Below are 56135 nucleotides of genomic sequence, written 5' to 3' on the forward strand. Positions count from 1 at the left end.
TGCGGTTGAACGGCGCGTAGAGGTCGCGCATCACTTCACGCACTTCTTCGCGCTCGCAGCCGATGATGATGCGGTCCGGGCGGCGGCAGTCGGCAACGGCCGTACCTTCCTTGAGGAATTCCGGGTTGGAGACGATATCGAACTCCAGGCGGCGACCAGCAGCCTGCAGGTTTTTCTCGATATGGGCGCGCAGCGTGTCACCGGTGCCGACGGGAACGGTGGACTTTTCCACCAGGATCACCGGTTCCACCCGGTGGCGGGACACCGCATCACCGACCGACAGTACGTATTTCAGGTCGGCGGAGCCGTCTTCGTCCGAAGGCGTGCCTACCGCGATAAACAGCACTTCACCGTGTTCAACGGCGAGCTTTTCATCATAGGTAAAGTGCAGGCGTCCGCTTTCCAGGTTTTCCTTGACCATGGCCGCCAGGCCCGGTTCAAAGATCGTCACGTGACCTTTCTGGAGTGATTCGACCTTGCTCTTGTCAACGTCCATGCAGATGACATCGTGACCGACTTCGGCCAACACGGTGGCTTGCACCAGACCGACGTAACCACTACCAAATACACTGATTTTCATGGGGCATTCCTGGGACTAATACTGCTAGCACGACGAGAGTTAATAACCAGTACACCGAGGATGACCAGCGCCACCCCCAGGGTTTTTGAAAGCGAAAAATGTTCGTTGAACACCGGCAGGCTGGCGGCCAACAGGTACACCAGCGCATAGCTGATGCTGAGCAACGAATAGGCGCGGCCCAGGGGCAGGTCTTTGAGTGCCCCCAGCCAACAGAGCATCGACAGCGCATAGGCAATGATCGCCAGGATCACCACGCCCAAGGCGCCAAGATCGATAGCATTCTGGTTGAAGGCCGTCAGCCATTCGGCGGGCAGCGGCAGGCGTGTCATGCTCCAGCGCATGCCCAACTGGGCGGCGCTGACCAGGCCGACACTGCCCAGGGCCAGGGCAAAACCGCGCGCCTGGCTCATACCTGACGCCCCAGCAACACCACGCCGGCGATGACCAAGGCGACACCCAGCCAGTGACGGCCATCGATATGTTCGTGAAAGACAAAGTGCGCCATCAGCGTAACCAGTACGAAGTTCAGGCTGAGCATGGGGTAGGCAATACCCACCTCCAGGCGTTGCAGCACCAGCAGCCACACCAGCAGCCCCAAGCCCAGGCAAAACAGCGCCGACCACAACCATGCTGAACGCAGTTTCGGTGCCCAGCCCTGCGGCTGGTCGCGCCAGCTTTCGACGGCAAACTTTTGCGAGACTTGGCCCATGCAGGTGAGCAGACAGGCGCTCAGCAACAGCAGCAACGTGATCATTGCGTGACCTGAGGGAAGATCATGATCACGATGTTGCCTTGCTCGTAGCGCTTGCCGTCTTTGGGCAGCAACTCGACTTCAGCGACTTCGTCTTCACCCTTGACCCGCATCACCACCCCCACGGCGCCTTGCTTGCGCGCATCGCTCATCCATTGCTGGACTTGGGTGGGGTCGATCTTGCGGTAGGCCGTGTCCGGGTAGGCAAGGCCGTACTTCACTTCACCCACGGTGTTGTAAAGGGTGATTTCCGGGCGTGCCACACGCCAGGACAAGGCCGACGCGGCGCCCAGGTCATTGCTCAGCAACGCGGTGGTTGGTTGCAGTTCCTGCAAGTGATCGATGATGAACTGGTCCGGCGTCTTGTTATACACCACTGAATGCGGCAACGCGGCCGGGACCAGGGCCACCAGCAGCCAACTGCCGACGACGGGCGCCGCCCACAGCGTCAACGGCCGTGCAGCTTGCAGCAGGCTGGTGACGATCCAACCGAACAGGAAGGTAAACACCAGCACCAGGCTGAGGGTTTCCTGCCCGGGTTCGTAGATCGGCTTCTTCAACTGGAACCAACTGATCGCCAGCAAGGCGAGGACGCCGATCACCAGGTTCAACCCACCGTTGATGCGCAATGCACGGGCCTTGCCCTGGCTGAGCTTGTCGCTCAGGGTCGAGCCCATCAGCAGGGCCAGCGGCAACAGGCACGGCATGATGTAGGACGGCAGCTTGCCCTTGGCCAGGCTGAAGAATGCCAGGGGCATCAACAGCCACAGCAACAGGAACGCGGTTTTCGGCAGGCGCTTATCCACCCAGGCGTGTTTGACGGTAGAGGGCAGTAGCGCGACCCACGGCAGCGAGAACGCCACCATCAACGGCAGGTAGTACCAGAAGGGTTCGGCATGCTGCGCATCTTCACCGGCAAACCGCTGGATGTGTTCGTGCCAGAAAAAGAAGTTCCAGTAGTCCGGCTCTTGCAGGTGCACGGCCAGGGCCCACGGCACGCTGACGGCGATCGCCACGACCACGGCGACGATGCCGTAACCCACCAGCTCACCCAGGCGTTTTTGCCAGATGGCGTAGGGCAGGGCGATCAGCACCGGCAGCAGCCATGCCAGGAAACCCTTGGTCATGAAACCCATGCCGCAGGCAAAACCGAGCAGGGCCCAGGACCACAAACGGCCACGGCGGGTGGTGCTGTCGAAGCAGAACCAGAGGGCAACGCCTGTCAGGTTGACCCAGAAGGTGAACTGCGGGTCCAGGTTGGCATAGCCGCCGAGCAGCGCCACGCTGACGAAGCTCATGTACAGCACGCTGCTGATCAGGCTCTTTTGCGGGTCGTTCCACAGCCGGCGAGAGACCAGGTACACCAGCAGGATGCTCAGCCCGGTGCTCAAGGCCGAGGCAAAGCGCACGCCGAACAGGTTCTGCCCGAAAATCGCCTGGCCCAGCGCGATCATCCAGTAGCCGGCGGCGGGTTTTTCGAAGTAGCGAATGCCCATGAAATGCGGAGAGGCCCATTTGCCGGTCAGCAACATTTCCTGGCTGATCTGCGCATAGCGGGTTTCATCGGGAATCCACAGGCCGTGAGTGGCCAGCGGTAACAGGTAAAACACGCCAAACGCCAACAGGAGCAGGGGCAATGCCCAGCGCCGGATCATGCCTGCTGCACTCCGAGCCAGCCTTCTCGGCCGCTCAACGCACCACGCACCAGTTGTTGCTGGGGCAGGGTGGTCACATCCGCAGGCAACAGGTCGCCCAGGGGTTTGAAGTCGATGCCGCGCTGCCCGGCTTGGGCGAGCAACTGGCGGAAATCATCAGCCATCAGAATCCCTTCTACTTCTGCGTGGATCGTGTAGACGTTCAGTTTCGACGAGGAAAACCTGTCGAGAATGAAGTTGTTGAAGTCTTTGGCAGCCACGACCGGCCCGACGACTTCGTCGAAGGTCGGCAGGTCTACCGGAATTTGTGGGGTGCCCGCGCTGCCATCGGCCAACGTCGGTCGAAACAGGCTGGTGCCCCGGCAATCACTGTTGTAGCGGAAATTGAAAGCTTGTTTGGCCTGCACCACGCGTTCATCGGCACGCCAGCCGGCGGCCGCTGAACAATCGACGCGCTCGCCCAGGATGTCGCTCAGGGTATCGACGCCACGGCGGATCTGTTCGACCAGCTGTGCATCGCTCCAACGCCCGGTGTTGGCCTGCCAGCCGTGGTGATCCCACGCGTGCAGACCGACTTCATGGCCGGCGGCCTTGGCCTGGCGCATCAAGTGCCCCAGGTCACGCCCGATCGGCTTGCCCGGCCAGGCGGTGCCGGCGAGCAAGATATCCCAGCCGTACAGCCCGGCCGCATTGGAACGCAGCATCTTCCACAGGAATTGCGGACGGATGAGGCGCCACAAGTGGCGCCCCATGTTGTCCGGCCCAACGCTGAAGAAGAACGTCGCTTTTATCCCGGCTTCATCCAGGGACTCGAGCAACCGCGGCACACCTTCACGGGTGCCACGGTAGGTGTCGACGTCGATGCGAAGACCTGCCTGCATTACTTCTGCACTTCACTAGAGTGAGCGATTTCGAGCATGGCTTCTTTCAAGAAGAAGTCCAGGGTGTTACCGATGGTTTCGCTCATCTCTACGGTCGGCTCCCAGTTCAGCAGGCGCTTGGCGTTTTCGATGCTTGGCTTGCGGTGCGCCACGTCCTGGTAACCAGTGCCGTAGAACGCCTTGCTCTCCACGTCGCGGAAACCGGCGAACGGAGGGAAGTTGCTGCGCAGCGGGTGAGCTTCGAACTGACGCAGCAGCTCTTCGCCCAGTTGACGGATGCTGGCTTCGTTTTCCGGGTTGCCGATGTTGACGATCTGGCCGTCGCACACACCGTTTTCGTTATCAATGATGCGTGCCAGGGCTTCGATACCGTCGGCGATGTCAGTGAAGCAACGCTTCTGCTCGCCACCGTCGAACAGGCGGATTGGAGTACCTTCCACCAGGTTCAGGATCAGCTGGGTGATGGCACGGGAGCTGCCGATACGGGCCGAATCCAGACGGTCCAGGCGCGGGCCCATCCAGTTGAACGGACGGAACAGGGTGAACTTCAGGCCTTTGTCGCCGTAGGCCCAGATCACGCGGTCCAGCAGTTGCTTGGAGACCGAGTAGATCCAGCGCTGCTTGTTGACAGGGCCCACCACCAGGTTGGAGGTGTCTTCGTCGAAGTACTGGTCCTGGCACATGCCATAGACTTCGGAGGTCGACGGGAAGATCACGCGCTTGTTGTACTTGACGCAGTAGCGAACCAGTTTCAGGTTCTCTTCGAAGTCCAGTTCGAATACGCGCAGCGGGTTGCGGGTGTATTCGATCGGCGTGGCGATGGCCACCAGCGGCAGGACCACGTCGCACTTCTTGATGTGGTACTCGATCCACTCGGTGTGGATGCTGATATCGCCTTCCACGTAGTGGAAGTTCGGGTGGCTGCGCAGGCGCTCGATGGCGTCGGAGCCGATGTCCAGGCCGTAGATTTCGTAACGGTCGTCACGCAGCAGGCGCTCGGACAGGTGGTTGCCGATGAAACCGTTCACACCCAGGATCAGGACACGGGTACGACGTGGCTTGCGGCCGGACTCGGCGCCGCGCAGTACCGAACCATCCACCAGACCCAGCGCATCCGCCAGTGCCGGGCCGGCCAGGAACAAGCCGTCGGCGTTACGCTGACCGAACTTGACCACCAGGGAGTCTTCGCCGCAGGCGATGCGCAGCGGGTTGACGCTGATCACGCGGCCCGGCGCCATGCCTTCGTTGCCCTTGAGCACTTCGGCCTGCCAAACGATCAGTTTGTGCTCGCCAACGGCGCAGAAAGCCCCCGGGTAAGGTTGAGTGACGGCGCGAACCAGGTTGAACAGCTCTTCAGCCGGTTTTTTCCAGTCCAGCTTGCCATCGGCGGCGGTGCGGCGGCCGAAGTAGGTGGCCTGGCTTTCGTCCTGGGCGGTTTCAGCCAACTTGCCCTGGGCCAGTTGCGGCAGGGCATCGCGCAGCAGGTTGGTGGCCGCTTCACGCAGTTTGGCGTGCAGGGTCAGGCCGGTATCAGTGCGGTCGATGATGACTTTCTGCTGGGCCAGGATGGCGCCGGCATCGGCGCGCTTGACCATGCGGTGCAGGGTCACGCCGGTTTCGGTTTCGCCGTTTACCAGCACCCAGTTAGCCGGGGCGCGGCCACGATATTTAGGCAGCAGGGAGCCGTGCAGGTTGAACGCACCTTTTTTGGCGGTGGCCAGCAGGGCTTCGCTCAGCAGGTTGCGGTAGTAGAAGGAAAAGATGAAATCCGGGTTCAGCTTGGCGATGCGCTCGATCCACAGCGGGTGGTTGGCGTCTTCCGGCGCGTGTACCGGGATGCCATTGCGTGCGCAGAGCTGGGCGACGGAACCGTAGAAGTTGTTTTCCTTGGGATCATCGGCATGGGTGAACACGGCAGCAATGTCGTAGCCGGCGGCCAGCAGGGCTTCAATGCCTGCACAGCCAATATCGTGATAAGCAAAGACAACAGCTTTTGAATTCATGACGAAACCTGATCGGAAGGAGAAGTGGAAGTGTGAGAAGTTGCCAGGCCGTCGACCACGACGACCGGAGCCGGTGCTGCGGGCTGGTTGCGCAACACCTTTTCGATAAAGAAGCGTGGACGGGCACGCACGTCACTGTACATGCGACCCAAGTACTCACCCAAGAGGCCCATGCCGATGAATTGACCGCCGGTGAACACGAACAGCACGGCAAACAGCACGAACATGCCTGAACCGGCCCATTCGGCACCGAAGACCAGGCGCAGGAAGATCAACGCAAAGGCAAACAGCATGCCCAGTGCCGCCAGGCTGAAGCCGACGATGGACAGCAGGCGCAGCGGGGTGGTGGTCATGCAGGTCAGCAGGTCGAACATCAGGCTGATCAAGCGCATGGCGCTGTATTTCGACTCGCCGTGCTCGCGCTCGGCATGGTGCACCAGAATTTCCGTGGTGTGGCGGGCAAAGCCGTTGGCCAGGATCGGGATGAAGGTGCTGCGTTCGCGGCAGGCCAGCATCGCGTCGACGATGGTGCGGCGATAGGCGCGTAGCATGCAGCCGTAGTCGGTCATGGCCACGCCGGTGGAGCGCTGCACGGCCAGGTTGATCAGGCGCGAAGGCCAGCGGCGGAAGGCCGAGTCCTGGCGGTTGTTGCGCACGGTCGCAACCACGTCGTAGCCGAGGGCGGCCTGCTCCACCAAGCGCGGGATTTCTTCCGGCGGGTTCTGCAGGTCGGCGTCGAGGGTAATCACCACGTCGCCACGGCACTGCTCAAAACCGGCCATGATCGCGGCATGCTGGCCGTAGTTGCGGTTGAGGATCACCGCCACTACGTTGCTGCCGTCTTCGGCGGCGGCGTCTTCCAGCAACTGGGCCGAACTGTCACGGCTACCGTCATCCACCAGGATGATTTCGTATTTGTAGGCCAGTTGCTTGCAAGCTGCCGTCGTACGACGCAGCAATTCAGGCAAGCTGTCTTCTTCGTTGTAGACCGGGATAACGATCGACACGAGATCAATAGGGTAGGGTTTCAAAGATTCAAGACCTCGGGGCTAGAGCAATTGAAGCGTGAAAACAGCAGTAATCCGGGCTGATGGACAGCGTGCAGATTAAACGTAGCGTGGGGTTGCGGCGTTCATTTGACATTCCTGGGGACGGTCGCGAGTTTCTTCCATGGGCCAGCAGAGTAAAGACGAAATATAGGAAAGATCAACAGCTTAGTTGGGAAAAACGCGGTTCGTTCTGAAGTCATACGCCCAAGGTTAAGCGGAAAAATGTGCAACGAATATGAAAGGCATATGAAAAACTCGTTTTTTTCACAAATAGACAGCCAGGGTTCAGCTAAGTAGCTGACGCGCCAAGGGATAGATTTCCTACGCAGTCACCTGGCGATTTTAACCCCACATTCAACAATCTTCTCTGCATTAGCCCTCAAGTGCCGGTAAAGTAAGCCATCTCTTGCCTGGATACTCGGATGAACAGCGTGCAGCTTTTTCGCGGCCAGTTGCGGCCAGCCTTGATAGGGTCGTTGATGGGGTTATTGCTCAGCGTGGCCGGTGCTACAACCGTGTATGCCGACGACGGTGTAACGCTGACCACGATCGACCAGGTGCCGGAAGGCGTCGAGGTGCGTGGCAAACAGGTCGCGGCCTATACCTGGGACGACCGCCAGGGCAAGAACCTGCTGGTACTCGCCGAGCAGGTCAGCGAGCGGGACGACGATGGCACCCAGTCGGCCTTTGTCTACGCTGCCCAGTATTTGCTGGATGGCAACCATGCCAAACGCGTCTGGATGCTCTACGACGATGTACAGCATTGCGAGTTCGATGCCGCGCTACGTTTTGACCGGGCCGCCACCAAAGTCACCGACCTGGCGGGAGATGGCATCACCCAGGCCACGGTCGGCTACTCGCGCACCTGCACCAGCGACGTCAGCCCGCGTGAATTCAAGCTGATCATGCATGTGGGGAAAGCGCAGAAATACCGCCTGCGCGGCGTTGATCGTGTGGGCGCAAGCTGGTGGGACGAGGAAGCCGGTGCGTTGCGTGGCATGCCGTTGCCCAAGGATTGCAGCGTCGCCGCGCAACAGGCGCTGGTGAGTCAGTACCAGGAGCAGGGCACCGAACTGCCGCTGCCGGGCTGTTATGGCGATGAGAAGGACTTCGCCAAGGCGCCGGACAGCTACCTGGCGTTCATGCGCCAGCATTGGTTTGCCCTGATGCAGGCGCAGGATGCCGATTGGAGCCAGTCACAGTCCCAGGCCCAAGACCCGGTGGAGGACGATCAATCGCCGTGATTTTGTGCCAGGGCCGGTCCTGCGTTAGACTCGGCCTTCGCCAATTCACTAAATACACCTATTAATCAACGAGTTGATAGGTGTATTTAATCCAAAGGCTGAATTGTTTTGACTGAGACTATCCGCAACCCGCTGACCCTCTACCTCACCCGCCTGGCGCCCTCCAGCCAATTGACCATGCGTTACGTGCTGCAGGATGCCGCCGACCGCCTCGGTTTCGAAGACATCAACCTCGAAGAGATCGACTGGCACCTGTTGCAACCGGAACACGTGATCGCCCTGATTGCAGCCTTGCGCGAGGACGGCTATGCGCCGAACACCTCGTCGCTGTATGTGAACGCCGTGCGTGGCGTGATGAACGAAGCCTGGCGCATGAGCCTGATCAGCCAGGATCATCTGCTCAAGATGCGTTCGGTCAAGGCCGCCTCCGGCACGCGCCTGGGGCAGGGGCGCAACCTGCGCCGCACGTTGATCCGCGAACTCATGGAAGTCTGCGCCGCCGACCCACGCCCTCAGGGCCTGCGCGACGCCGCCGTCATCGGCATTCTGTATGGCTCAGGCATGCGCAAGTCGGAATCGGTCAACCTGGATCTGGCGCAGGTCAACTTCGAGGAACGCAGTTTGCGCGTGACCGGCAAGGGTCATAAAGAACTCCTCAAGTACGCGCCGCAGTGGGCCTTCGCCAAGTTGCAGGCGTGGCTGGCGTTTCGTCGCGAGCAACTCAAAGAGGGGGAAGAGGACGATACATTTTTATTCAACCGCATCCGCCGGGGCAGCCATATCACCCGGGAGCGTATTACCAAGCATGCGATCTATTACATCGCCCGCCAGCGCGGCGAGCAGGTGGGCGTGAAGATCATGCCCCATGATTTCAGGCGTTCATTCATCACCCGTGTGATTGAGGAACATGACCTGTCGATCGCCCAGAAACTGGCGCACCACACCAATATCCAGACCACGGCCAGTTATGACGTGCGCGACGACAATGAGCGGCGGCGCGCGGTGGATCGTTTCGATCTGTAGATGAGCTCAGATCTGTAGCAGAGCTCAGCTGTGGGGGCAGGCGTCACCGACACGAATGTAGTCCAGTTCATGGCGCACACCCTGGCTATCGACGTAGATCACATGCCCCTTGACCGGCCCGCAGGGCGTAGCCGCTGCGCGGGTGCTGCGCACGGCCTTGGCGATATCCAGGTCTTGCGCGTAATCGTCGGCCTGGTTGACCGGCGTATTGACGCCCGGGCCGGGGTCACCCTGGGCGGCGGCGAGGGTGCTGAACAGGCTCAGCACGGCAATCAGCAAGTAACGCATGGCGACCTCCAACCCCAGCGGGAGTGGTTTGACGAGGTTGCCATTCTATAAAGCTCGGCCGCAGGGGCTGAACGGATTCCGGCCAATAGCGGTTATCAGTGAAAACGATGTCAGGACCGCGCAGTCACCAGGTGCGGCGGCAGACGGCGCAAGGTCCACAGGGTGACGAGCAGCGCAGCCAGCGCGCACAGTGCGATGCCCACCAACATCGGCGCAGGCGTGTGATCGGCAAACACACCGACCAGGGCCATGCACACCGCCCCGGTGATCATCTGGATGGCGCCCAGCAGGGCTGACGCGGAGCCCGCTACCGCGCCATGATCCTCAAGGGACAGGACGCCGGCCGCCGGCAACAACAGGCCGAGGAAACCGAAGCCGATAAACAGCAGACTCATCATCACGGCCAGATGACTGCTCCATGCCGTGGTTACCGCGAGCAAACCCAACACACTGGCGACGGCGATCACTGACCCGCGAATCAGCCGCGCCAGCCCATAACGCGCACTCAGGCGCGCAGTGAGTTGGCTCATGGTAAAGAACGACGCGGCATTCAGCGCAAAGCACAGGCTGAATTGGGTGGGTGTCAGGCCGAAATACTCGATGTACACGAACGGTGCACTACCGATGAACACGAAGAAGGTGGCCAGACCAAAGCCACTGACCAACGACAACCCGATGAACACCGGATCGCGCAATAACGCCCCGTAGCTGCCGATGGCATTGCCCAGCGTCTTGCCCAGGCGGCGTTCGGCCGGATGGGTTTCGGGCAGTTGCAGCCGCGTCATCACCAGGCACAACACCGACACGACGGCCAGCACGGCAAATACCTCGCGCCAACTCCAGATCGAGATCACCAGGCTGCCGGCCAGTGGCGCCAGGATCGGCGAAACACTCATGACCAGCATCAACAACGCCATCAAGCGCGCGGCTTCATGGCCGGTATACAGGTCACGCACAATCGCCCGGGGAATCACCATCCCGGCGCACGCGCCGAAGGCTTGCAGCGCACGAAAGCCAATCAGCACTTCGATAGTGGGGGCCAGCGCACAGCCGACACTGGCCACGGCAAAAATCGCCAGCCCTGCATAAATCGGCGGCTTGCGCCCGAATACATCGCTGATCGGCCCGTAGAACAACTGGCACACGCCGATGATGACGAAGAATACGGTCAGGCTCATCTGCACCGCCGCCGGCGAGGCATGCAGGCTGGCACCCAGTGTCGGCAGCGCCGGCAGGTAGCTGTCGATAGCGAACGGGCCTATGGCCGTGATCAACCCCAGCAACACGGCGAGGCGGGCAATACTACGGGACATGTGCAATTCCAGGCGAAGCAAAGGCCGGTCAGCTTAAGGGATTCGTGCAGATCCGCAAACTTGGTCTTCACTGACGACAAAGGCTGCCGATAACGTGGTTAGCGATGTTAAAGCCGTTGGGTATGGGGATATCTGCATGACGATCAAATTGCGCTTGGTGCTATTGATTGCGACCGGACTGCTCACTGCGTTGATCATGAGCCTGGCCAGTTACCTGGGGAATACCCGGATGGCCGCGGCCGTGCAGGACAACGAGATGAGCATGACGGTGCTGCGTAACCACATGGAAGCCGACATGATGCACGACGCCCTGCGCGCCGACGTGTTGTCGGCCATGCTGGTGGGCCTGGGGAAAAGCACCAGCACCGCGGCCGAAGTCAATGCATCGATCAAAGAGCATGCCGAACACTTTCGGCAAGTGTTGAGCGACAACCTCAAGTTGCCGTTGGACGATGCGCTCAGGGTTAAACTGGAAAAAATCAAACCCACCCTGGACACCTATATCAGCGCAGGAGAGCGCATAGTGGCGCTGGCCTTGGACAACCCCGAGGCCGCACGCGGGGAACTGGCGACCTTCAATAGCATCTTCAGCCAGCTTGAAGATCAGATGGCGACGCTGAGCGAGCAGATCGAAACCAACACCCAGCAAACCAGCGTCGGCACGCAGCAGACCATCCATAACGCCAACCTCACCCTGGCGGTCGTGCTGATCGCCAGCCTGTTGCTGTTATTGGCCCAGGGCCGCTGGGTCGCGTTGAGTATCATGGCGCCCTTGCGCGCTGCCAGCCGCATTGCCGCAAGCATTGCTCAAGGCAACCTGAGCGAACCGATCGTCGAGCCCCAGCGCAAGGACGAAGCCAGCTCATTGATCCGGAGTCTGGCGATCATGCAGCGCGACTTGCGCGGCATGATCGAAGTGGTGCGCAGCAACGCCCACGGCGTCAACGGCATGAGCGAGCAACTGAGCCAGGGTTGCCATGAAGTGGCCGACAGCAGCCAGCAACAAAGCTCCGCCGCCAGCACCATGGCGGCCGCTGCGAGTGAAATGACCGCCAGCATCGAGGAAATCACCCGGCACTCCGAGCGTGCCTTGAGCATGGCCAATCAGGCGCAAAGCCTGGCCAAGGACGGTGGCCAGGTGATTCACCAGGTGGTGACTGACATGGACGGTATTGCGCGCTCTGCGCAGCAGTCGGCGCAAGTGATCCGTACGCTGGATAAAGAGTCCGAAGCGATCTACAGCATCATCCAAGTGATCAAGGGCATTGCCGACCAGACCAACCTGCTGGCCCTGAACGCCGCCATTGAAGCCGCCCGTGCGGGAGAGCAAGGGCGTGGTTTTGCGGTGGTCGCCGATGAAGTGCGCAGCCTCGCCGGGCGCACCAGCGCGTCCACCCAGGAAATCGCCAGCATGGTCGGGCGAATCCAGCAAAGCACCCGCGAAGCGGTGATGAGCATGGAGGAGGGGGTTGCCCAGGTGGATAAAGGCATGGCCGTGACCGCCGATGTGGAGCGGGCGATCCGAGAGATCCTGCAGGCGACGCTGAACACCACTGAATTGGTGACGGATATTTCCCGCACCATCAGTGAACAGAGCCTGGCCAGCAATGAAATTGCTCATCAGGTGGAAATGATCGCCGGCATGTCGCAAAACAATAGCCGAGTCATCGGTGAAACCGCTTCGACGACAGACGAGTTGTCGAGCCTGGCGGGCAAGCTGTCGCAGTCGGTGGACCGGTTTCAGCTATAAACAAGGAAAACGCCTGGCATCGCCGGGCGTTTGCTTGCCGGTTATGAGGAGGGACTACTTGAGCCCGATGCGTTTACGCATCTGCGCTGTGATGGTCTGTCGGGTTCCCGGCATATCCGCCCACGGATCAACCTTGAGTGTCTCCAGGCGTTGAGGGAGGTTGTGGATGTTCCACGCGTTGGCGCCCTTGATCTCTTTGAGTTCCTCTCTGAAGATCGGCACCGATACCGGCAATCCCTCGCGGGTACGTGGTGAATAGGCGCTTATCGTGGTCGCGCCCAGGCCATTGCGCAGGTAGTCGATGAAAATCCGTCCCACCCGGTTCTTCGGCCCGGAAACTGCCGAGAATCGATCGGGAAGCAGGTTGGCGATATGTTTGACAATCGCATGGCTAAAGCTTTTGACCGCATCCCAGTCGGCTTTCGGCGTCAACGGCACGACAATGTGGATACCCTTGCCGCCGCTGGTTTTCAGGAACGATTTGAGCCCCAACTCGTCCAGTACCGTTAGGGTCAGCTGGGTGGCCTCGACCATGCTTTTCCATGGCAGGGCCGGGTCGGGGTCAAGGTCGAGAATAAACCGGTCGGGGCGATGCAGATCTTTGGAAACGGCGTTCCAGGTATGCAGTTCAATCGTGCTTATCTGCACGGCGCCGATCAGCGCTTCCAGGTTGTTGATCAACATGACAGGGTGGCCGGTCTCTGCCTTGCCGATGATTTCGATGCCGGGGATTGCCAGGCGCTGCGGGTTTTTCTGGAAAAACAGCTCTGCACCGATGCCGTCCGGCGCGCGCACCAGCGCGACGGGGCGATTGAGTAACTGCGGTAGAAGCCAGTCAGAGACGGCGATGCAGTAGTCCGCCAGGTCACGTTTGGTTGCGCCACTGCTGGGGTCAATCACTCGTTGCGGATGGGTGAGCCGAATGGTGGTTGATGCATCGTCGCCGGCTTTACCTTTGGCTTTCGCCGCCGTCGCCTGTTTTCGGGTCGGCTTTTTCTCCACTTCAGCGGCATGGGCCGGGCGCTCTTCGATGATCGACTGCGCGGGTTTATCGTTGCGCAGGCCCTGGAACACGGCTTGGCGTACGGAACCTTCCTGGGTGATTTCGGCGAAGGTGACCTCGGCCAGCAGCACAGGCTTCAGCCAGTGCACGTCCTTGGCTTCAAAGCCCTTGGGAGGGTTGACGACTGCCGGCTGCTTGACTTCGAGGGGGGTTAATTGTGCGTAGATCGTATTCAGTGTGGTCTGGTTGAAGCCGGTGCCAACCTTTCCTGCGTATTTGAGCTCACCGCTATCGATGTCGTGCAGCCCCAGCAGTAGCGCCCCGAATTTACTGCGCGAGCCTTTCGGCTCGGTGTAGCCGACAATCACGAATTCCTGCCGGCGTTTGCATTTGAGCTTGATCCAGTCGCCGCTGCGGCGTGATACGTAGGCACTGCCAACACGTTTGCCGATAAGACCCTCCATTTGCATCTCGCATGCGCTGTCCAGCAACGCCTGCGGTGTTTCGGCGAAGTCTTGCGAATACCTGAGAGCCTCATCTTCATAGCGCGCCAGTATCCCGGACAAGGCTTCCCGGCGCTGTTCGACGGGCACCTCGCGCAAGTCCATGCCGTCGAGAAAGGGCATGTCGAAGAGGTAGTAGACAATATTGCCGTCGCGGCCCAGCTCAAAGGCATTTTGCAGGGCCTGGAAATCGGGAACGCCTTGCGCGTTGGCCACCACGATTTCGCCATCCAGCCACGCGGACTTCAAAGCCAGGCCGGCAATGGCTTCGGCCTGGCGAGGCAGCTTGTGCGTCCAGTCATGGCCGTTGCGGGTAAACAACCGCACCTTACCCTTGTCCACCCGAGCCATGATGCGGTAACCGTCGAATTTGACTTCATAGCGCCAATCCCCCTCAGGGGGTGAATCCACCAGCGTGGCCAGTTCCGGTTTCAGACTTTCCAGGAGAGCGCTGGGCCGCGCATTCGCCAACTCTGGTTGTCCCGGTTTGGCAGGTGACGTGGACGGTTTCTCGGCGGGTTTGGATGCTGCCGGTTTAGCTGCGCGCTTCTGTACGCCGGCTGAGATCTCGATCCAGGTCGGCGCGTGGTCGCTGGGGTGCTCTTCACCCCGGACCCAGGCGTCCACGCCGGCGTTCTTGAGGTGAGGGGCGAGTACCGGGTTCAGCAGCAGGTGGTCGATGCGCAAACCGGAGTTCTTCTGCCAATGCTGGCGGAAATAATCCCAGAACGTGTACACACGCTCTTGCGGGTACAAGTGTCTCAGCGAGTCGATCCAACCCTGGCTCAGCAGCCTTTGAAAGCATTCGCGGCTTTCTGGTTGAAGGAGCGCATCCTTGAGCCAGGAGCGGGGGTTGTAGATATCCAGGTCGGTAGGGACGACATTGTAGTCGCCCGCCAGCACCACCGGGTGTTCGCTGGCTTGCAGCGTTTCGGCATGCGCAATCAGATGCTCGAACCACTTGAGCTTGTAATCGAATTTGGGACCTGGCTGGGGGTTTCCGTTGGGCAGGTACAGGCACCCGACGACAACCCCATGTACAGCCGCTTCAAGATAGCGAGACTGCGAGTCGTCCTGCGCGCCGGGCAAGCCTTTATGAATCAACAGGGGCTCGGAGTCGCGCGCCAGAATGGCCACGCCGTTCCATGCAGCTTGACCATGATGCAATGAGCCATAGCCCGCCGCCTCCAGATCGCCTGCCGGGAAAGCCTTGTCCTGGGCCTTCAGTTCCTGCAGGCACACAATGTCGGGGCGTTCTTTTTCAAGCCACTGCAGGAGGTTGGGCAGTCGCGTCCCTATGCCGTTGACGTTGAACGTGGCGATCTTGAGCTTGCGCATTGCGTCCATCCTCCCTTTATTCACATGGCTTTTAATCCGAGTGCCGCGAAGTGACGTGAGTTCATAATCACTCCCGCAGAGAAATTTGGAACAACTGCCCCAACGGCCCAGTCATGTTTATGTACGACACAGTCCATAGGCAGAGGGGCCGGAATGAGCATCGCCACTTCAACTGTCCAGTTCCTGGAATCCAAGGGTTTAGTGATCACCACCGCTGAATCCTGCACCGCCGGCAAGATCATCACGCTGCTTTCGCAGATTGAAGGGAGCGGATCGTTCATAGACAGTGGCTACATTGTCTATTCGCCTGAAGCAAAACAGCGGCTGTTGAAGGTGCGCCCGTACACCATCGAAACGTTCAACTTGACCAGTTGCGAGGTGGCCAGGGAAATGGCCCAAGGTGCGTTGTGCGATAGCGCCGCTGACGTGGCCGTTGCAACGACTGGCATCCTGGGCCCGGATGACGTCGATGGTATCCCGGCCGGAACGATCTGCTTTGCCTGGGCTTATCGGGCCCCGCAGGGTTTGTGCCTGTTCAGTCGAAAGGAGCGTTTTATCGGCTCGCGCGAGCAGGTGCAGATGTACGCTGCGGAGTACGCACTCAAATGCCTGCCTTATTTCTACGATCGTGCGTGGGCCGGGGAGAGGGGGTGAAGGGCACAACTTTGGGTAAACATCGAGCGTGATTGGCCCGCACTGAGTGCGGGCTGTTTTTTATGGACTTGATATCAGTATTAGAACGCCATGTTTATTCGGGCGGAGGCGGCGTATAGGGTTGTGCGACAAATGGAATATTCCCTGAGGGACGCCATCTCACATTTTCAAGCCCATAACGTTCAGCGAGCGGTTTGCTTATGCGTTTGATCTTATCGTTGCGCGATTTGGGGATGATACCTATCCCTGCATCGCAACATGCCCAGTGCCACGCCTCTTCATTGGTCATGGCTTCACTTCTTATTATGAAAGATTTAGGGGCGTGATGAAGTTCATACTCGATAATATATAACGTGTTTTTCATGTGAGCTCCTTCTGAATGTTGTCATCAAGTCAGAAAGTGTTCTGAGTTCGAAGCGGCTTTCCTTCGCGTCTCTTGATAGGGCCTTCGTTGCCTGGCTAGGGTTGCCTGGCTAGGAATGAATGAAGCTGCATACACATTCCGCCGGGATGACGGGCAATTCGATTGCATGGATGAGGCCGCTGGCCAGCGCCTGATGTGGATCAAGAATGCGCGGGGCGGCGATCAAGTAGTTTTCGGTGTCCAGCTTTTCAATGGCCTGCGCGGTTCGCTGCGCAACAATGCGCGCATACAACTGCAAGTCGTAGTCCAGGCTCATGGCGTACTCCGACATGCGCGAATGATCCACAGCGCCCTGTACATGCCAGTGAAACGGATGGAACAGGAACTTGCTGTGCTCGCACGCCGTTCTGCGTTCGCCCGCCAGGAAAATGATATTGCCCATCGATTCCACGGTGCCCAGGTTGTGTGTATGCACCGGAATCGGCAGGGCCATTAAAAAGTTGTACATCGTGAAGCCATAACTGCACTCACCGCCCATGGTCGCGATGTTCACGATCAAGGCGGTCGCGTTCTGCTGGACAGCCAATGACGATTTTTCGATGAGTTGGCTGCAGGTCGACGCGTTGACCGGGCCTGTGAAGTTGATGATATGCAAAGGCATAAGGCACCTCTGAGTCAGGGATGGCTACCGTTGATGAATAACCAGCACTGCTACGGGGTTCGTTCGCAGATGGGAGGTGTCTGTGAGGAGCGGACAGTGGCTTCCGCATGCTCGACAGTTTCCATCCGCTCATAACAATTCGACGGTTTCGGCAGTGTCTTGGCGGCGTCTACCGCGCGCGTTTCACGGGCGGTCGCTGGTTGAGGGGCGCGTCGCTGAGGTTCGGGTGCCGCGTGCATGGTGTGTTCTCCAGCTTGAAATGAAGGGGCAGCCCAGGCTGCCCCCCGTTTGGGTCACTTACGACTTGCGCCCGCCGCCATGGCTGTTCTGGCCACCTTTACGGCCAGCCTCAGAGGCTTTTTCACGATCATTGGCAAAGTTGCCGCCAGACGCCTGGCCGCCTTTTTTGCCGGCTTCGGCAGCCTTTTCATGATCGTTGGCGAAATTTCCAGGGTTCTTATTGCTGGTAGTCATGATAGATCTCCACAATGAGTTGTCGTTTCGCTAGTTGCACCTTGATGCAGCGAACATCTATTCGGATAAGCCTGCGTTGGCAATCGTTTTGATAATTTCCGGAAATGCCGATAAACGGTAAAGAGCGGCTTAAAACTTATACAAAACGATTTAAATCACACCGCTTCGTATAACTTTTTCAAGCGTGCGATATTAAACTAATAGCATGTAGCCGCTTCGCTTAGTGTGAACGACGGCGTTTAAAAATAATGAACCCTGCCAGTTTATGCATGACCTAACGCTGCATAACCCGGAGGTGTCCCCATGCAAACCACTTACTTTTGGATAGGCTTGGCCGTCGTTCTCATACTCCTCGATTTATGGATCATCAACAGCGTCTGGCGCAGTGACGACCCCTCGGGGCGCAAGGCAGGCTGGACCGCGATTGTGGTGCTGTTGCCGTTTTTAGGCGCGGCAATATGGGCCATTGCCGGCCCGCGCGGCGTCACCAAGGGGCCGTCCTCGCCCGAACACAGCAAGGGTTGATTACCAGCCAGCCGAGGAGGCCATGCCGATGCAGGCGCAATCCACTCCCACTCAAGCCGGAACCGACTCCCCTGAACAGCTGCCGGAAAAAGACGTCGGCCAGGGGCTCACCGATGACGAACGCGTGTCCCGGGAGGGTGGTGAGGGCAACGCGGATTCAAACGGTTACGGCGCACGGGTGACACCGGGCCCGGAAGACGAAAAACGCTTGAAGCCTTGACCCCTGCGCCCTTGGTCAGACCTTGGTGCACACCGATGGAATTATTGAGCAGGGGGCGGCTCTCTCCTTATAGAAGCGCCCAAAGGCGTCGCGTACCAGGTATTGGCATCCGCCGAGACCTGAATAAAAAATTGTGGATGGACCGCTTATGACTGTCTTTCAAACCCTGCAAAGTGCATCTCAGTGGCAGCATGAAGGCCCGTTGCGCAGTGAGTACCAACGCCTGCTCACCGATTGGGACACGGGGGCCGCGCAATCGGCGGCAGATTTTCTGCAGGCGCAGCTGGCTCAGGTCAGCACCACTGAAGACACTTCATTGCCCGCGTCGCCCGACCAACTGATGAGTTGGGTCGAACTCAATTGCACCGCTGTGGCCGAGCAATATGCGCAGTATTTGCAAGAGCGGCAGCAAGGCGGCGGCCGACGCTATTTCCAGAACAAAGCCCATGCCCTGTACTTCCTGCAGTGCGTGGCGCCGACTAAACAAGTCGATGGTGCCTGGCTCTACGGGGTACTCAGCCATTGGCAGGATTACCGCTATGACGGGCTTGTGACCACCTACCTGGAAGAACTCGGCGATGGGGAACTGGCACAAAACCATGTGTCGATTTACCAACGCCTGCTGGCCGAGCAAGACTGTGACGGCGATTTCGGCTGGCAGGATCAGCACTTTCACCAAGGCGCCATTCAGTTGGCCCTGGGGCAGAGCGCCGCATCGCACATGCCGGAGATCCTGGGCTACAACCTGGGTTACGAGCAGCTGCCGTTGCACCTGTTGATCTGCGCCTATGAACTCAAGGAACTGGGCATCGACCCCTATTATTTCAGCCTGCATGTCACCATCGACAACGCCAGCAGCGGTCATGCCCGACGCGCCGTGCAGGCGGTGCTGGGGTTGATGCCGAACGGCATGGATGCGACCGAATATTGGCAGCGGGTACGCCGTGGTTATCAGTTGAACGATCTGGGGCTGGGCACTACCGCGGTGATCCAGGCGTTCGACCTCGAACACGAGCTGGTGGCCATGCTTGAACGCAAGCGGCCGTTTGCCCAGCACATGCATTCGGACTACTGCCGCTTTGAAGGCAAGACCGTCAACCAATGGCTAGCCCAGCCCGGCCAAGTGCGCGGGTTCTTGCAGGCCCTTGAGAATAAGGGTTGGATCAAGCGAAACCAGTCCCCCGAAGACAGTCGTTTCTGGCAGTTGATCGAGGGCGCGGGCGCTGCGATGTTCGGCGTCTTCAGCGGCTATGAAAAACAACTGCTGCGCGACTGGATCGCCGGAGATTGGCGCGACGCCAGCGCGATTGCACGCCCACGCCCGGTGCGGCCGGTGTCGTCAGGCACCCACGAGCCTACGCCGGATGACCCTGAAACCTGCGCCTTGCGCCAGGCCCTGGCCCGGCATAACGGCGAGCGGCAGTTGGGCCTGTTGTTACCGTGGCTGGCGCCTCACCGCCATCATCGTCCCGCCGGTTTGTATGCGACCCGGCGCTTTATTGAATTGCGCGCGAGCCTGCGCTGATCGACAAGGAAGCCTGACCATGGTCGACTCGCTGTTGTGTTCAACACCCCCTGTGTCATCGGCTCAAGCGCAGGCTGACCGGGCGCTGTTGCGCCTGGGCCGCCGTTTGCAGGCCGAGGACTATCACTTCATCACGCCCACGCCTCTGACTCACCAGCGCGTCATTGCCCGGTGGGACAATGCCCCGGCCAGCGACCTGCGCGGGATTTTCGGTTGGTCGCGGCCCTTCGATATGCAGGTGTTCGAGGCAGCCGAGCTGCAGGAGCTGCAACAGGCGGGGATTATCGTCAAGGCGCACGGCCGTTGGCGCAGTACGGTGCGTTGGTCGAGCCTGGGGCCTTTGTTGCTGGCGCATTCGGCGTTTCCGACCGAGGAGGCCGATTCGGTATTTTTCGGCCCCGACACTTACCGTTTTGCCCGTGTGATTGAAGCCTGCCTGCGCCAACGCTTCGCGCCGATTCGCCGGGCCGTGGACATCGGCTGCGGTTCAGGCGCCGCTGCCTTGCTGGTGGCGCGTGCCCGCCCTGAGGCGGAAGTGTTCGCGGTGGACATCAACCCGAAGGCGCTGCGCCTGAGTGCGGTCAACGCCGAATTGGCCGAGGTGCCGAACGTCAGCGTGTACCACAGTGATGTACTCGACAGCGTCGACGGCCGCTTTGATCTGATCCTCGCTAACCCACCCTATATGAAGGACAGCCAGCAGCGCGCCTATCGCCATGGCGGCGGTGAGCTGGGTGAAGCGCTATCGCTGCGAATCCTGCGTGAAGCCTTGCCCCGCCTGGAGCGCGACGGCACCTTGCTGCTCTACACCGGCGTGGCAATGGTGGAGGGGCGTGATGTGTTTCTTGAAGCCGCTCGCGCCATGCTGACCGGCGATGAGTTTGGCTGGACCTACGAGGAGCTTGATCCCGATGTGTTCGGCGAAGAGCTGGAGCAGCCGGGCTATGAACGCGTCGACCGCATCGCTGCGGTGGCGCTTACTGTGACTCGGCTGAGCTGAGTGCCCATGGATCGCGCACAGCGCTTCGGTATCGAAGAAGAATATTTCATCACCGATTTGCACAGCCGGCGCATGCTCGCCGAACCGTCAGCCGAAGTGCTCGCGGTGTGCCGCGAGGCGATTGGCGAGGGCTTTTCCTATGAGATGTTCCAGGGCCAGATCGAGGTCGCATCGCCTGTGTTTACCGACGCCGCAGAAGCTGCGGCTTACCTTGGCCGGGTGCGCCGCGAGTTGAGCCAAGCCCTGGCCGAGCATGGGCTGGGCTTCATATGCAGCGGCGCACACCCGTTGGCCGATTGGCAGGCGCAACGCGCTACGCCCCAGGCGCATTTCCAGCGCTTGTTCGAGGAGTTCCAGAGCGTCGCGCAGCGCAGCGTGCTCAGTGGGCTGCATGTCCACGCAGAGATCCCGGTGGGGGTGGACCGCATCGCCGTGTTGAACGAGGTGTTGCCTGGGTTGCCGATGTTGTTGGCCCTCAGCGTTTCCTCACCGTTGTGGCAGGGCCAGCCCAACGGCTATTGCAGTTATCGGCAGGTGGTCTGCGATGAATGGCCACGCATGGGCATTCCTGAATATCTGCCGGATGAGCCGAGCTTCGAGCGCTACCTGAATATGTTGAAGCGTAGCGGGGTGTTGGCCGATGACGCGAATGTGTGGTGGGGTTGCCGACCCTCGTCGAGCTACCCGACGCTGGAGTTGCGCATGACCGATGCGTGCCCGCGCTTGAGCGATGCGCTGGCCTTGGCCGGGCTGTTCCGGGTGATGATCAAACACGCTTGCCAGCTACCGGCCCCCGGCAGCCAGTACAGCCTGGAGCAGCATTGGCTGCTCAAGGAAAACCGCATTCAAGCGCGACGCTGGGGACGCCATGCGCGCTTTGTACTGGCGCCGGACACAGAGCCCGTATCGCTTGAACAATGGCTGGTGCTGGCGCAGCAAGAATGGGGCGATACCGCCCGTGCGGTGGGCGAGGAGGGCGTGTTCGAGCAGATACGGCAAATGCTGCGCGACGGCACCAGTGCCGAGCGTCAGCTACGTGCTTTCGATGCGCCGGGTGCGTCTGCCTTGCAACGCGGGCAAGCAGTGGTTGATCTGTTGTTGGAAGAAAGTTGCGAGCGCTTATGATTCGAGAGTTAATCAGATTACTTATCGGCATAAAGCACACGGCAATATGCAATAACCAGTCTTATGTCGCGATATTTAAAGTCGAAATACAAGGGAGCACAGTCACCCAAGCGTGCTGCTCACTGAACTTAATGAATGCACTAAAACCAATTATAAAAACAAATCAGCATGTCGATAATTTAAATAGCAGTAAGGTGGCCAAGCCGCTTATGCCTTGCGCAATATAGCGTGACGCCTCGGTGAAGACTACGCCAGACCGAAACCGAAGGGGCGGCAAAGCCGCCCCCATGCACGGTCACTCAAGAACCCGATTTACGGCCACCGCCGTGGCTCTGTTGGCCGCCCTTGCGCCCGGCTTCAGAGGCTTTCTCGCGATCATTGGCAAAATTGCCACCTGACGATTGGCCGCCTTTTTTCCCGGCTTCGGAAGCCTTTTCGCGGTCATTGGCAAAGTTACCCGAGTTTTTATTACCTGTAGTCATGATAATTCTCCAGTCACTAAGTTGGCGCTTCGTTAGTTGCCCGTTTCGCAACGGACATTTACTCCGATGTCGGGCGATGGAAAAACGTTTTACGAATTTCGGGATGTGGCGACGAACGGCGATTAATACTGAAAACTTATACAAAAATGATCTTCGCTTGCCGCTTCGTATAAGTTTTGCAGGGGCGAAACAGTGGTGTTACCGGTAATGACTACTTAATCATTGCAGCCTATCGATAACTCACGGCCGTTCGTCCTTCGCGCGGCACTTGAAACTTTCGCAAGATTCCAAATGAGTTCATACGCGCACACAGGAGACGCTTGCCATGAACCACGACTCATCCAATGGCCAAGACCAACCGCTTGAAGAATCGCCTGCACCGAATGAGGACGGTTGCGTCCTGGGAACGGCGGGGCGCAACGAAGATCCCAACGCCACGACTGACTGGGACCATCCCGACGACACCTGCGCTGAAAATGCCCAACAGCCGCCCAACTCCGGCAAGGCCCGCGAGGCCGCGTTGCCGCCCAATGGCACGCCTGGGATCGACACCGTGCCTGCGCCGCAAAAGCACCGAGCCGATTGAACGCGAGCGCTCTAGAACGCCGCTTCGCTTGAAGCTCGGCGCTTGACCGCTGGTCGCAGCACCGGGGTTTATTTTGAAATTATTCAACCGGCGGTTGCTTCACATGAAGGTAGGGCGAGTGTCCGCAACGGGCGCCGCCCCCTTCCTGAGCTGAGGAGATTTGTTCATGTTTCTACATAACAAGCGACTTCAATACACCGTACGCGTCGCCGAGCCCAACCCGGGCCTGGCGAACCTTTTACTCGAGCAGTTTGGCGGCGCCCAAGGCGAGTTGGCAGCGGCCTCCCGCTATTTCACCCAAGCCCTGTCGGAAGACGACCCAGGGCGTAAAGACTTGTTGATGGACATCGCCACTGAAGAACTCAGCCACCTGGAAATCGTCGGCTCGATCATCGTCATGCTCAACAAGGGCGCCAAAGGTCGCCTTGCGGAAGGCGTGGAGGAGGAGGGTGAGTTGTATCGCTCGCTGAACGGTGCCGGCAATGATTCCCACATCACCAGCCTCTTGTACGGTGCCGGTGCGCCGCTGATCAACAGCGCCGGGGTGCCATGGAGCGCCGCCTACGTTGACACCATCGGCGAGCCCACTGCCGACATGCGCTCCAATATCGCCGCGGAAGCCCGCGCCAAGATCGTCTACGAGCGATTGATGAACGTTACCGACGACCCGGGCGTCAAGGATGCGCTGGGCTTTTTGATGACGCGCGAAATCGCCCACCAGATTTCCTTTGAAAAGGCCTTGCATGCGATCCAGCCGAACTTTCCCCAAGGCAAGTTACCCGGCAAGCCTGAGTTCGCGCAGGTCTATTACAACATGTCGCAAGGTGCGGAAAGTGTGCGCGGCCCATGGAACCAGGGCGACGATTGGGAATTCGTCGAGTCCCCTCAACCGGCGGTCGACGGTGGCGATGGAACGGCCAGTGTGCAGTTGGACGAGGCAGACGAAGCCGTGCTGGCTGCGATGAAAATCCGCACGGTGTCAGACCCCCTCAGCGACCCGATCACCGGCGCCGACCTGGGCATCGGGTTGCAGCCCAAGCCCGAGTTCTGACCCGGGCCCTGTGGCGCGGGAACCAGCCCCCTCGCCACGGTTGCTCTCGTGCGGCACGGTTATCCGATTAACCGCACATCCATCTGAACTTCCCCTCCCGACGCACCCTCGCAACATTAATCACGACTGGAGAAAACACGATGAATCACTATCCAACACCACCGTTCAAAACCCAGCAACAGCCGGTGCCCGGTGAACAGCGCAAGATGGACCCGATGCCCGATTGTGGTGAACAGACCTACAAAGGCTCAGGCCGGCTCGCCAACAAAATAGCCTTGGTCACGGGTGCCGACAGCGGCATCGGCCGTGCGGTGGCCATCGCGTTCGCCCGTGAAGGCGCGGATGTGGCGGTTTCTTACCTGGACGAGCATGAAGACGCCAAGGAGACCGCACGCTGGGTCGAGGCGGCGGGGCGGCAATGCCTGCTGTTGCCCGGCGACTTGGGCAACGCGCAGCAGTGCACGGCGATCGTCAACGATACCGTGGAGAAGTTCGGGCGTATCGATGTGCTGGTCAACAATGCAGCCTTCCAAATGACCTACCAATCGCTGGAAGACATTCCCGACGAGGACTGGCTGAAAACCTTCAACGTCAACGTCACCGCGATGTTCCGCATATGCAAGGCCGCGCTGCCGCACATGGCCGAAGGCAGCTCGATCATCAACACCAGTTCGGTCAATTCCGACATGCCCAACCCCACGCTGTTGCCGTATGCCGCGAGCAAAGGCGCGATCGCCAATTTCACCGCGGGCCTGGCGCAAATGCTCGGCGAGCGTGGTATTCGCGTTAACAGCGTGGCTCCCGGACCCATCTGGACGCCGTTGATCGTGTCGACCATGACTGAGGATCAGGTGAAAAACTTCGGCGGCAACACACCGCTGGGACGCCCCGGTCAACCGGTCGAAGTGGCGCCCATCTACGTACTGCTGGCATCGGACGAGGGCAGTTATATCTCCGGTGAGCGCTACGGCGTGACAGGTGGCAAACCGATTCTCTGAATGAACACCGCCCTGGGGAGGCAGAGCTCGACCAGGGCGGTGTTGTCTCAGGCAGACCTTTAAAAAACCGAATCAGGGGCCTTGAAATCGCTAGGGCTGACGGTTATTTGCGCCGCGCCCGGTGGATACGCATCCATTCTCGATAGGCCGCGGTCCGCTGCGCATCCGCGAGCCGCTTGGCTTCGGTGAAGCGCGCCCATGTCTGTGCATCACCGCTGTACGACTCAATGATTTGGTAGGCTTGCGCATCCAGTCGATCGGCTTCGAAAAACATCTGGTTGTTGCGCTCGACCTCGTCCTCACGCTCTTGTGTGCTGGTGTAACCCAGTGTCTGGCTGTTGATCATGTCAAGCCTCCGCCCATTGAATCTGCTGCGCAGTACTCCAGCGTACGTCGCTGATGCCGTATTTCTCCGCCATGGGTTTGGAGACTCGCTTGAGGGCTTGCCGACCAAATCTGGGGATGATAGCTACCCCTGCATCGCAACTGGCCCAATGCCAAGCCTCGGCATTGTTCATTTGCGCCGCCCGTACGATGAAAGACTTTGGTTCGCCGTGGAGCTGATAGTCAATGGTGAATAGATCGTTGTGTTTCATGAGGCCTCCCTATGCTCATGAAGTACAGATATTTGACGTCAAAAAAAATTCAAAAGAATTGTCCAACAATTCGATAGGTGACCCGATCACCTCACGATGCTCAATCATCCACTGTGAAAGTGACCCAACCGCCTGCATCTGCGGGCCGCTCGATCTCGGCGATAACGCCGCTGACAGAGGTGCCGTCGGGCAGGTTGACGGTGACAAAGTTGGGGTGCCCCGGCCACTCCAATGGGCTATCGAAGTTCAACCGCGCAACGGTCGGCTTGCCACTGCTGGTCAGTTGGATCTCGACCGAATCATTCAGGCATTCATCCGAGGGTGTCCCCAGATGGCGCGAGGCAGTTATCACGCTGGCAGTACCTTGGAAGTCGTAAGACATGCTGGGTTACCTCGTAAAAGGGGGGGGCCGCTGCCCCCGAGTTGGGGTGTTGCGGTAGAGAAGGGGGCGGCGATGATCGTTCCATCCAAATGCACGAGTGGTGCTATCAGTGTTGATGGGCCTTCAACGTCGGGTCGATGATCTGGATAACATCGCCCTGACGCCATGCGTCTGCACTGGGGGCGATGGGAGGCGCAATGATGTCGGCGCGAGCCTGCTTCTTTTCGGCGCTGTCGATACGCATACGCTGATCGCGTTCGGCAACCATGCGCGGGTCGGCCTGGCCCTCGGCGGTAAACCCCATCATCAGCTGAGGCACGCCCAGTGGCAGGCGTTTATCGAGATCGGTATGCCAGGTGTGCCAAGTCTTGCCGTAGGTGTGCACCAGTTTTTCCATCAGGGCGTGCTCGGCCACTTCGGGGATCCCCGGCGCGACCAGTTGCCCGGATTTCACTTCATGCACATGGCTGTGCCACAACGCCTTTTCAGGGGCCGGCAGGGTGTTGAACAGCGGCTCACTGATGATGTATTCCACGCCCATCAACTTTGCATCCTTGCGATTGCCGTCGTAGATCACGCACTGGATCACTTCTTCGTTGAGGATCGCGCAGTAGTGGTGGGCTTCCATTTGTACATCGGGGTGGCCGTTGTAGAAGTGAAAGCCGTCCAGGTAGGCGCTCAACGCATCCACGGGCGGACGCGACTGGAGCAAGGCTGCGCCGGTGTCCAGTGTGCGGGTAGAGGGCATTGTCGGTTTGCCGGGTGCCGCCACATTCGACGGCGAGTCATTACCCGCGCAGGCGCCGAGCAGAGTGAAGGTTGCGGCCCAGGAAAATGATTTGGCCATGCGGGTTGCTTGGGTAGGGGTCATCGCAGGTTCCATCCTCTTGTCGTATTTCAAGCTGCAGGAGTGCAGCCAGATCTGACGCTGTGGTTGTTGGAAAACCTGTGGGCGTGTGCGTTCAAAACGCTTTCGCTTGAACACTGCGGGATTTGAAAGGTCGTTTTTAGCGTGACGTTGACGGCGCACTCACGTATCCGCAAAGGAGGGAGCCATCCCATGCAAAACAGCGAAAACCCATCCTCGGCGTTACTCACCCGGTTATTGCGTGCACGCGGGCCGGGTGGCCAGGAAGACGAAGTGCGTGCCATTTGCCTGGAGAGCCTGCAGCCGCTGTGTGACGAGGCCTGGGTTGATCCAGCGGGCAATGTGGTCGGGTTGATCAGGGGCACACAGGGCGATGGTGACCGCGGCCGGGCAGTCAAAGTCATGGCGCACATGGATGAAATCGCCATGGTGGTCAAGCGCGTCGAAGCCGATGGCACCCTGCGGGTGACAGCGCTCGGCGGGGCCAATCCGATCAACTTCGGGGTGTGCCCGGTGGACATCCTGGGCGATACGCATAGCTTGCCGGGCGTGCTGTCGTACGGTTCGATGCACGCCACCAACAATACGTCTCAAGGCGCTGATGTGTTAGCCGGCGACGTGCACTGGAACGATGTTCATGTGATCACTCGATGTTCGGCCGAGGCCTTGCGCGCGCAGGGGATTCGGCCGGGTACCCGTGTGGTGTTGAGCCGTCATTGGCGTGAGCCCTTCCGAGTGGGAGATGCGATTGCCGCGCACTTCCTGGATGACCGTGCGCCCATCGCCGCCGTATTGCACGCGGCCCAATGCCTGCAAACGCGCCGGCAAGCGGTGAGCCACGATATCTACCTGGTCTTCACCACGCTCGAAGAGGAATGCAATGCCGGAGCCATGTACGCCGCAGCGACCCTGCCAGGCGATACCACTCTCGCGGTGGAGGTGGGGCCGGTCATGCAGGAATACGGCACACGCTTGGGGGTTGACCCGATCATTAACACCGGGGACCAGAAGGGCTATTACACCAGGGCCGTGGTCACGGGCCTGGCTGCTGCCGCAGAACGCTGCGGCTACAGCCCGCAATATGCGTTGCTGGTGGACTTTGCCTCGGACGCCAGTGCCGTCATGAGTAACGGCACGTCTGCCAAGGCCGGCTGTGTGGCCATTCCCACGGAGAATACCCACGGCTATGAATTGATCGTGGACGGGGCAATCGAAGCCTGCGCGGCGACCTTGGTGGAGTTCCTGACCACCCCATGAACGACGCTACCGAGGTTGCGGCTCGATATCCAACAGCAGATCGCCGCTGGGCAGTGGCTCGGCGTGCTGTACCACGCCACGGCAGGCGCTGCCGTGCCATTCAAAGGCAATGCTGTGGGCGCGTTTCAGCTGCGACGGCCATGGCGGGGCGAGCCGTAGCTGGAAGCCGGGCGCCTTGTCGATCTTCTGCGCCAGGCACTCGGTAGTGAGTGCATTGACCCCGAACAGCGTGTCCAGCAGGTATTCAATTGTGATCGGCTGCTGCGCCGTATCCATAGCGTTCGACATAAGAGTTCCTCGTGTTATCAGCTCCAGAGGTGAAAGCAGGGAAGGCTGCCCAAACAGGAACAGAGAGACTCGGTGACGAATAATTCAGATTTTTTGAGCGTTCATCCGAAGCACCGCTCGTCAGACTTGACGCGATTTTCTTGAACATACGAATTGCTCTCCCGGACAGATTAAACATGTGCTGACGAAAACTTCTTTTCGTCTTGCTTCTGGGAGAACGCAATGAAAGCCATCGTTTATAACGGCCCTCGTGACGTCAGCGTGCAAAATGTTCCGGATGCCAAAATCGAGAAACCCACCGATATTCTGGTGCGAGTCACCACCACCAATATCTGCGGATCTGATCTTCACATGTATGAAGGCCGGACTTCCTTTGAAACGGGAAGGGTGTTTGGCCACGAGAACCTGGGGGAGGTCATTGAAATTGGCTCCGGTGTAGATCGAGTCAAGGTCGGTGACCGGGTGTGCTTGCCTTTCAATATCGGCTGCGGGTTCTGTGAAAACTGTGAAAAAGGCCTGACCGGATTCTGCCTGACGGCTAATCCAGGCACCGCGGGCGCTGCCTATGGGTTCGCCGACATGGGGCCTTATCAGGGCGGCCAGGCAGAATTGCTGCGGGTTCCGTATGGCGATTTCAACTGCCTGGTGTTACCCGAAGATGCGCAAGAGCGCGAAGAAGATTACGTCATGCTCTCCGATATCTTCCCGACAGGCTGGCACGCCACTGAATTAGCCGGCCTGTTGCCGGGCGAAAGCATTGCCATCTACGGCGCCGGCCCGGTGGGCTTGATGGCCGCGCACTCAGCCATGATCAAGGGCGCATCCCAGGTGTTCGTGGTCGACAATCATCCTGATCGCTTGAAGCTGGCGGCCCAGATGGGCGCAACGCCGATTAACGCGCTGGAAAAAGAAGCCGTGGATCAGATATTGAACCTGACCCAGGGCAAAGGTACCGACCGTGGTTGTGAGTGCGTCGGTTATCAATGCTGCGACCGCCACGGTCATGAAGCCAATCACCTGACCATGAATAATCTTGTGGCCTCGACCAAGGCGACTGGCGGAATCGGCGTCGTCGGCGTGTTCGTACCGCAAGACCCGGGGGCAAAAAATGAGTTGGCGAAGGAGGGCAAGATGGCCTTCGATTTCGGTGCATTCTGGTTCAAGGGCCAGCAGATCCGGACCGGGCAGGCCAACGTCAAAGCCTACAATCGTCGTTTGGCCGAGCTTATCCATCACGGGCGTGCTAAGCCGTCGCAGATCATCTCTCATCGCCTCACACTCGCTGAAGGGCCAGAGGCCTACCAGCATTTCGACGCGCGTGACGATGGCTGGACGAAGGTTGTGCTCAAACCTGCGGCCTAAGCAGAGGGCAGGGCACACTGATTACGGGAGAACGATCATGAAAAAGCTCCATCTGTGTTTAGGCTTGTGCAGCATATTCATGCTTCATGGGTGCTTTGACAATGCCGATAATGCGACGAAGAAAAACACCAGTGGAACCAAGTCTTCTGTGCAGATGCAGGAGGGCAAGGCAGACGAGAGCAAGCAATAGCTGGGAGGCTTCGGGCAATTCTATAACTCAACTAAATAGTCATTTAGTTGAGTTATGGAATCAGCTGTTCTTGACGGGAGAGGGCACAGGATTAGATTCCGCCCTGCGAAGAGCGTTAATCAATGCACGAAGGGCGACTGATACATGACGGTGCCCGGAATAATAGAGGCACAGTCCCGGCATTGAAGGGCACCAATCATCCAGCACGCGCTCAAGCCTGCCATCGGCCAGTGCGTCCAATACCAGATGCTCGGGCACGAACGCGATGCCTATGCCATCCATGGCCGCTTCGACCATAAAAGGCTGATCGGTCAGGGTGAGCGGACCGTTGACGTTGATGCTTTCCTTGCAGCCTCGGCGTTCAAATTCCCAGCGATAAATCGCGCCGCTGTCGAATCGGAACCGGATGCAGTCATGCTGATGAAGATCCTGCGGCGATTGCGGGCGTCCACGTGCGGCAAAGTAACCCGGTGATCCTACTGCGGCGAAACGTATGTCTTCAGTCAAACGAATAGCAATCATATCTTGCGGCACGGCTTCAGCCAGCCGGATGCCCGCATCGAAGCCATCGGCGGTGATATCGCTGAGTTTGCCATCAGTCACCACATCGAGGTGAATCGACGGATGCTCGCGCAGGAAGCGGGCAAGCACCGGACGAAAGACCATGCGAATAGCGCCTTCACTCGCATTGATCCTGATGGTGCCACTGGGAACCCCACGATTATCATCGGCTTCCTGCATGGCGTCGGCGATTGTAGACATCGCCGGAGAGAGCTTTTTAGCCAGGCGCTCGCCAGCCTCGGTAAGCGACACGCTGCGTGTGGTTCGATTGAACAGACGCACACCCAGCCGCTGTTCAAGTGTCTTCATCGAATGGCTGACCGCCGACGGCGTTATATCCAGTTCCAACGCCGCCGCACGGAAGTTGAGATGTTTTGCCGCTGCGAGAAATACCGTCAGCGTGAAGAAATCCACGCCTTTGAGTTGATGAGCGTTGTTCATGTATTTATCAAGTATTGTGGCCATATTCGCACCAGTGAGTATCCCATAAGCTGAACCTGCTCACGACTATGGAGGCGTAAATATGTCCACGCACGGCAATTACACAGCTGAAAAACTAACCTTCAACTGCCACGGCGACAGCGTCGTCGGCGTACTTTACCGGCCTAAAGGGAAGGGACCTCATCCGGTGGTTGTACTCCTGGGGCCTTATTCGTTTTCCAAAGAACAGGCCCCGACCCAATACGCAACTCGACTTGCAGATGAAGGGTTTGCGGCGCTCGCATTCGACCCCCGTACCGTCGGTGAAAGTGGAGGAATGCCGCGGCGCCTGGAAAATCCGAAAATGAAAAACGAAGACGTCGTATCGGCGCTGGATCACTTGCTCACGCGCCTGGATATCGACCGCAAACGCGTGTTCCTGCTGGGTATTTGCCAGGGCGGGCCCGAAATGCTGGACATCGCCTCTTATGACGACCGGATAAGCGCCGTTGCATCCATCACGGGTTATTACCGCGACCGTGAAACCGACCTGTTCATGCTCGCAGCCGGCGTCAGCGAAAATCCGTTTGACCCGGCGACTGCACCCACGACCGAGCAATTGGAAGCATTGCTCGCCGCACGACTGGAGCGCGCGCGTGATGCCAAGCGGCGCTACGAAACCACCGGTGAAGTCGTCTACCAGCCGCTGGTCTGTGCGGAACTGGGCGATCCGGTACTCGGCTCCGACGCGGGTCTACCAGGCCCGTTAGTGTGGAGCTGGTATGGTCCATGGACGCTCAAAGGCTGGGAAAACCGCTATGCAATCATGAGTGACCTGGACCATTTCGATTACACCACGGTGCCAGGCGTAGCCAAACTCAAGAAGCCGGCACTTGTGGTGCATTCGGACACCTGCATGAACCCGGCGGCAGCACGTCGACATTTTGAATCTATTCCCACCGCAGACAAAAAACTGATCTGGGAGAACGGTACTCATCATTTCCAATATTACGAACAGCCTGATGTGGTTGATCGTACGGTGGGTCACGTTGTCGATTGGTTTCAAGAGTACTCGCATTGATTCCTGGGATGGTATGAAGCGAGCGTAATGTGCCGGAAGGGAATCCGGCGCGTTGGCGGAATGCCGTTTTGCGGGTGGCAGTATTGGATGAAAAGCATTGGGCAGAGTCCCTAGTGAGATGTTCTGATGGTTCGCATAATGTATATTATGTTAAATGAAGTGCTATGCACGATATGTTCATAAGCCATGTAAGTCACTGATTCGACGAATTCGATTTTGACGCCTAGTCTTTCAACGGGCCATGTTTCGTGTTCGTGGCGAGACCTTGAATGAGGTGGCTGTCGATGAAGCTGATCCAGTGCCGTTTCTCTTCAGGTCAACGACTACCGCTGCTTGTACAAGCTGGTGATGCGACGCCGTTGCCCATACTCATTCCGTTCATCTACGTCCAACTCAAACTCAGGCACCGCGCTTACAACACGGCTGCGGCGCACCTGCGTGCGATCCAGGCTTTCTACGCCTATGCCAAAAACCGAGATCTGGATATCGATGTGAATCGCCCCCAGTTTCATAGACACCTCCTAGCCTCACAATTGAGGCTGTTAGGAAGGGCTATAAGCAACTAGCAACCACACTGAACTCAATTCTGAGCCTGACAGGGACTACCCTATTTCCAACCAGTTCCCAAAGTATGTTTTTTTGAAATTCAGCATCCATCACCCTCTGGACTGGGACCGTCAGAGATTGGGGCGACGAGGCTAAGGACGGAGGTGAAAACTAGGTCTATGAACATCTATCGATGAACAGCCGCATTCATTTCTGGAGCATTAGCCAGCGGTGCTCCACTCATGAGCGATTCATGAACATCTGACATCGCCCACTTGTTAAATAATGTATCCGAACGGATACTTCCCTCCAGCTATCCAATGCCACTACCCCCCCCCCCCCGTGTGAACCTTGAAACCAAAACGATGCTGGGATGGTTAGAATATTCCCGTGCCGTTATGCGACTCGTCATGTGACTGACAACCGCTTTAGTTGCGCAAACGGGATGCCAGTCCGAAGATATCGACAGTGGCCCGTATTACGTCGAGCGCGAGAGTCAATCGCGTCGAGGGCAGCAACAATAGGGGAAGACCTCACGAAAATGCTCAAATCGCCGCCCGCAACTCACGTGGTGACAGGCCATAGTGTGAGCGAAAGCGCACAGCAAAACGTGAGGCCGATGCGTAACCGCAGGCACCGGCGATTTCACCGATCGGGCGAGAAGTTGTTTGCAACCGTTGTAATGCTGTCGACAGTCGAACGCCCTCCAAAATATTCCTGAAACTATTACCCTCTTTCGCCAGTTGGCGGCGCAATGTCGACTCACCCAGGTTCATGTGTTGTGCGATGCTTGCGACCGTCCAGTCTCTCTCCGGACTGGCCATTACCAGTTGCTGCACACGTTCACACAGTGGATCGTTGCGTCCCATCAGCAGAGATCCGATCTGGCCGCCAAGGCATAGGCTCAGAAGAACCGCTTCCCCATAATGTGTGCATAGTGCCTGCGGGGCGTTCCCATTGATGGCGGCCAACAGCTGCTCCCATGCCTGGGTTGTGTGCCTGTCCAGAGGAACGCATAGATCGGTCTTCAGTACACCACGACAGCTCATAATCTGCTGGCTATATCGGGTGATGAAGTTACGCAATGTCGAGACGGGAAAGGTCACCGCATCGGCGATGTAGTGACCGTGAGGGCCGGGGAAGTTGGAGATACCAAGCTCGCGCCCGGCCGGCATCAGAATCAGATGATGAGGCCCTGCGCGCATCTCCCGGTCATCCCATTGCAACAGTTTTTCCCCCTGTCGCACTCGACACAAGGTGGTCACGAACACCGGGACCCTTGGCAAGCTGAGGGGTTGTCGCGCCCGTATGACACATGCATCGATAATGTTCTCCCGGTGCTGTATGCCGTCACATGGGCGCATCGTTCTTAACGTCCGTAAGTTGAAGTAATGGTCGCTTTGGCCAGGACGTTAGCGTTGAGCATGTAACCTACCAAGGCTCCGCTGGCTTGGTTGTCGAGCGGTAGTTTATCGGCTTTCAATGCCCATACGGTGAATTGATAGCGATGGGGTTTATCTCCGACAGGTGGGCAAGCTCCACCAAACCCCGGCTGACCATAATCGGTTCGCCCTTGTACTGCACCGACGGGCAGGTTCGCTCCCACTCCTCTTGGCAAGCTATGGGTGGAAGCTGGCAGGTTAAACACCGTCCAATGCCACCAACCGCTACCGGTTGGTGCATCGGGATCGTAAACGGTGATCGCGTAGCTTTTAGTACCTGTGGGGGCGTTTATCCAGGAAAGCTCAGGAGAAGTGTTGCCACCTTCGCAACCGAAGCCCTGGAACACTTCGCGACTGGTCAGCGGGCGATTGTCAGCAATATCCCGGCTGGTCAGTACGAAATCGGCAGCGTATCCACTGAATGTTACTGCCATGGAAAGTGCAGGCAGGATTAATCTGATTTTCATCACGACTCCATCTGAGTCTTAAAGTGAAGCTCTAGTCTAGGTTGAGCAAAGAGTGGTTACTGTGCCGAAATGCTCGATAACAGTGCTGAAATGCTCAATTGCTCAGGTGAACAATTGAATCTCGACCTGTGTTGGCCAGACGTTTACGGGCTTCCATCGTCCAAAAAAGATGTTTGCGATTCGGTTATCGCACGATAGGTTCCTCCCCTCCTCCTGAAGCTTAAACAGATGCATCTCTGCGCTCGCGACAATCGGCTCGACGTAGGCCGATGGCAATACGGATGCGCGGGGACAATAGAGACCCTTGAGCTATCGGGAACTCAGCGAGTGGATTGTCCATTGGTGGTCAGGACATCTCTGTGACAACATCTGCGTTGCCATAGGATCCGGGATACTGGCCTCCGCCCCCCCATCCGATTCGCTCCCCGCATCCCCCTGTGGCACGTCGCATGCTTGCCTGACCCTGGCCTGTCCACATGGAGTACGAGTGAATGCCTGCGCAAACCCGTTTCATCAAGCATTACCAGAAAGCCGACCGCATCATGCTCGCTGTGATCTGGCTGATGGCCCTGTTTTCGCTGGGCCTGGCGTTTTGGCACGACACGTTGCTTCAAACGCTGTTCGTGGGTGTCGGCACCAGCGTGGTGCTGACCTTGGCCTATCGGGTCATCGGCGGCACACGCCTGATGCGTTGCGCGCTTGGCGTTGGCCTGATGGTCATGGCGGCGTTGCACATCAACCAGGCCCAGGGAGTCATCGAATCGCACTTCGGTATCTTCGCGCTGCTGGCGGTGCTGACCGTCTACCGCGACTGGCTGCCGATCCTGGTGGCCGCGGTGACCATCGCGGTGCACCACGTGGTGTTTCATGCCTTGCAGCACCAAGGCTTTCCGGTATTTGTGATGGAACATCACGGCGGCTGGAACATGATCTTCGTCCATGCGTTATACGTGGTCATGGAGACGATCGCCCTGCTCTACCTTGCCGTGCACAGCCAGCGCGAAGCGGTAGAGAGCCAGGAAATGCTCGAAAAGATGCTGGCCGTCACCACCCAGTTCAACGATGGATCCGCCACGAGTAAGGCGGAAACAGCCCACGTGCCCCTGGCTACCCGCTTCGATCACTTCCTGGCGCAGATTACCGGCTTGATCGATGGCGTCGCCCGCGACTCCCACGGCCTCGGCCAACTCGGCCAGGAACTTGCCCACGCCAGCGGCACTCTGGAAACCGGCGCACGCCACCAGCTGGCGGAAATCGTGCAAATGACCGGTTCCATGCAACGTATGGAAGACGCCACGGGCCATATCGCCGTGCATGTGGAACATGCCGTCGAGCACGCGGCTCAAGCCAGCCGGCAGGTTATTCGCGGCCAGGAAAGCGTTGGCCGGGCCCAACAGGAAATAACCCAACTCGCCACCCGCCTCCACGACACCAACGAGACGGTCCAGGAACTGGCCGTACAAGCCGAACAGATCGGCTCGGTGCTGGAGGTCATCAGCAGCATCGCCAACCAGACCAACCTGCTGGCGCTCAACGCCGCCATTGAAGCCGCCCGTGCGGGTGAGCAAGGCCGTGGGTTTGCCGTCGTCGCCGATGAGGTTCGTAACCTGGCGCAGCGCACGGCGCTGTCCACCCAGGAGATCAAGACTATTATTGAGGGGTTGCAACACGGCAGCCGGCGGGCGGCGCAGGCCATGCACGACAGCCGCCAAGGCGTGGAACGGTGCGTGGAAGACAGCCAGTTGGCAGTCGAGATGCTACGCGCGGTGGGCAACGATATCTCGCAGATTGATCAGTTGAATGGGCGGATCGTATCGACCACCCAAGAGCAATCCACGGCGAATGTGGAGATCGTGGGACGGCTGCAATCGGTGCAGAACATTGCGCAGAACACCGCGCTGGATGTGGAAACGCTGGCCAGGAGCAGTCAGCAGTTGCCACCGATTGCGGTGCGGCTGGATGCACTGGGGCGCCGGTTTCATAAATGAGTTGAGCCTGTTCCGGTGTCCGGTTCCGTCTGCGTTGAGCTATAGAGGCGATAGATAAATGCAGTCGTGGGGCTAGTAGCCATCTGCTACTGTTCCAGCCAGACACAGGCTAAACGAGAGAGATCATGGACGCTTTGGATCAAGAAAGGGATTATGAAACACAGCGCCTGGCACGCGTGGCGGACTTGTGCCCGCATGACAATGAAGAGGATGAGGTCTTCGAGAAAATAATTGCGATGACCTCGGAGTACTTCAATGCGCCCATCGCGCTGATATCCATTGTGGAAAAACACCAACAGTGGTTCAGGGCGCGCGTGGGGATAGAAGAACGGTCCACACCGCGGGATGTCGCATTTTGCGCTTATTCTCTGCGTGACAGAGAGTTCATGGAAATCCTGGACGCTCACGAGGACGAGCGCTTCATGAACAATCCGTTAGTGACCGGCTCACCTTTTATTCGTTACTACGCAAGCGCCCCGCTGCTCACCCATGACGGTTTCTCCCTCGGTAGCCTGTGCATCATAGATACCGCCCCCAGAACCCCGATGCGCTCGCGCGATGCAGCCATGCTGACGTATTTCTCTGAGCTGGTGATGATGCAAATCAGGGGCTTGCGCTCCCGAAACTATGTAGATCAGCCGACCGGGTTATTCAACCGCCTCCGGTTGGAAGAAGATATCCGCCAGGCGCGCGCCAAAGCGGAGCCGTACCACGTTTACGCGGTTGATGTGATTTCACCGAAGTTCTTGAATGATGTAGTCAAGGCACTCGGTTACAGTTTCGCGCAGGCGTTGATGCTGTGCGTCAAATCACGCCTTCAACGCCTGATCCCCAAACATTGCCTGCTGTACAAAATCAGCCCCACACGCTTTGGGTTCCTGCTCAAGAGCGATGTTTCCATCGAGCAACTCTGCGCGAAAATCCTTGCCAATTTCGAGGAACCGGTGGACTGCCGGGGCATTCCGATCCTGATGCAGACCGGTATTGGTGTACTTTCAATCCAGGGCCCGGAGGAGAAGGACTGGCTGCGCCTTGTCGTCGGCACTGCGGATGATGCGAGGGTGCGTAATATCGGGTGGGCGCTGTATCAGCCGCAGCTGGATGCGGCTCAGCAACGCGCGTTTACGCTCCTTAGCTCCTTATCAGAGGCCGTACGCTCGAGCACTCAATTCAGTCTGGTTTACCACCCTAAGATCAACATACCTGGCTGCACATGCGACAGCGTTGAAGCACTGATCCGCTGGACGCATCCAACACTTGGCGTGATCAGTCCGGCAGAATTCATCCCCCTGGCAGGCAAGACCGCACTGATGCAGTCCATCACCTTCTGGGTCCTGGAGGCAGTAGTCGAACAGTCGCGCGCATGGAAAGCCGAGGGGCTTGCGGTACGGGTCGCGATGAACGTGACGGTCAGTGACCTCGAAAACTCGCGGTTCGTGGATAAAATCGAAAGCTACCTACAGGCAGGCAAACTGGCTCCTGAAGACTTGGAGCTGGAATTTACCGAAAGTATGGTCATGTCCGATCCGGAGAAGGTCGTACGCCAACTCGAAAGAGCTCGAGATCTGGGAATAGAAATTTCGGTCGATGACTTTGGCACGGGCTACAGCAATTGGACCTATTTACGTCAGCTTCCGGCCAACTCAGTGAAGATCGATCAATCACTGATCGGCAACCTCCCCCACAATGAAAAAGATAAGCGCCTGGTCAAGACACTTATCGAACTGGCTAGGGGGTTGGGCTACCGAGTAGTCGCCGAAGGTGTCGAAACGCAAAGCACTCTTCACCTGATCGCCAAATGGGGCTGCACGCAAGCGCAGGGCTACTTGATCACCCAGCCTCTAAGCCCGCAAGCGTTTAAGAAATGGTTTGATCGGGGTGGGGCCGCTCTGGAACTTGCGCCAATATTCTAAACCGGTTTGCTCCGCTCACCGCCGTTCCCAAATCCAAGGCGTTCTCCAGGCGAGTCGTTAAGTATTTTGAGCAAGGGCCGATAGCCAGCATACTGCCGTCTCCCCTATACGCCTTGCCGTCGACGCTTGAGGATCAAAAAAGAAGATGCGTTTTCATTTGGGTGCTTTCAAAGTTGCCGACGTGATCTTTTGCACCCTGATCTGCCTGACAGGCATTGCCGTTACAGTCTTGGTGCTGACCTTTTACACAAGGACAGAGCAGCGCACCGCCAGCGTTGCATTCAAACTCGAAGTTGACGAGCGCTTCAGTCGCGTACAGCGACGTTTCAGTGTGCAAGATTTAAAGCTGGACACCGTCAAGCGGTTCTTCATCAACGCCGACGACGTTACTGAAAAAGAATTCATGGGCTTTGTCACGCCGCTGGTTGAGGAAGGCGAAACCTATGGCTGGGTCCAGAGGATCCAGCAGAAGGATCTGGAGTCCTTTCGCGCCGAAGCGCTGCTGAACGGAACCAGCGATTTTTCTTATCATGAGATCAACCCCCTCAACGGCCAAACGCGTCCCCTCACTGAACGAGCTGAACACTGGATACTGCTCTACCTGCTGTCGCTGGATGATGTAAAGATCACCCCAGGTACGGACGTCATGGCCAACCCGAATCGTGAAGCGCTGTTCACCCGAGCTCGCGAGAGCCATCAAATGGTCGTGTCGGACCCGCTGAAAATGTCCAGTGGCCAGTTCGGCGTGTTCTTTATTGCACCCGTGTTCGGCCCAGACGCCACGATTCCCGAGCATGACGATGGCTTGCAGGGCTACGTGGTTTCCACCGTGCGCCTGGCGTTCTTGATGGAACAGAATATTCCATTGGCAAGCATGCTGAGGCTGAACGTGACGCTCTCAACGATTGACGCAGCGGCCGGTGAGTACATTTATCAAAGCTCAACGCCGCCAGCCGATTCGGAACTCTACGAGCGGCGGCTGCTCAACGTCGCTGACAATACCTACGTCATGCAGTTTCGGCCCGGCCCGGCGTTTTCGGCGGCCAATAGTCACGTGTTTTCCAGCGGCCTGATTGTTGTATCCGGGGCCGTGTTGACGCTGTTGATGACCGCGATGATGTTCCTGCTGATCACACAACGCACCCGCGCGCTTTCCCTGGTTGCCGAGCGCACCCAAGAATTGCAGACCATGAACATTACCGACCACCTCACCGGCGTGTACAACCGACGCTACTTTGAAACATCCATGGCGCGCCTGCTCATGGAGGCCAATATTCAACGCCAACCGCTATCGCTGATCATGTTCGATATCGATCACTTCAAACTCATCAATGACCGCAAGGGGCATCTGTGCGGCGATAAAGTCCTGCGGCTTCTGTGCGCCCGGATCAGTGCGGCAATACGTAAAAGCGACCTGTTATGCAGGACGGGCGGAGAAGAATTCGCACTCATATGCCCGAGCAGCGCACTGAACGACGCAGGAAAACTGGCAGAAAAGCTCCGCTTGTTGATAAGCGCCCTCCCGTTCGATGAAGCGGGCCAGGTGAGTTGCAGCTTTGGCGTGGCGACGTGGGCACCCCCTGAGTCCTTCGAGGACCTTATGCGGCGGGTGGACGCTGCCATGTACGCCGCCAAATCCGGCGGTCGTGACCGAGTACAGTTGGCCCCCCAGGAAACCTGCGCTCCCTTCGTTTAAATGCACGCTTGAATGCACTATGACGCGCTTCTCTTGCCGCCGAGGAGTTCGCGAGCAACGATAATCCCCCCTAACAGCCCTCCGGCTATCGCGAGAGTGACGGACACTCCCCATTGAGCCGCGATCAACCCGGCGAGCAGCCCGCCAATCGCCTCGAAGCCAAAGCGTAGCGCGATGTAGAACGCGATCACTCGTCCACGCAGTGCGCCAGGCGCTCCACTTTGCAGTTGCATATTACTGCTCACGTTACTGACGGTGATCCCAAACCCGAGCACGGCCAGGCACAGTAATGCCAGTACCAGATGAGTAGGTATGGCCAGCCCCAGCAAACCCAATGCGCATAACACCGCCCCGGCCAATATAAAATGCTGCAACCTCGACGCGGAACCGCTGACCGCCAATAGGATGGTTGCAAGAAACGCCCCGGAACCCGCCGCGCCCCACAGCCAGCCAAGCGTACGAGCATCCCCCGCATAAACGGTCTTGGCTAAAATCGGCAGCAATGCGGTGTAGCACGACGCAAGGAGGTTGATGATCACCACACTGACCATCAACCGCCGAACTTCGAGGGTTCTCCAGAGATAACGCAACCCTTCGCGGAACACTTCACGGGTTGAACCACTGGCTCTGGGGCTGGGTGTCGTGCGTACTTTTACCAGCCCTATCAACAGGCACATGAACGCAAGAGCCGTGAGTAAAAAACAGCCCGCTTCGCCCGCTGAGGCAATCAGGACGCCGGCCAACGGTGGGCCGACGAAGCGCGCGGCGTTGATGAGCATGGCGTTGAGTACAAGGGCATTCGGCAGGTCTGCTGGATCAGGCACAAAGCTTGCGATCAATGCCTGGCGAAGCGGCGTTTCTACTGCGTTGAGCAACCCGAGCAGCAATGCCATCAGCGCAAGGATCAAGCCGTTCATCCATTGCTCATAGGCAAGAATCGCGAGCGCCAGCGACTGTAGCGCGAGGATGGCCTGTACGATGATCAGCAGGCGACGCTTGTCGTGCCTGTCCGTCCAGGCTCCCGCCAGAGGGCCTATCAGCAGTTGAGGCGCCAGGGTGAGGAAGGTGATGGTGCCAAGCAGTACGGCTGATCCTGTCAGGTGATAGGTCAACCAGGACAACGCCACCTGCTGGACCCACTTGCCCAGGGTGGAAACGGCTTGTCCTGCAAAATAGATTTGAAAGTTACGATGTGCCAGCGCTCTCACGGAGGCGGGCCACTTCCTGCGTTGCGTGGTGATGGGGTCCAGCAAGGCGTTGCTCCTGATTAGCAAGTAACAGCAATGCCCGCCCCATCGCACCTCAATGGCACATCAGGGTAGCAGGCAACCTTTTTTCTTCAGTGACTCAAGTACCCAGGTGCGATCATTGGTGCCTTGGGCAATTTGCTCCATCTGCTTGCACTCGGCAGCATGCTTGGCTGACGCACGATCAAAGACTTCGCCGACTTGATCGAAAGGTACACACAGGAGGCCATCGTCATCGCCAATTACCAGGTCGCCCGGCTCGATCACCATACCATCGATAGCAATAGGCACGTTGATCTCGCCCGGGCCATCCTTGTAGGGGCCGCGGTGTGAAATGCCTGCCGCGAACAGTGGAAAATCGCCTGCGCCGATGACAGCCGAATCGCGAATTGCACCATTGATCACGATACCCGCGACACCGCGCTTGATGGCGTAGGCAACCATCATTTCGCCGATCAGCGCATTGGACAGGTCGCCCCCCGCATCGACCACCACCACATCACCCGGCTCTGCAATATCCAGGGCGTAATGCAGCATGAGGTTGTCACCCGGGCGAGCCTTGACCGTGAGCGCAGCGCCGGCCAATACGCCTGCACGATGCATCGGACGCACCTTGGCGCCACCTGCCGTCATGCGGTTCATTGAGTCGCTGACGTTCGCCACTGGAACCTCCCGGTAACGTGCAACCCACTCGGCATCTACCTTGCGCGCACGCTCCAACACCCTGAATCCAATGCTCATGTGACAAACCTCTACTGACGTTGCTTATTGAATTTATTCGTTGCCGTCGGCCGAGTAGCCAAGGCTTAATTTCAGAATTGCATTTCATTTATCTTAATGCAACAAAGAATTTAACCGGCTATCTGACAAAAAAAGCATTTCAATCACGGATATTGCAACGTCATTTCATTATGGTAATGTCGATCTGTCGCGACGCTCTCGCTTTGATCGTCAGCCATACCCATAAGAACAAGGTACCTGTCATGACCCGAACCCTCCTGCTTACCGGGCCCGAACTGGCTGCAGACGCAATGAACCTGGCCGCACGCCAGGGCGTCAGGGTAATCCCTACAACCCCCTACATTGCTGCTGACGAGCTGGAAGCGATCATCCGTGCCGAGCAACCCGACGCAATCATCGTTCGCCAGGGGCAATTGACCCGCGCGATGATTGAGGCCTCGTCCAGACTCAAGGCGATTGCCAAGCACGGCGTGGGTTACAACACCATTGATATCCAGGCGGCTGCCGACCATGGCGTGCCAGTGAGCATCGCTGTCGGTGCCAACGCGCAGTCCGTCGCTGAACACGCTTTTGCGCTGATGTTCAGCGTGGCGCGCCAGACTGCATTGCTGGACGCACGCATGCGCGACGGTCACTGGGACAAGACCTCGGCGAACGGTATTGAGTTGTTTGGCAAGACGCTCGGCCTGGTGGGTTTGGGCTCGATCGGCAGCATCCTGATGGACCTGGTTGCCCCGTTGAACATGCAGGTAAAAGTTTACGACCCCTACCTGAAGCAACTGCCGCAACGCGATCATGTGCAGCGCGAGGAGGATTTCGATCGACTCCTGGCCCAGAGCGATATCATCAGCCTGCATTGCCCGCTGACGGACACCAACGCAAACCTGATTGGCGCCGCGCAACTGGAGCGCATGCGCCCAGGCAGCATCCTGATCAATACCGCCCGGGGCGAATTGATTGATACCGACGCACTGGTCAAAGCGTTGAGCGAGCGCAAGATCGCAGGCGCCGGCCTGGACACCTTCAACCCCGAGCCGCCGCCTTCCGACAGCCCGCTCTGGGGCCTGCCGACACTTGTCGCCACTCCCCACGTGGGGGCCAATACCGGCGAGGCACGTGATCGCGTCGGTCTCGTTGCACTTCAACAGATTCTTGATGTGTGGGCGGGCAAACCCCTGGATCCGCGCTGTGTGGTCAACCAACATCTGCTCGAGGCCAGTACCGCGGTGCAGTGACCTTGCCCCCACTGCCCTGGCTGGACACCAGGGCCGCCCACAATGAACGCGACACTCCAGAAACAATAAAAATCGGAGAGCCTCATGACCTCAGCAACTTCCACCGTAAGTGAGCTAGAGCGCAGTACGATGCACCGCGTCGCCTGGCGCATTCTTCCATTTCTGATCGTCTGCTATTTGATTGCGATCATCGACCGCGGCAACATCGGCATGGCCTCGCTGCAGATGAACGGAGACCTGGGCCTGACGGCAAAAGTCTTCGGCTTCGCGAGCAGCCTGTTCTTCGTCGCGTATTTCCTTCTCGAAGTCCCCAGCAACCTGGCCATGCAAAAATATGGCGCGCGTATGTGGATCGCCAGGATCATGATCACGTGGGGGCTGATCTCGGCAGGCACGGCATTCGTGCAGGGCGCCAACTCCCTGTATGTGATGCGCTTCCTGCTCGGAGCCGCCGAAGCGGGTTTCTTCCCGGGGGTCCTGCTTTACCTCACCTACTGGCTGCCCTCAGCTTACCGTGCACGCATGGTGGCGATCTTCATGGTAGCGATTCCTGCCGCCAACTTCATCGGCTCGCCGCTGTCCGGTCTGTTGCTCAGCCTGGACGGCTGGATGGGAATGCGCGGGTGGCATTGGCTATTCATCCTCGAAGGCATACCCGCCGTCCTGCTGGGGTTTGCTTGCCTGTTCGTGCTCACTGACCGCCCCGAACAGGCTAAATGGCTGACCGATGAACAACGCCACTGGTTGACTCAGCGCCTGGCTGAAGAGGCTTCGAAAAAAACCGCAATCGGCCATATTTCCTTGTGGAAACTACTGCGCCATAAAGACATCTGGGTGCTTGCCCTGATCTACTCGGGGGCCTCCGCCGCCGGCAGCACCATGAGCGTCTGGGCCCCGCAACTACTCAAGACCTTTGGTTTGAACTCTCTGGAAATCGGCCTGGTGAATGCCATTCCCTATGGTATCGCTTCGGTCCTGATGATCGTGTGGGGACGCAGTTCCGATCGCACCGGCGAACGTCGCTGGCACACAGCAATGACCTTGTTGCTGATCGCGTTCGGCCTGCTCCTGACCCTGTTCACCTCCTCCTTGGTTGCCACCGTCATTTTGCTCACCCTGGTGTTGGTCGGGGCCTACTCAATGAAAGGTCCATTCTGGGCGTTGGTTTCCGGTTGGCTCTCCTCCTCCACGGCTGCTGCCGGGCTCGCAGCCGTAGGCGCAATGGCAAACCTGATCGGAGGCGGCCTGATGGTGAATGCTTATGGCGCGATCCACGACGCAACAGGCAGTTACGCGATAGCGCTTATGCCCCTGGCGGCGCTCTGCACGCTGGCAGGAATCATGGTGTTGGTGATTGGCCGCAAGCGTCAGCGGGAGCACGCCGAGTTGGGCGCATCCGTGGTCGCCAAGTAAGCGCTCCTCAATCGACGCCAAGATGCCGAGCTCCCGCAAGGGAGCCTCGGTATCGCTTCCAAACCCACATCATGAGGTTCTGCGATGCTTCTGTCTCGTCGCCGTTTCCTGCAAGCCGGCGACGCCGCCTTCCAGGATCTACTGGCGCGCCGGACGCCGGGACAGATGCGTCCTAGGCAGTTCAGCTGTTCGCCGGCTTGAGCCCCAGACTGCGCATCAGGTCGCGGGCGACCTCGAAAAAAATGTCCTTCAAGTTGTCCGCGCACTCCTCCGTCAGTCGGCTGGCAGGCCCGGAGATGACGAGTGCGCCCATCAGCTCCTGCTGCCGCCCATAGATCGGCAGCGCGATAGAGGACGCGTGTGGGTCCGTCGCGCCACGCGAAAAGTACGGTTTTTCCAGCGCGATGCCCACGTGAAAAGGCGCTCGCAACGCTTGGGCTCCGGCCGCTTCATCCATGGGGCGCATATCCCCCGGCTGCATATTGAGCCGCAGGCGATGGGCGGAATTGACCCGGTACTGGCACATCCGATAAGCACCATGGCGAACATAGAAAGAAACGGTCTCACCTGTTTGCTCGGAAAGGTACTGCAGTCGCGGCATCACATGCCGCTCCAGATCGAGCGACTCCTGATACACCGCGTTAAGCCTCATGACCTCGCTGGCCAGCTGATAACGGCCATCAGCCATGCGTGTGATGTAACCCTGGTTTTCAAGCGAAACCATCAAACGCATGATCGTGCTTTTGATAAGCCCCGTACGCTCTACCAGCTCAACCAGGCTCAACGCAGAATCGCCGATTCGAAAGGCAGACAGAACGGTCAAGACTCGGTCAGCCGAAGCCACCCCGTTTACCGCTGGGCGCGGCCGCGCTTTAACCATTGAAGACACCTCATTGACAGAGCCCATTCAGTTGACCAGACAGGGCAGCCAACGACTAGGGCAGGAAAATTTATTATCTTACAACGACAGCCTGCTCGCCATCCGGGTGATGTATAGCAAAAAAACCAGCAAGGCCCGAAAGCTGCGCCTGGCAAACCCTGGATGCGTTGATCAGCGCGCGCACTCCAAGCCATCAGAGCCTCTGAAGACCCGCATCCGATTTTTTAAAATGCCATTTCTTTTAGCTAATCTAAAAAGCTAGCCAGCTCATCACCACCACAAAACAACTCAACAAAAGCACTATTTTCGCGAAAATCCTGTATCGCCTTTCGTCGGTGATTGGTTTATTTTGAAACAGCATTTCATTAAAACTAGACCAATAACAATTCCGGGCGACCCACGCCCTTCTCGCCGCCAGGAGCGAACATGAGCTTTTTTGCTGCCCCATCGACCGTTCAGACAAGCGTCTTTACCCGTCTGCCAGAACAGTTTCGCGACGTGCGCCCAACCGCCTGGGCGAATGCCAACCGCCAGGGACGAGCGATAGATTCGTTTCTGGAAGGACCATCGTTTGACCGGGAGGGTCGCCTCTACGTGACCGACATCCCCAATGGGCGGATTTTCAGGATTTCCCGTCTCGGCGAGTGGGAGCTGGTCTGCGCCTACGATGGCTGGCCGAATGGCCTGAAGATCCACCAGGACGGGCGAATCTTCATCACCGATTACAAGCACGGAATCATGGTGCTGGATCCGCACACCGGCGATATCCAGCCCTTTCTGGAGTCGGCGGGTTCAGAGGGTTTCAAGGGCGTGAATGACCTCGTCTTCGCTCCCAATGGTGACCTGTACTTCACCGATCAGGGACAGACCGGCCTGCAGGATGCGAGCGGCAGGGTCTACAAGGTCGACGTGAAAGGCAACCTGACTTGCCTGCTCAATACCATCCCCAGTCCCAACGGGATCGTCTACGACCCCAACCTGAATCATCTGCTGATTGCGGTCACCCGCGCCCAACAGATCTGGCGTATCCCGCTGGGCAACGGCTCGCTCATCGGAAAGGTTGGGGTCTTCGCCCAACTGCATGGCGGCCTCGGCGGCCCCGATGGCTTGGCCCTTGACGCAGAGAGCAACCTCTATATCGCGCACACAGGCTTCGGTTCTGTCTGGAAACTGTCGAAAGTCGCGGAGCCGCTGCAACGCATCGTTTCTTGTGCCGGCATCAGCAATACCAACCTGGCTTTCGGCGGCGTGGACGGTCGAACGCTGTTCATCGTCGAGTCCGAAACCGGGAGCATTCTGCAAGTCGACACGGCCACACCGGGGTTACCAATGTACTCCCATAGCTGAACCCACAGCACAGCTCATACAACAACTATAAAAAGACCTGACACTATGACCTACGATACTTCGACCCACCCTACTCCGCTCGACGACGCCGAGGGTGAACGTTTGATGCGCCGCATACTGTGGCGCGTCGTGCCATTCATTTTCGTCTGCTACGTCATCAGCTACCTGGACCGCACGAACGTCGGTTTTGCCGCCATCAGCATGAACAAGGATCTGGGGCTGACCGCCACGATGTTCGGGTGGGCCGCCGGCCTGTTCTTCTTCGGCTATTTCATCTTTGAAATCCCCAGCAACCTGCTGATGCAACGATTTGGCGCGCGGATCTGGATCGCACGCATCATGATCACCTGGGGCCTTATTTCCATGGCCACGGCGTTTGCGACCGGCCCGATCAGCTTCAGCATTGCGCGTTTCCTGCTCGGGGTTGCCGAAGCCGGATTCACCCCAGGCGTTTATCTGTATTTCACTTATTGGTTCCCGGGCAAGTGGCGCGCCAAGGCGACCGCTGCCTTTCTACTCGGCATTCCCGTGGCGAATATCGTCGGCTCGCCGCTGTCGGGTTGGCTGCTCGAACAACACGATGTCCTGGGGCTACGCAACTGGCAACTATTGCTCATTACGGAGGCCTTGCCCGCTGTGCTGTTGGGTATCGCGTGCCTGTTTCTGCTCGTCGATACGCCGCTGAAGGCTCGGTGGCTGTCGGATCGCGAAAAAACCTGGCTTAACAACCGCCTCTCTGAAGAGCAAAAAGCGATTGGCGCCTCCCATGGCACCACTTTGCGGGCAGCATTGACCAATCCGAAAGTCTTCACGCTGGCGGCGATTAACTTCTGTTGCATCGTCGGCTCGGTCGGCATCGGTATCTGGCTTCCGCAAATCATCAAAAGCCAGGGTATTTCCAGTGGCGCCTTGGGCTTTGTCGTGGCGTTGCCTTATGTGTCAGGCGCAATCATCATGACCCTCTGGGCGCGCCTGGCCAATAAAAGCAGGCAGCGACTTCCCTACGTCGTCGGTGCGTTGGCCATGGCCGCCGCGGCATTGGTGGTCGCGGCACTGACGGAGCACTCCGTACTGAAAGTTGCCGCGCTGTGCATGGCGGTGGCCAGCATCCTTGCCTTCCAGGCGACGTTCTGGGCGATCCCTTCAACTTTCCTTACGGGGCGTGCTGCCGCAGGTGGCCTGGCGATGATTGTGTCGATCGGCAACCTTGGCGGTTTCACCGGCCCGTTCATGATCGGCTTGATCAAGGACTCCACTGAGAGCTATACGATGCCATTCTTTGCGGTGGCGGCCGTCCTGCTGATAGGCCTGTGCTTGATGCTCTGGTTGGGCGACCCCGCTCGCCAAGGCACTCCAACACTGCCTGCGCCTCAAGCAGTGCCAAAATGACTCAAGGTACAACTTCGCACTGGCGCTAAGGTTTGGTGGCTGTCGCAACAACGGGCACCTGCAGAAAACCTCGCGCCAATTGCTGATACAACTCCGGCCCCATCCTGGCGCTGACCGCCTTGGCGATCAACGCCACGCCCATGAGACTGATGACCATGCCATGGCTGTCGATCATCTCCATGACGATGATTGCGGCAGTGATCGGCGACTGTGTTACCGCCGCCAGGAAACCCACCATGCACAGCGCAATCATGGGTTGGGCCGCCACGTTGAAAAACTCGGCGACATTGGCGCCCACCGCCGCGCCGACAGCAAGGGACGGTGCGAAAATGCCGCCAGGGATACCGGAAAAATAGGTCACGACGGTGGCAAGAAAACGCGTGATGGGCGCATGCCAGGGCAGGCCGATATCAGACACGATGATCTGTGACGTAATGCCGTAACCGCTGCCAAACGACAGGCCACCGCTGAGCGCGCCGAGAACGGCCACGATCAGCCCGCAACCACCGGCAAACCAGACCGGGTGAGCGCGGCGCCATTCCCAGAGGGCAAACCGCTGATGCCGCTGTGGCCAGAGCAGCATTCGGCTGAACAACCCTCCCAGCAGACCGCAACCGATACCGGCGGCTACCGCAGGCGCGATGATCGTGAGGCTGACATCCTGTACGTCCAGGTGGCCGAAGTAGTTGTAGTTGCCCTGTATAGCGATCGCGACCATGCCTGACAGGATGATCGTGCTGAGCAACACACCACTGGTGCGCGTTTCCAGCTTGCGCCCCAACTCTTCCACCGCAAACGCCACCCCGGCCAACGGCGTGTTGAACGCTGCGGCAATGCCGGCAGCGCCTCCGGCCAGGATCAGGTCTTCGGGACGAATCACCCGCGCATTGGGCAGGTAACGATGAAAGAAGTGCATGATTGAGGCGGCCACTTGCACCGAAGGGCCTTCGCGCCCAGCCGAAAAGCCCCCGGTCAGTGCCAGTGTACCCAACCCTATCTTGGCGAACGCAATACGCAACGAGACCAACCGGCTGACGGGTTTGCCCTGGTGCGCCAGCCGCGTGGCGGCGATCACCTGGGGAATTCCGCTGCCCTGGGCTCCGGCAAAAAACCGCGTGGTCAGCCACACCACCAGCATGCCCACCAGTGGCGTGTAGATAAACGGCAACCAGGGTCGCCCGGCCGTCTGTTGAGCAAATTGCATCAGCGCCAGGTCGGCCAGGCGGGCGAACATCACGACCAGCAGCCCGGCACAGGTGGCGGCAACCCAGAGGGTCACGCGAGTACGCCAGCGGACAGACGCAAAGCGACGGCGTAACAACAATAGCGGTTTGATCACCCGAGCAGATTCCCGTTTCAAGTTCGATGGCAGGCAACGCCCGCGCAGTCTCGCATGATCTCGACCCTGCCGCAGCCCTGCAGCATGCCCCGCGCAGGGCATTCAACGAACAGGACGGGCGTTGCTCACCACACCGCGATATGTGAATCCGCCCTCGGTTCTGTTCCTCCGCACAGCACGCCCGTGACCGGGTCGCGCAGGATGATTTGCCCACGCCCGTAATCGGTCAGGTCGCAGGCGATCTGTACTTCGTGGCCGCGACGTATCAGCGCGTTGGCCAAATCGCGGGAGGCGCCCTGCTCTATGCCGATCTTCATACCACCCAGCCATTGCCAGCGTGGCGCATCCAGCGCGGCTTGCGGGTTGAGGCCGAAGTCGACCAGGTTCATCACCATCTGTACATGGCCTTGGGGCTGCATGTAGCCGCCCATCACGCCGAACGGTCCGAGGGCCTGGCCACCCTGGGTGAGAAAGCCGGGAATGATGGTGTGGAAGGTTTTCTTGCCGGGCGCCAGGCAGTTGGCATGGGCCGGATCGAGGCTGAACTCCTGCCCGCGATTTTGCAGGGCGATGCCGCTGTCGGGCAGCACCACGCCGGAGCCGAAGCCGTGGTAGTTGCTCTGGATGAACGAGACCATATTGCCTTCGGCGTCCGCCGTGGCCAGGTACACCGTGCCGCTGGCGTGAGGGTCACCGGGCTTGGGCAGTTGCGCTTGTTCGCCGATCTGGTCGCGACGGCGGGTGCTGTAGGCGTCGCTCAGCAGGTCAGCCACCGCCACGCGCATATGCAAGGGGTCGGTGATGTGGTGCAAGCCGTCGCTGTAGGCCGCCTTCATCGCCTCAAGCTGACGGTGCCAGGTCTGTTGGCTGTCACGGTGATCGAAGTTGAAGCCTTCGAGGATCTTCAGGGCCATCAACGCCACCAGCCCTTGGCCGCTCGGGGGGATTTCCCAGACATCCACGCCACGATAATTGATATGGATCGGCTCTACCCACTGCGCCCGGTAACCCTTGAGGTCGCCGCCACGCAGATAGCCGCCGCTGGCACGCGAATGAGCGTCCAGTCGGTCGGCCAGCGCGCCGCGATACAAGCTTTCGCAACGGGTCGCGGCGAGTTCTTCCAAGGTCCGTGCCTGGGCCGGGTTGCGGTACAACTGTCCGGCCAGCGGGGCGCGGCCGTCGATCAGGAAGGTATCGAACCAGGCGTCCAGCGCGACGTCACGATGGGCGGTGAATTCGTTCAAGGCGAGCTGCCACTGATGGGCGACTACCGGCGACACGGGAAAACCGTCCCGCGCCAGGCTGATGGCCGGCTGCAGCAGTTCGGCGAAGGGCAATTTGCCGAAGCGTTGCGACAGCTCCGCCCAGGCCGACGGGCAGCCAGGCACGGTGACTGGAGTCCAGCCGTACAGCGGCATCTGCTCATGCCCTGCAGCCTTGACCGCCTCGATGCTCAAGGCCGCCGGCGCGTGACCGTTGCCATTCAGGCCGTGCAACCGGCCCTTGCACCACACCAGCGCAAAAGCATCGCCGCCCAGGCCGCAGCCGGTAGGTTCCACCACGATCAGGGCCGCCGCCGTAGCGATGGCGGCATCGATGGCGTTGCCACCCTTTTGCAGAATCTCGATCCCCGCCTGGGCCGCCAGGGGTTGTGACGCCGCGACCATGCCGCGACGGGCAAAGACGCTCTGGCGTTGTGACGGATAGGGGTACTCGTGAGCAGAAAATTTCAACATGGCAAAGGCTCTTGGGTTCAGGCTTTTGGACACAGGCGACAGGGGTTCCTCGCCAGGCTCACAACACACGACTGAGAAAGGCTCGGGTACGAGGGTGGCTGGGGCGCCTGAAAATCTGTTCCGGTGGCCCTTGTTCGATGATTTCGCCCTGGTCGAGCACCACCACCCGATCGGCCACTTCACGGGCAAAGCCCATTTCATGGGTGACCACCACCATGGTCATCCCCTCCTCGGCCAGCTCTTTCATGACCTCCAGCACTTCGCCGACGGTTTCCGGGTCAAGCGCGCTGGTGGGTTCGTCGAACAACATGGCTTGGGGCTTCATGGCCAGGGCGCGGGCAATCGCGACCCGTTGCTGCTGGCCGCCGGAAAGCATTGAGGGGTAATGGCCGGCCTTGTCCGCCAGGCCGACCCTGGCCAGCAAATCCCGCGCCTGACCCAGCGCCTCGGCACGCGAAACGCCAAGCACCTGGATCGGCGCCTCGATGATGTTTTCCAGGGCGGTCATATGCGGGAACAGATTGAAGCGCTGGAACACCATGCCGATATCGCGGCGCTGCCGGGCGATGTTGCGCTCCGAATCACGCACCAGGCTGCCGTCGCTGCGCTCGCGATAGCCCATGGCACGGCCGTTGACGCGGATGCGCCCGCCCTGGATATCTTCCAGCAGGTTGATGCAGCGGATAAAAGTGGTCTTGCCGGAGCCTGATGCACCGATCAGCACCACCACTTCGCCACGCCGCACTTGCAGGGAAACGCCCTTGAGAATCTGTAGCTCGCCGAAGGACTTGTGAATATCCAGCGCTTCGATGATCAGCTCTTCACTTTGGTGCGCCATGCTTAACGTCCCCTCAGCAATTTCAAGGTGCTACGCCCGAACAGGCGGCTGGAGGCCGGCGGTGGTGCGCCAGGCCGGTCGGACTGGCCGAAACGGGTCTCCAGCCAACGTTGGAAAAACCCCCACAGGGTGGTGAGCATCAAGAAGTAGATCGCTACCACCAGGTACAACTCGAACACGCGGAAGGTCGCCGAGGTGACCATCTGCGTACTGAGCAGCAACTCCTGCACCCCGATCACACTGACCAGCGTGGTGTTCTTGAGCATCACGTTGAACTCGTTGCCCAGCGGCGGCACGATCACCCGGAACGCCTGTGGCAGGATGATGCGCCGCATCAGCTTGGCGAAGCCCATGCCCAGGGAGCGTCCGGCCTCGTATTGGCCCTTGTCGACCGCGCCGATCCCCGCCCGGATGATCTCGACCATATAGGCGCCTTCGTTGAGGCCCAGGGCAATGATCGCGGCCTGGATATTCCCCGGGATTACCAGGCCGAACAGTTCCACATCCTCAAACCGGAAAATCCCGCCTGCCGCCATTGCGGTGTACAAAAACACGATCTGCACCAGCAACGGCGTGCCACGCATCAACCACACATAAAAGCGCACCGGCAGATGCAGCAACGGGTTCTTCGACAGCCTCAGCAACGCCGCCGCCAGCCCCAGCAGGCAGCCCAGCAACATCGCCGAGACCGCGATCAGGCAGGTCAGCCAGAGCCCGGTCAGGTACACGCCGCTGGGCTGCAACAGGTACTGCCAGAACACATCCCAATTGAAATTCATCGCGGGTTGGCCTCAGTCGAGTGTGTCGCTGCTCACATGCCACTTGTTCAGCAACTGCAGGTAGCTGCCATCGCTGCGCATGTCGCTGATCACCTGTTGCACCGCGGCGCTCAATTGCGGGTCATCCTTGCGAATGCCCAGGCCGGTGAGGATGCGGCTGAACGCCGGCACGCCCTCCTGAAACAGGTCGGGGGCCATCGCTGCGTAGTAACCGGCGGTTTCTATGGTGGTGCCGTAGGCGTCAACCTGGTGGATGCGCAAGGCTTGGAAAGCATCGGTGTCGGTGTTGTAGACCACCAGTTTCATGGCGGGCTTGCCGGCTTTGGTCAGGCTGTCGTTCTGGCTATCCAGCAGGGTCTTGATGGTCGAGCCATTGAGCACCGCGACCTTGTGCCCGGACAGGTCATCGAGTGTCTTGATGCCCTTGGGGTTGCCTTTTGGCACCACCACCGACTGGCTGGAATACATGTAGTTGACGATATCGATCACCTGGCGCCGTTCGGGCTTGTCGAACAGTTGATCGACGATCATGTCGCACTGCTGGGCGAGCAGCGCCGGCACCAGCCCCGAGAACGGAATCACTCGCCACTGCACCGGCTTGTCGCCCAGGCGCTTGGCGATTTCCAGGCCCAGATCGACGGTCAGCCCGCGCGGTTTCTGGGCCTCGTCGAAAGACACCAGCGGGGGTGAATCCATCCCCGAGCAGTAAGTGAGCTTATCGGCTTTGAGCAGGCGCTCCGGTACCTGGGGCGCAGCAAAGGCCCACTGGCTAAAGAGACTGAGGGAGAAAGCCACCAGCAAGGCGCGGCGTTTATGCATGACCAGACACTCCAGTAGGTTGAAGAACGGGGCAGGACACCAAGTCAAAACACGACAGCTTTTTTATTATTTTTCCGCTTGCAGGAATTGAATCAGCGCCGGCACCGTGCCTTCGATGTGTTCACGCACCACGGCTTCGGCGCGGGCGGCGTCACCGGCCCGAATCGCGTCGAGGATCACCGCATGTTCCTGGCGTGCGCTGAGCGGCTTGTCACCGTGCTGCAACCATAAGCGCATGGGCGCCTCGACCAGCGAGTACAACGCCGAAATCTGCTTCATCAAACGCGGTCGGCCACTGAGGCTGCACAGGTATTCATGAAACGCACGATGGCGGCGAACCCAGGCGGCGCTCTCGTCGCGGTAGTCGTCCATCTCGTCCAGCAGGCGTTCCAGGGCCGCCAGCTGGCGTTCGCCGATACGGCCCACCGCCACGCGCACCGCCAGCCCTTCCAGGGCGCTGCGCATCTCGAACACCTCATGCAGCTCATCGATATCCAGGCCGCTGACCACCGCGCCACGGTTGGGTCGCAGGGTAACGAGGCCCTGGGCATCCAGGCGCCGGAACGCTTCGCGCACCGGCATGCGGCTCATGCCGACCTCACTGGCGATGTCTTCGGCAATCAGCCGGTCACCCTTGCGGTAGCGGCCGCTGCAAATGGCTTCCAGCAGGTAGTTGTAGGCCTCTTCCTCGGCAGTCAGGGGCTGACGGTCTACGTAAGCAGGGGCAAATTGCATCGGCGGCACCTTTTGATTTTTTGTATCCAATTATCCACGGATACATAAAAGCAGAATGCGTGCCATCTCGCGTGAAGGGAGGCAAGGGGTTGAATCGGCTGCATAAATCGGAAAGTAGCGGCGAGACCACCGCGTACGACCAGCACGGTGTGCTACCAAACAGCACACCTATGCCCTATGAGTGAGCACGCTCCAGGCGCAGTCACAATCGGGCTTTTGCCCGGCGCGGCGGTCGCCGACCGGGCATGGGCTGCGTGGAATGACGCCTGGCGCGCCCTGTTCAGGTGGGGTTACAGGGTGTAGGAAATCCCCACCTGGACCGTACGTGGTTCGCCAGGGTAGGCATAGAAGTTCAGGAAAGAACCTTCTTCGTACTCACGATTGAACAGGTTCTTCACGTCAAGATTGAGCCTGACCTTTTCGTTGACCTTGTAGTAACTCAGCAGGTCAACGACCGTGTAGGACCCCATCGTGAAGGTGTTATTGGCAGTTTGCCCCGCGCGTTCGGCCACGTATTTACCACCGGCGCCCAGGCCCAACCCTTTAAGGGCGCCGTCTTGGAACTCATACACGTTAAGCAGGCTGAAACTGTTGCGCGGGATGTTCGCCAGGTGCGTACCGGTGCGAATGGTGGTGTCCTTGGTCACCTCGGCATCTACATAGGCATAGCCGCCGATCATCCGCCACTCGGGCGTCAGGTTGCCGGCCACGTTCAGATCGAAGCCGCGACTGCGCACCTGCCCCGTTGCTACGTTGAAGGCTGAGTCGACCGGGTCGACACCTTGAACGTTTTTCTTGTCGATCTGGTAGATCGCTGCGTCGACGCTCAACTGCCGGTCAAGCGCTTCCCACTTCACGCCCATTTCATAGGACTTGCCCTGCTCCGGATCAAAACCGCCGCCTTGACGACTGGCGCCCGTGTTGGGTTTGAACGAGCGCGCCGCATCCGCGTAGAGCGCGACGGTGTCGGTGAGGTCATACATCACACCGACACGTGGGGTGACCGCGTTGTCGGCAGCGCTCCAACTTCTGACACCCGGTACGTAGGATTCGTATTCGTGCTCGAAGCGCTCAAAGCGCGCACCCGCGAGAACCTTCAAGCGCTCGGTCAGCGCCACCTGGTCCTGGATGAAAGCCGCATAAGTCTTGAGGTTTTCTTTATCGTGGGTCGGCGTGCGGGTCAGCGCAGGTCGTGGTTGGCCATAGATCGGGTTGAAGATATCAATCGGGAACGTGCCCGTCGCAGCACTGGAACGTTGGATGATCGACTTGTAATCGTAGTCTTCGTACTCAATGCCGGTGAGCAGCGTGTGGTCCAGGCCGCCCAGGGAGAAGTGCCCGGTCAGGTTGAGCTGGTAGTCCTTGTCGGTCCAATCCAGCTTGCGGTAGTTGAAGTTGCGCTGCAGGGTGCGTCCGTCGGCGTTCAGGCTCGTCGCATTGTTCGCCTCAACGCCATTGCCCTTCATCGTCCCGTCCAGCCATTGGAAGCCACCGGCCAGGGTCCAGTTGTCGTTGAGCAGATGTTCGAAACGCA

The 56135-nt window shown here is 59.0% G+C and carries 53 protein-coding genes and 3 pseudogenes (2 of these 56 cut by a window edge); 24 read left to right on the plus strand and 32 right to left on the minus strand.

The features are described from left to right. The 7 genes in view from ACQRBT_RS22395 to arnC are tightly spaced (each overlapping or abutting the next) and all read right to left on the minus strand, a layout consistent with a single transcriptional unit that may run on beyond the window. A protein-coding gene (locus tag ACQRBT_RS22395) for a UDP-glucose dehydrogenase family protein (protein WP_060753013.1) crosses the window boundary here: on the minus strand, positions 1 to 580 show its beginning. Its footprint begins 800 nt before the window's first position; 580 of the gene's 1380 nt are visible here — the first part of the coding sequence; its start codon is at positions 578 to 580; the stop codon falls past the left edge of the window. Beyond that, positions 577 to 990: a 4-amino-4-deoxy-L-arabinose-phosphoundecaprenol flippase subunit ArnF gene (gene arnF, locus ACQRBT_RS22400; protein ID WP_104993828.1), complete on the minus strand. Its 414-nt coding sequence runs from the start codon at positions 988 to 990 to the stop codon at positions 577 to 579. Before arnF ends, ACQRBT_RS22395 begins: the two co-directional genes overlap by 4 nt. After that, entirely contained in the window at positions 987 to 1334 is a 348-nt protein-coding gene (gene arnE, locus ACQRBT_RS22405; RefSeq protein ID WP_090371035.1) for a 4-amino-4-deoxy-L-arabinose-phosphoundecaprenol flippase subunit ArnE, read from the minus strand. The genes arnF and arnE overlap by 4 nt, the downstream gene beginning before the upstream one ends. Beyond that, a complete protein-coding gene (arnT, locus tag ACQRBT_RS22410) occupies positions 1331 to 2986 on the minus strand; it encodes a lipid IV(A) 4-amino-4-deoxy-L-arabinosyltransferase (RefSeq protein WP_412046066.1) in 1656 nt (551 codons plus the stop codon). Before arnT ends, arnE begins: the two co-directional genes overlap by 4 nt. Next, entirely contained in the window at positions 2983 to 3867 is an 885-nt protein-coding gene (arnD, locus tag ACQRBT_RS22415) for a 4-deoxy-4-formamido-L-arabinose-phosphoundecaprenol deformylase (protein WP_104993826.1), read from the minus strand. Before arnD ends, arnT begins: the two co-directional genes overlap by 4 nt. Next, entirely contained in the window at positions 3867 to 5870 is a 2004-nt protein-coding gene (arnA, locus tag ACQRBT_RS22420) for a bifunctional UDP-4-amino-4-deoxy-L-arabinose formyltransferase/UDP-glucuronic acid oxidase ArnA (protein WP_412046065.1), read from the minus strand. Before arnA ends, arnD begins: the two co-directional genes overlap by 1 nt. Beyond that, on the minus strand, positions 5867 to 6901 hold the full coding sequence (gene arnC / locus ACQRBT_RS22425) for an undecaprenyl-phosphate 4-deoxy-4-formamido-L-arabinose transferase (protein ID WP_161548040.1): 1035 nt from the start codon (positions 6899 to 6901) through the stop codon (positions 5867 to 5869). The genes arnA and arnC overlap by 4 nt, the downstream gene beginning before the upstream one ends. Positions 6902 to 7341: 440 nt before the next feature. Here arnC and ACQRBT_RS22430 point away from each other — a divergent pair, with 440 nt between their 5' ends. Both ACQRBT_RS22430 and ACQRBT_RS22435 read left to right on the plus strand, forming a co-directional pair. Then, positions 7342 to 8163 (plus strand): M949_RS01915 family surface polysaccharide biosynthesis protein, encoded by an 822-nt coding sequence (locus ACQRBT_RS22430; RefSeq protein ID WP_412046064.1) that lies wholly within the window; start codon positions 7342 to 7344, stop codon positions 8161 to 8163. Between the two features lie 108 nt (positions 8164 to 8271). Beyond that, complete coding sequence (locus ACQRBT_RS22435) at positions 8272 to 9186, plus strand: site-specific integrase (protein WP_060753021.1); 915 nt, start codon at positions 8272 to 8274, stop codon at positions 9184 to 9186. A 24-nt stretch (positions 9187 to 9210) separates the two neighbouring features. Here ACQRBT_RS22435 and ACQRBT_RS22440 read toward each other — a convergent pair whose 3' ends face one another. Both ACQRBT_RS22440 and ACQRBT_RS22445 read right to left on the minus strand, forming a co-directional pair. Beyond that, on the minus strand, positions 9211 to 9474 hold the full coding sequence (locus ACQRBT_RS22440; protein ID WP_205343867.1) for a DUF2790 domain-containing protein: 264 nt from the start codon (positions 9472 to 9474) through the stop codon (positions 9211 to 9213). 110 nt (positions 9475 to 9584) lie between these two features. Beyond that, positions 9585 to 10787 carry a multidrug effflux MFS transporter gene (locus ACQRBT_RS22445; RefSeq protein ID WP_205343866.1) on the minus strand — a complete coding sequence of 401 codons (1203 nt, stop codon included), beginning with the start codon at positions 10785 to 10787 and terminating at the stop codon, positions 9585 to 9587. 136 nt (positions 10788 to 10923) lie between these two features. Between ACQRBT_RS22445 and ACQRBT_RS22450 the strand changes: the two are divergent. Together ACQRBT_RS22450 and ACQRBT_RS22455 are read left to right on the plus strand one after the other, a co-directional pair. Then, positions 10924 to 11679 (plus strand): annotated as a pseudogene (locus ACQRBT_RS22450) (MCP four helix bundle domain-containing protein); the annotation flags it as partial. 132 nt (positions 11680 to 11811) lie between these two features. Further along, positions 11812 to 12537, plus strand: a complete 726-nt coding sequence (locus tag ACQRBT_RS22455; protein ID WP_416146698.1) for a methyl-accepting chemotaxis protein — start codon at positions 11812 to 11814, stop codon at positions 12535 to 12537. 54 nt (positions 12538 to 12591) lie between these two features. On the opposite strand, the gene ligD is transcribed toward ACQRBT_RS22455, so the two are convergent. Then, on the minus strand, positions 12592 to 15381 hold the full coding sequence (ligD, locus tag ACQRBT_RS22460) for a DNA ligase D (protein ID WP_412046063.1): 2790 nt from the start codon (positions 15379 to 15381) through the stop codon (positions 12592 to 12594). Positions 15382 to 15534: 153 nt separating this feature from the next. Here ligD and ACQRBT_RS22465 point away from each other — a divergent pair, with 153 nt between their 5' ends. Then, positions 15535 to 16035 (plus strand): CinA family protein, encoded by a 501-nt coding sequence (locus tag ACQRBT_RS22465; RefSeq protein WP_104993819.1) that lies wholly within the window; start codon positions 15535 to 15537, stop codon positions 16033 to 16035. A gap of 94 nt (positions 16036 to 16129) precedes the next feature. Here the strand turns inward: ACQRBT_RS22465 and ACQRBT_RS22470 are convergent, their stop codons facing one another. From ACQRBT_RS22470 to ACQRBT_RS22480, 3 genes and pseudogenes are all read right to left on the minus strand, one after another. Next, complete coding sequence (locus ACQRBT_RS22470) at positions 16130 to 16399, minus strand: DUF6555 family protein (RefSeq protein ID WP_244383466.1); 270 nt, start codon at positions 16397 to 16399, stop codon at positions 16130 to 16132. A 109-nt stretch (positions 16400 to 16508) separates the two neighbouring features. Beyond that, positions 16509 to 17060, minus strand: a complete 552-nt coding sequence (locus ACQRBT_RS22475) for an ATP-dependent Clp protease proteolytic subunit (RefSeq protein WP_244699165.1) — start codon at positions 17058 to 17060, stop codon at positions 16509 to 16511. 297 nt (positions 17061 to 17357) lie between these two features. After that, positions 17358 to 17510 (minus strand): annotated as a pseudogene (locus ACQRBT_RS22480) (general stress protein); the annotation flags it as partial. Positions 17511 to 17837: 327 nt separating this feature from the next. Here ACQRBT_RS22480 and ACQRBT_RS22485 point away from each other — a divergent pair. From ACQRBT_RS22485 to ACQRBT_RS22505, 5 genes are all read left to right on the plus strand, one after another. Continuing rightward, the gene (locus tag ACQRBT_RS22485; protein WP_060753029.1) at positions 17838 to 18059 is read left to right on the plus strand and encodes a PLD nuclease N-terminal domain-containing protein; all 222 of its coding nucleotides are present in this window, start codon (positions 17838 to 17840) and stop codon (positions 18057 to 18059) included. 28 nt (positions 18060 to 18087) lie between these two features. Beyond that, positions 18088 to 18279, plus strand: coding sequence for a hypothetical protein (locus ACQRBT_RS22490; RefSeq protein WP_411984151.1), 192 nt, complete (start codon positions 18088 to 18090; stop codon positions 18277 to 18279). 148 nt (positions 18280 to 18427) lie between these two features. Further along, positions 18428 to 19804 (plus strand): iron-containing redox enzyme family protein, encoded by a 1377-nt coding sequence (locus tag ACQRBT_RS22495; RefSeq protein WP_411984150.1) that lies wholly within the window; start codon positions 18428 to 18430, stop codon positions 19802 to 19804. 19 nt (positions 19805 to 19823) lie between these two features. Beyond that, complete coding sequence (locus tag ACQRBT_RS22500; RefSeq protein ID WP_412046062.1) at positions 19824 to 20804, plus strand: methyltransferase; 981 nt, start codon at positions 19824 to 19826, stop codon at positions 20802 to 20804. 6 nt (positions 20805 to 20810) lie between these two features. Further along, a complete protein-coding gene (locus tag ACQRBT_RS22505; protein WP_412046061.1) occupies positions 20811 to 21929 on the plus strand; it encodes a carboxylate-amine ligase in 1119 nt (372 codons plus the stop codon). A 299-nt stretch (positions 21930 to 22228) separates the two neighbouring features. Here ACQRBT_RS22505 and ACQRBT_RS22510 read toward each other — a convergent pair whose 3' ends face one another. Continuing rightward, a complete protein-coding gene (locus tag ACQRBT_RS22510; RefSeq protein WP_060753033.1) occupies positions 22229 to 22411 on the minus strand; it encodes a general stress protein in 183 nt (60 codons plus the stop codon). Between the two features lie 325 nt (positions 22412 to 22736). Between ACQRBT_RS22510 and ACQRBT_RS22515 the strand changes: the two genes are divergently transcribed. The 3 genes from ACQRBT_RS22515 (at position 22737) to ACQRBT_RS22525 (ending at position 25046) form a co-directional block, all read left to right on the plus strand. Beyond that, a complete protein-coding gene (locus ACQRBT_RS22515; protein WP_412046060.1) occupies positions 22737 to 22997 on the plus strand; it encodes a hypothetical protein in 261 nt (86 codons plus the stop codon). Between the two features lie 166 nt (positions 22998 to 23163). Then, a complete protein-coding gene (locus ACQRBT_RS22520) occupies positions 23164 to 24048 on the plus strand; it encodes a manganese catalase family protein (protein ID WP_412046059.1) in 885 nt (294 codons plus the stop codon). Positions 24049 to 24188: 140 nt separating this feature from the next. Next, positions 24189 to 25046 (plus strand): SDR family oxidoreductase, encoded by an 858-nt coding sequence (locus tag ACQRBT_RS22525; RefSeq protein ID WP_411984146.1) that lies wholly within the window; start codon positions 24189 to 24191, stop codon positions 25044 to 25046. Between the two features lie 103 nt (positions 25047 to 25149). Here the strand turns inward: ACQRBT_RS22525 and ACQRBT_RS22530 are convergent, their stop codons facing one another. The 4 genes from ACQRBT_RS22530 to ACQRBT_RS22545 form a co-directional block, all read right to left on the minus strand. Continuing rightward, positions 25150 to 25392 (minus strand): hypothetical protein, encoded by a 243-nt coding sequence (locus ACQRBT_RS22530; RefSeq protein WP_412046058.1) that lies wholly within the window; start codon positions 25390 to 25392, stop codon positions 25150 to 25152. Position 25393: 1 nt separating this feature from the next. Beyond that, on the minus strand, positions 25394 to 25642 hold the full coding sequence (locus ACQRBT_RS22535) for a DUF6555 family protein (RefSeq protein ID WP_060753038.1): 249 nt from the start codon (positions 25640 to 25642) through the stop codon (positions 25394 to 25396). A gap of 100 nt (positions 25643 to 25742) precedes the next feature. After that, a complete protein-coding gene (locus ACQRBT_RS22540) occupies positions 25743 to 26024 on the minus strand; it encodes a hypothetical protein (protein ID WP_412046057.1) in 282 nt (93 codons plus the stop codon). 106 nt (positions 26025 to 26130) lie between these two features. Then, a complete protein-coding gene (locus ACQRBT_RS22545) occupies positions 26131 to 26895 on the minus strand; it encodes an OBAP family protein (protein WP_412046056.1) in 765 nt (254 codons plus the stop codon). Positions 26896 to 27084: 189 nt separating this feature from the next. Here ACQRBT_RS22545 and ACQRBT_RS22550 point away from each other — a divergent pair, with 189 nt between their 5' ends. Further along, the gene (locus tag ACQRBT_RS22550; RefSeq protein WP_412046055.1) at positions 27085 to 28149 is read left to right on the plus strand and encodes a M42 family peptidase; all 1065 of its coding nucleotides are present in this window, start codon (positions 27085 to 27087) and stop codon (positions 28147 to 28149) included. 6 nt (positions 28150 to 28155) lie between these two features. On the opposite strand, the gene ACQRBT_RS22555 is transcribed toward ACQRBT_RS22550, so the two are convergent. Then, positions 28156 to 28437 carry a hypothetical protein gene (locus ACQRBT_RS22555; protein ID WP_104993792.1) on the minus strand — a complete coding sequence of 94 codons (282 nt, stop codon included), beginning with the start codon at positions 28435 to 28437 and terminating at the stop codon, positions 28156 to 28158. Positions 28438 to 28659: 222 nt separating this feature from the next. Here ACQRBT_RS22555 and ACQRBT_RS22560 point away from each other — a divergent pair, with 222 nt between their 5' ends. Then, positions 28660 to 29799: a glutathione-independent formaldehyde dehydrogenase gene (locus tag ACQRBT_RS22560; protein WP_198761321.1), complete on the plus strand. Its 1140-nt coding sequence runs from the start codon at positions 28660 to 28662 to the stop codon at positions 29797 to 29799. A gap of 250 nt (positions 29800 to 30049) precedes the next feature. On the opposite strand, the gene ACQRBT_RS22565 is transcribed toward ACQRBT_RS22560, so the two are convergent. Then, a complete protein-coding gene (locus ACQRBT_RS22565; RefSeq protein ID WP_412046053.1) occupies positions 30050 to 31015 on the minus strand; it encodes a LysR family transcriptional regulator in 966 nt (321 codons plus the stop codon). Between the two features lie 58 nt (positions 31016 to 31073). Here ACQRBT_RS22565 and ACQRBT_RS22570 point away from each other — a divergent pair, with 58 nt between their 5' ends. Continuing rightward, positions 31074 to 32051, plus strand: a complete 978-nt coding sequence (locus ACQRBT_RS22570) for an alpha/beta hydrolase (protein ID WP_412046052.1) — start codon at positions 31074 to 31076, stop codon at positions 32049 to 32051. Between the two features lie 284 nt (positions 32052 to 32335). Next, positions 32336 to 32542, plus strand: a pseudogene (locus ACQRBT_RS22575) (site-specific integrase); the annotation flags it as partial. A 600-nt stretch (positions 32543 to 33142) separates the two neighbouring features. Here ACQRBT_RS22575 and ACQRBT_RS22580 read toward each other — a convergent pair. Next, positions 33143 to 33961 (minus strand): helix-turn-helix transcriptional regulator, encoded by an 819-nt coding sequence (locus ACQRBT_RS22580; RefSeq protein ID WP_244383485.1) that lies wholly within the window; start codon positions 33959 to 33961, stop codon positions 33143 to 33145. Between the two features lie 5 nt (positions 33962 to 33966). Beyond that, positions 33967 to 34506, minus strand: coding sequence for a kinase inhibitor (locus ACQRBT_RS22585; protein WP_198761355.1), 540 nt, complete (start codon positions 34504 to 34506; stop codon positions 33967 to 33969). A gap of 491 nt (positions 34507 to 34997) precedes the next feature. Between ACQRBT_RS22585 and ACQRBT_RS22590 the strand changes: the two genes are divergently transcribed. The 3 genes from ACQRBT_RS22590 (at position 34998) to ACQRBT_RS22600 (ending at position 40103) form a co-directional block, all read left to right on the plus strand. Then, positions 34998 to 36494, plus strand: coding sequence for a methyl-accepting chemotaxis protein (locus ACQRBT_RS22590; RefSeq protein ID WP_161548096.1), 1497 nt, complete (start codon positions 34998 to 35000; stop codon positions 36492 to 36494). Between the two features lie 125 nt (positions 36495 to 36619). Beyond that, positions 36620 to 38407 (plus strand): sensor domain-containing phosphodiesterase, encoded by a 1788-nt coding sequence (locus ACQRBT_RS22595; RefSeq protein WP_412046051.1) that lies wholly within the window; start codon positions 36620 to 36622, stop codon positions 38405 to 38407. A gap of 145 nt (positions 38408 to 38552) precedes the next feature. After that, entirely contained in the window at positions 38553 to 40103 is a 1551-nt protein-coding gene (locus ACQRBT_RS22600) for a GGDEF domain-containing protein (RefSeq protein ID WP_060753054.1), read from the plus strand. Positions 40104 to 40120: 17 nt separating this feature from the next. Here ACQRBT_RS22600 and ACQRBT_RS22605 read toward each other — a convergent pair whose 3' ends face one another. Beyond that, complete coding sequence (locus tag ACQRBT_RS22605; protein WP_412046050.1) at positions 40121 to 41356, minus strand: MFS transporter; 1236 nt, start codon at positions 41354 to 41356, stop codon at positions 40121 to 40123. A gap of 60 nt (positions 41357 to 41416) precedes the next feature. Further along, positions 41417 to 42091, minus strand: a complete 675-nt coding sequence (locus ACQRBT_RS22610) for an RraA family protein (RefSeq protein WP_060753055.1) — start codon at positions 42089 to 42091, stop codon at positions 41417 to 41419. A gap of 242 nt (positions 42092 to 42333) precedes the next feature. On the opposite strand from ACQRBT_RS22610, the gene ACQRBT_RS22615 reads away from it, so the two are divergent. Both ACQRBT_RS22615 and ACQRBT_RS22620 read left to right on the plus strand, forming a co-directional pair. Next, a complete protein-coding gene (locus ACQRBT_RS22615) occupies positions 42334 to 43326 on the plus strand; it encodes a hydroxyacid dehydrogenase (protein ID WP_412046049.1) in 993 nt (330 codons plus the stop codon). Positions 43327 to 43410: 84 nt separating this feature from the next. Then, complete coding sequence (locus ACQRBT_RS22620; RefSeq protein WP_205343818.1) at positions 43411 to 44739, plus strand: MFS transporter; 1329 nt, start codon at positions 43411 to 43413, stop codon at positions 44737 to 44739. Positions 44740 to 44920: 181 nt separating this feature from the next. Here ACQRBT_RS22620 and ACQRBT_RS22625 read toward each other — a convergent pair whose 3' ends face one another. After that, positions 44921 to 45619, minus strand: coding sequence for an IclR family transcriptional regulator (locus tag ACQRBT_RS22625; RefSeq protein WP_412046150.1), 699 nt, complete (start codon positions 45617 to 45619; stop codon positions 44921 to 44923). 426 nt (positions 45620 to 46045) lie between these two features. Here ACQRBT_RS22625 and ACQRBT_RS22630 point away from each other — a divergent pair, with 426 nt between their 5' ends. Together ACQRBT_RS22630 and ACQRBT_RS22635 are read left to right on the plus strand one after the other, a co-directional pair. Continuing rightward, positions 46046 to 46966, plus strand: a complete 921-nt coding sequence (locus ACQRBT_RS22630; protein ID WP_412046048.1) for an SMP-30/gluconolactonase/LRE family protein — start codon at positions 46046 to 46048, stop codon at positions 46964 to 46966. Between the two features lie 45 nt (positions 46967 to 47011). Beyond that, positions 47012 to 48355 carry an MFS transporter gene (locus tag ACQRBT_RS22635; protein ID WP_412046047.1) on the plus strand — a complete coding sequence of 448 codons (1344 nt, stop codon included), beginning with the start codon at positions 47012 to 47014 and terminating at the stop codon, positions 48353 to 48355. 25 nt (positions 48356 to 48380) lie between these two features. Here ACQRBT_RS22635 and ACQRBT_RS22640 read toward each other — a convergent pair whose 3' ends face one another. The 7 genes from ACQRBT_RS22640 to ACQRBT_RS22670 form a co-directional block, all read right to left on the minus strand. Beyond that, complete coding sequence (locus ACQRBT_RS22640; RefSeq protein WP_104993775.1) at positions 48381 to 49694, minus strand: chloride channel protein; 1314 nt, start codon at positions 49692 to 49694, stop codon at positions 48381 to 48383. Positions 49695 to 49819: 125 nt separating this feature from the next. Then, positions 49820 to 51430: a gamma-glutamyltransferase family protein gene (locus tag ACQRBT_RS22645; protein WP_412046046.1), complete on the minus strand. Its 1611-nt coding sequence runs from the start codon at positions 51428 to 51430 to the stop codon at positions 49820 to 49822. A gap of 58 nt (positions 51431 to 51488) precedes the next feature. After that, on the minus strand, positions 51489 to 52268 hold the full coding sequence (locus ACQRBT_RS22650; protein ID WP_090371092.1) for an amino acid ABC transporter ATP-binding protein: 780 nt from the start codon (positions 52266 to 52268) through the stop codon (positions 51489 to 51491). A 2-nt stretch (positions 52269 to 52270) separates the two neighbouring features. Further along, positions 52271 to 53047: an amino acid ABC transporter permease gene (locus ACQRBT_RS22655; RefSeq protein ID WP_412046045.1), complete on the minus strand. Its 777-nt coding sequence runs from the start codon at positions 53045 to 53047 to the stop codon at positions 52271 to 52273. A 12-nt stretch (positions 53048 to 53059) separates the two neighbouring features. Then, the gene (locus ACQRBT_RS22660) at positions 53060 to 53866 is read right to left on the minus strand and encodes an ABC transporter substrate-binding protein (protein WP_412046044.1); all 807 of its coding nucleotides are present in this window, start codon (positions 53864 to 53866) and stop codon (positions 53060 to 53062) included. Between the two features lie 66 nt (positions 53867 to 53932). Then, a complete protein-coding gene (locus ACQRBT_RS22665; protein WP_060753065.1) occupies positions 53933 to 54601 on the minus strand; it encodes a GntR family transcriptional regulator in 669 nt (222 codons plus the stop codon). A gap of 290 nt (positions 54602 to 54891) precedes the next feature. Next, positions 54892 to 56135, minus strand: partial view of a TonB-dependent siderophore receptor gene (locus ACQRBT_RS22670; protein ID WP_412046043.1) — the 3' portion only. The gene runs 892 nt beyond the window's last position; 1244 of the gene's 2136 nt are visible here — the last part of the coding sequence; its start codon lies off the right edge, out of view — the gene reads right to left on this strand; it ends in the stop codon at positions 54892 to 54894.

This window comes from Pseudomonas sp. R19M (assembly GCF_050312585.1).
GTDB lineage: Bacteria > Pseudomonadota > Gammaproteobacteria > Pseudomonadales > Pseudomonadaceae > Aquipseudomonas > Aquipseudomonas palleroniana.

What these genes read in the sequence shown, in the direction of transcription:
- ACQRBT_RS22500 (WP_412046062.1), top strand. Translation starts at nt 19,824, where the DNA reads ATGGTCGACTCGCTGTTGTGTTCAACACCCCCTGTGTCATCGGCTCAA.
- ACQRBT_RS22520 (WP_412046059.1), top strand. Translation starts at nt 23,164, where the DNA reads ATGTTTCTACATAACAAGCGACTTCAATACACCGTACGCGTCGCCGAG.
- ACQRBT_RS22475 (WP_244699165.1), bottom strand. Translation starts at nt 17,060, where the DNA reads ATGCCTTTGCATATCATCAACTTCACAGGCCCGGTCAACGCGTCGACC.
- arnD (WP_104993826.1), bottom strand. Translation starts at nt 3,867, where the DNA reads ATGCAGGCAGGTCTTCGCATCGACGTCGACACCTACCGTGGCACCCGT.
- ACQRBT_RS22620 (WP_205343818.1), top strand. Translation starts at nt 43,411, where the DNA reads ATGACCTCAGCAACTTCCACCGTAAGTGAGCTAGAGCGCAGTACGATG.
- arnF (WP_104993828.1), bottom strand. Translation starts at nt 990, where the DNA reads ATGAGCCAGGCGCGCGGTTTTGCCCTGGCCCTGGGCAGTGTCGGCCTG.
- ACQRBT_RS22655 (WP_412046045.1), bottom strand. Translation starts at nt 53,047, where the DNA reads ATGAATTTCAATTGGGATGTGTTCTGGCAGTACCTGTTGCAGCCCAGC.
- ACQRBT_RS22545 (WP_412046056.1), bottom strand. Translation starts at nt 26,895, where the DNA reads ATGACCCCTACCCAAGCAACCCGCATGGCCAAATCATTTTCCTGGGCC.
- ACQRBT_RS22505 (WP_412046061.1), top strand. Translation starts at nt 20,811, where the DNA reads ATGGATCGCGCACAGCGCTTCGGTATCGAAGAAGAATATTTCATCACC.
- ACQRBT_RS22560 (WP_198761321.1), top strand. Translation starts at nt 28,660, where the DNA reads ATGAAAGCCATCGTTTATAACGGCCCTCGTGACGTCAGCGTGCAAAAT.
- ACQRBT_RS22565 (WP_412046053.1), bottom strand. Translation starts at nt 31,015, where the DNA reads ATGGCCACAATACTTGATAAATACATGAACAACGCTCATCAACTCAAA.
- ACQRBT_RS22665 (WP_060753065.1), bottom strand. Translation starts at nt 54,601, where the DNA reads ATGCAATTTGCCCCTGCTTACGTAGACCGTCAGCCCCTGACTGCCGAG.
- ACQRBT_RS22515 (WP_412046060.1), top strand. Translation starts at nt 22,737, where the DNA reads ATGAACCACGACTCATCCAATGGCCAAGACCAACCGCTTGAAGAATCG.
- ACQRBT_RS22440 (WP_205343867.1), bottom strand. Translation starts at nt 9,474, where the DNA reads ATGCGTTACTTGCTGATTGCCGTGCTGAGCCTGTTCAGCACCCTCGCC.
- ligD (WP_412046063.1), bottom strand. Translation starts at nt 15,381, where the DNA reads ATGCGCAAGCTCAAGATCGCCACGTTCAACGTCAACGGCATAGGGACG.
- ACQRBT_RS22490 (WP_411984151.1), top strand. Translation starts at nt 18,088, where the DNA reads ATGCAGGCGCAATCCACTCCCACTCAAGCCGGAACCGACTCCCCTGAA.
- ACQRBT_RS22600 (WP_060753054.1), top strand. Translation starts at nt 38,553, where the DNA reads ATGCGTTTTCATTTGGGTGCTTTCAAAGTTGCCGACGTGATCTTTTGC.
- ACQRBT_RS22430 (WP_412046064.1), top strand. Translation starts at nt 7,342, where the DNA reads ATGAACAGCGTGCAGCTTTTTCGCGGCCAGTTGCGGCCAGCCTTGATA.
- ACQRBT_RS22595 (WP_412046051.1), top strand. Translation starts at nt 36,620, where the DNA reads ATGGACGCTTTGGATCAAGAAAGGGATTATGAAACACAGCGCCTGGCA.
- ACQRBT_RS22525 (WP_411984146.1), top strand. Translation starts at nt 24,189, where the DNA reads ATGAATCACTATCCAACACCACCGTTCAAAACCCAGCAACAGCCGGTG.
- arnT (WP_412046066.1), bottom strand. Translation starts at nt 2,986, where the DNA reads ATGATCCGGCGCTGGGCATTGCCCCTGCTCCTGTTGGCGTTTGGCGTG.
- ACQRBT_RS22445 (WP_205343866.1), bottom strand. Translation starts at nt 10,787, where the DNA reads ATGTCCCGTAGTATTGCCCGCCTCGCCGTGTTGCTGGGGTTGATCACG.
- ACQRBT_RS22615 (WP_412046049.1), top strand. Translation starts at nt 42,334, where the DNA reads ATGACCCGAACCCTCCTGCTTACCGGGCCCGAACTGGCTGCAGACGCA.
- ACQRBT_RS22495 (WP_411984150.1), top strand. Translation starts at nt 18,428, where the DNA reads ATGACTGTCTTTCAAACCCTGCAAAGTGCATCTCAGTGGCAGCATGAA.
- ACQRBT_RS22570 (WP_412046052.1), top strand. Translation starts at nt 31,074, where the DNA reads ATGTCCACGCACGGCAATTACACAGCTGAAAAACTAACCTTCAACTGC.
- ACQRBT_RS22625 (WP_412046150.1), bottom strand. Translation starts at nt 45,619, where the DNA reads ATGGTTAAAGCGCGGCCGCGCCCAGCGGTAAACGGGGTGGCTTCGGCT.
- ACQRBT_RS22535 (WP_060753038.1), bottom strand. Translation starts at nt 25,642, where the DNA reads ATGAAACACAACGATCTATTCACCATTGACTATCAGCTCCACGGCGAA.
- ACQRBT_RS22580 (WP_244383485.1), bottom strand. Translation starts at nt 33,961, where the DNA reads ATGCGCCCATGTGACGGCATACAGCACCGGGAGAACATTATCGATGCA.
- arnA (WP_412046065.1), bottom strand. Translation starts at nt 5,870, where the DNA reads ATGAATTCAAAAGCTGTTGTCTTTGCTTATCACGATATTGGCTGTGCA.
- ACQRBT_RS22465 (WP_104993819.1), top strand. Translation starts at nt 15,535, where the DNA reads ATGAGCATCGCCACTTCAACTGTCCAGTTCCTGGAATCCAAGGGTTTA.
- ACQRBT_RS22455 (WP_416146698.1), top strand. Translation starts at nt 11,812, where the DNA reads ATGGCGGCCGCTGCGAGTGAAATGACCGCCAGCATCGAGGAAATCACC.
- ACQRBT_RS22540 (WP_412046057.1), bottom strand. Translation starts at nt 26,024, where the DNA reads ATGTCTTACGACTTCCAAGGTACTGCCAGCGTGATAACTGCCTCGCGC.
- ACQRBT_RS22645 (WP_412046046.1), bottom strand. Translation starts at nt 51,430, where the DNA reads ATGTTGAAATTTTCTGCTCACGAGTACCCCTATCCGTCACAACGCCAG.
- ACQRBT_RS22555 (WP_104993792.1), bottom strand. Translation starts at nt 28,437, where the DNA reads ATGTCGAACGCTATGGATACGGCGCAGCAGCCGATCACAATTGAATAC.
- ACQRBT_RS22585 (WP_198761355.1), bottom strand. Translation starts at nt 34,506, where the DNA reads ATGAAAATCAGATTAATCCTGCCTGCACTTTCCATGGCAGTAACATTC.
- ACQRBT_RS22660 (WP_412046044.1), bottom strand. Translation starts at nt 53,866, where the DNA reads ATGCATAAACGCCGCGCCTTGCTGGTGGCTTTCTCCCTCAGTCTCTTT.
- ACQRBT_RS22630 (WP_412046048.1), top strand. Translation starts at nt 46,046, where the DNA reads ATGAGCTTTTTTGCTGCCCCATCGACCGTTCAGACAAGCGTCTTTACC.
- ACQRBT_RS22470 (WP_244383466.1), bottom strand. Translation starts at nt 16,399, where the DNA reads ATGAAAAACACGTTATATATTATCGAGTATGAACTTCATCACGCCCCT.
- ACQRBT_RS22510 (WP_060753033.1), bottom strand. Translation starts at nt 22,411, where the DNA reads ATGACTACAGGTAATAAAAACTCGGGTAACTTTGCCAATGACCGCGAA.
- ACQRBT_RS22590 (WP_161548096.1), top strand. Translation starts at nt 34,998, where the DNA reads ATGCCTGCGCAAACCCGTTTCATCAAGCATTACCAGAAAGCCGACCGC.
- ACQRBT_RS22650 (WP_090371092.1), bottom strand. Translation starts at nt 52,268, where the DNA reads ATGGCGCACCAAAGTGAAGAGCTGATCATCGAAGCGCTGGATATTCAC.
- ACQRBT_RS22530 (WP_412046058.1), bottom strand. Translation starts at nt 25,392, where the DNA reads ATGATCAACAGCCAGACACTGGGTTACACCAGCACACAAGAGCGTGAG.
- ACQRBT_RS22635 (WP_412046047.1), top strand. Translation starts at nt 47,012, where the DNA reads ATGACCTACGATACTTCGACCCACCCTACTCCGCTCGACGACGCCGAG.
- ACQRBT_RS22550 (WP_412046055.1), top strand. Translation starts at nt 27,085, where the DNA reads ATGCAAAACAGCGAAAACCCATCCTCGGCGTTACTCACCCGGTTATTG.
- arnE (WP_090371035.1), bottom strand. Translation starts at nt 1,334, where the DNA reads ATGATCACGTTGCTGCTGTTGCTGAGCGCCTGTCTGCTCACCTGCATG.
- ACQRBT_RS22485 (WP_060753029.1), top strand. Translation starts at nt 17,838, where the DNA reads ATGCAAACCACTTACTTTTGGATAGGCTTGGCCGTCGTTCTCATACTC.
- ACQRBT_RS22610 (WP_060753055.1), bottom strand. Translation starts at nt 42,091, where the DNA reads ATGAGCATTGGATTCAGGGTGTTGGAGCGTGCGCGCAAGGTAGATGCC.